We start from the raw sequence: 49767 nt of genomic DNA, 5'->3' as shown, positions 1-49767 counted from the left end.
GCCTACAGCCTGCAGCCGGCAAGCCTGGACGAAGCCATCACCCGCGACCTGTGCCGGGGCTTCTACCCGGGCGAGGCTGCACCCGATGCCTTGGTCTGTGTGGTCGATGCCACCAACCTGCGGCTGCACCTGCGCTTTGCGCTGGAAGTGCGCGAGTTGGGCAAGCCGATGATCATCGCGCTGAACATGGTGGACGCGGCGTGGCGTCGTGGTATCGAAATCGACGTGCCGGCGCTGGAAAAGGCGCTGGGCGTGCCGGTGGTGGAGACCGTGGCCGTGCGCCGCAATGGCGCCCGCGCACTGGTGGAGCGTATCGATACGCTGGTGCCGCAGCTGGCATCGCTGCCGGTGCAGGCCCCGGTGGCGGGCGAGGACCTGCACGCGCAGGTGCGCGAGATCCTCGCCACGGCCGTGCAGATGCCGGCGCGTACCGCAAAGATCGACGACGCGCTGGACCGCTGGTTGCTGCACCCGGTGTTCGGGTTGCTGACCCTGGCGGTGGTGATGTTCCTGATCTTCCAGGCCGTGTACGCCTGGGCCACTCCATTGATGGACGGCATCGAGGCGGCCTTCGCCTGGCTTGGGCCGGTCGTGGCCGAAGCATTGCCCGAAGGCCCGCTGAGCAGCCTGCTGGTGGACGGCATCATCGCCGGCGTCGGCGGCGTGCTGGTGTTCCTGCCGCAGATCCTGATCCTGTTCGCCTTCATTCTGGCGCTGGAAGAATCCGGCTACCTGCCGCGTGCGGCGTTCCTGCTGGATCGCATGATGGCGGCGGCCGGCCTGTCTGGTCGCTCGTTCATCCCACTGCTGTCCAGCTTCGCCTGCGCGGTGCCGGGCATCATGTCCACCCGCTCGATCCAGGACCCGCGCGACCGCCTGGCCACGATCCTGGTGGCGCCGCTGATGACCTGCTCGGCACGTCTGCCGGTGTATGCGCTGCTGATTGGTGCCTTTATCCCGGCCAAGACGGTGTGGGGCGTGTTCAACCAGCAGGGGCTGGTGCTGTTCGGCCTGTATGTGGCCGGCATCCTCAGTGCGCTGGTGATGTCGTGGACGATGAAGAAGTTCCGTCGCGACAAGAGCGAGCATCCGCTGATGCTGGAGCTGCCCTCGTATCGTCTGCCGCATCCGCGTGATCTGGCGGTGGGCTTGTACGAGCGCGCGATGATCTTCCTCAAGCGCGTGGGCGGCATCATCCTGGCGTTGACCATCCTGCTGTGGTTCCTGCTGTCGTTCCCGGGTGCTCCGGAAAACGCCACCATGCCGGCCATTGACTACAGCTATGCCGGTCAGCTGGGCCACTGGATGGCGGTGATCTTCGCGCCGCTGGGCTTCAATTGGCAGATATGCATCGCGCTGATCCCGGGCATGGGTGCGCGCGAAGTGGCGGTGTCCTCGCTGGCCACCATCTACGCACTCTCTGCTGCCGACGATGACGCGGCGATCCAGGCGCTGACCCCGGTGATCAGCGACGGCTGGACGCTGGCAACGGGCCTGTCGCTGATGGTGTGGTTCATCTACGCGCCGATGTGCATTTCCACGCTGGCCACCATCAAGCGCGAGACCAACTCGTGGAAGCAGATGGCCTTTGCCACCGTGTATCTGTTTGCTGCGGCATACCTGGCCGCCCTGGTCACCTATCAGGTGGCCGTGGCACTGGGTGCGGGCTGATGGATACCGGCTTGCTGCTTCAGTACCTGTTGATCGCACTGGCCGTGCTTGTCAGTGCGTGGGTGGTGCTGAAGAAGCAGTTCCCCGGTTTCGTGCGGCGTGTGCGCGGGGCATTGGCGCTGTGGCTGCTCAAGCCGCAGCGTTCCTCGCGCCTGCAGGCCTGGGGCCGCAGGCTGGCGCCGGCGCCTTCCACTGGCGGTGGTGCTTGCGGCAGCTGTGACAGCTGCGGGCCAAAGGCGCCGAAGCAACACTGAAGCAGAAAACGCCGGCAATGCCGGCGTTTTTGTTTGATCGGTGCAGATTGTGCTCAGTCGCGGACCAGGCCACCGTCCACCACCAGGTTCTGCCCGGTTACCGCGCGCGACCACGGCGAGGCAAAGAACAGCGCGGCATCAGCGAACTGTTCTGGTGTGGTGACCTCACGCAGTGGCGTGTTGGCGGCGATGTAGTCGAACACCGCCTGCGGTGTCGCGGCGCTGGCATCGGTCGTGCGCAGCAGGCCACCGGAGAGCATGTTCACGGTAATGCCGTCCGGCCCCAGGTCGCCGGCCAGCGTGCGGGTCAGGGCGAGCAGGGCGGCCTTGGCAGCGGTGTAGTCGTGGTAGGGCACAACCGGGTTCTGGAACAGATTGGTGCCCACGTTGATGACGCGCCCGAACCGTTGGCGGCGCATGCCCGGCAGCGCGGCCTGCACGGTGTTGAGTGACGCCTGCACGCTGCCCTCGAACTGCCGGGTGAAATCTTCCCAGCGGATGCTGTCAGCCTTGGCGCGGGCATCGCCGTTGAACGAAAAACCTACCAGCGCGTTGTTGACCACGGTGCTGACCGGCTTGCCGAAATGTGCACTTGCTGCAGCAACCATGGCGTCCACCTGTGCGCGGTCGCGAACATCAGCCTGCAGTGCCAATGCCCGGGTGCCGAGCTCGGCCGCCAAGGCGTTGGCTGCGTCGTGGCTGTTGTGAAAATTGACGACAACATTTGCTCCTTCGCGCACAAAGGCGCGCGCCAGTGCGGCGCCCAGGCCGCGACCGGCGCCGGTGATGAGGACAAGCTGGTCGGAGATATTCATGGATGTGCAACGAAAGGTGGCCGGGGTATCGGGCAGGGTAGCAGCGCCGCTACACTCGGCGGCAATGCAGGAAGCATGGAAGGGGGCTTGGATGAAGTTTCTTTTGACATTGGTTGTGTTGCTGGCGGTTGCGGGCGGGATCTACAGCTGGGGCGGGAACTCGCTGGATGAGAAGCAGATCCGCGCGTTCTACGAAGAGGCGAGGCTGGCGTTGATTGCCGGCGATGACGCGGCGCTGTGTGCCATGGTTGCCGATGACTACCGGCAGTCGTCCGTGCTGAAGGTTGAATCCGGCCAGCAGGAAAACGTGATTGACAAGCAGGAGTACTGTGCCGACGCCGCCAGGTCGGTAGCGCAGACCCAGCAGCTGCGCGACATGCTTGGCCCCATGTTCGAGCTGCGCTACGAACAGAACATCAAGCGCATAACGCTGGCTGAGGACGGGCGCTCGGCAAAGGTTGATGTGACCGCAACGATGGAGTTGCCGGGCATGCGCATGGTCAGCCGCAGTCGTGATGTCATTGAGCGTAAGCGTTGGCGCACGCAGGCCACGAGCAGCGTTTCCGTGATACATGCCGGCGGGAACTGAGCCAGGGTCACGCGGCGCTTGTCGTATCGGCCATCGAAGCGGTAGTTTGCCGCCATGAACAACACTCCGATTCGTTTGCTGATCCACGGCGCTTCCGGCCGCATGGGCCAGGCCCTGTTGCGCCTGGCTGCAGAAAATACTTCGTTGCAGGTGGTTGCTGCGGTTGTGCGCAGGCCGCCTGAACAACGGGTGGTCGAGGGCATTCCGCATTTCGCCGCCAGTGAGTTGGCGGGCGTACCGCCTTTCGACGTCGCCATCGATTTCAGCCTGCCGGAAGGGTTCGACCCGATCCTGGCGTTGTGCGTGGAGCGCGGTGCCGGTTTCGTTTCGGGCACCACTGGCATCAGTGACGCGCAGCAGGCGGCTTTGTCGGCGGCGGCCCAGCAGATTCCACTGGTCTGGGCGACCAATTTCAGCCTGGGCGTGGCGGTGCTGGCCGAGCTGGTGGAGCGCGCGGCCGCGGCGCTGCCGGGTTGGGACTGCGACATTGTCGAGTCGCACCACGTCCACAAGAAGGACGCGCCTTCGGGTACAGCAATCACCCTGGGGGAAGCTGCCGGGCAGGGCGGCGCCATGCCGCGCTTCGTCAGCCTGCGCGCCGGTGACATCATCGGCGAGCATTTCGTCCAGTTCACCGGGCTGGGCGAGCGGGTGGAGCTGGTACACCGGGCGACCAACCGGGACATTTTTGCCCGTGGCGCGCTGCATGTGGCGGCGCAGTTGCTCGTCCGGAAGCCGGGCCGCTATCGGGTGCGTGACCTGGTGGGCGGCGCGGCCTGATCGGCATGGGCTGAATACGAGGCGGCGATCCTGCCAGCCAGGTGCCGCCTTGCTGCAATGACAATGTAATACGGTGCTCACAAGGCGCTGGCGTTGGCGCCCCCCATGCCAGTACAATTCCCGCTCGCCGAAACACGTCAGCCGGACCGGTTCCCAGACCGCCGTCCGCGCTTTTTTGCAAGCGGTTTTTGACCGTGGACGCAGGCGTGGCTTCGGAGTCCCCCGGTAGCCAAAGTGAGATTCCCGTGACCCAAGCCGCAATTCTCGTGCTCGAAGACGGCACCGTATTCGAGGGCGAATCCGTAGGCGCGCCCGGCCTGTCCGTGGGTGAGGTGGTGTTCAACACCGCCATGACCGGCTATCAGGAGATGCTGACCGATCCGTCCTACGCCCGGCAGATGATCACCCTGACGTACCCGCATATCGGCAATACCGGCATGAACGACCAGGATGACGAAGCCACCAAGGTGTGGGCGTCGGGCCTGATCGTGCGTGACGTACCGCGCCGCCCGAGCAGCTGGCGCAGCCAGGTGTCGTTGCAGGATTGGTTGATCCAGCGCGGCGTGGTGGCCATCTCCGGTATCGATACCCGCAAGCTGACCCGCATCCTGCGCGAGCGCGGCGCCCAGAACGGTGCGCTGATGGCTGGCGATATCGATGTCGAAAAGGCGCTGGAAGCCGCCCGCAAGTTCCCGGGCCTGAAGGGCATGGACCTGGCCAAGGTGGTCAGCACCGACAAGCCCTACGGCTGGGCCGAAGGCCAACTGGACCTGGACCGCAACGAATTCGTGCGCGCTGAACCGAAGTTCAAGGTGGTGGCCTACGATTTCGGCGTGAAAGCCAACATCCTGCGCATGCTGGCCGAGCGCGGCTGCGAATTGACCGTGGTGCCGGCACAGACCCCGGCTGCCGAGGTGCTGGCGATGAATCCGGATGGTGTGTTCCTGTCCAACGGCCCGGGCGACCCGGAGCCGTGCGATTACGCCATCAGCGCGATCAAGACGTTCGTCGGGAAGAAGATCCCGACCTTCGGTATCTGCCTGGGCCACCAGCTGTTGGGCCTGGCGTCCGGCGCGCGCACCATGAAGATGGCCCACGGCCACCACGGTGCCAACCATCCGGTGCAGGACATCGGCACGGGCCGGGTGATGATCACCTCGCAGAACCACGGCTTCGCCATCGACGAAACCACGCTGCCGGCCAATGTCCGCGTCACCCATCGTTCGTTGTTCGACCTGACCATCCAGGGCGTCGAGCTGACCGATGCACCGGCGTTCTCGTTCCAGGGGCACCCGGAAGCCTCGCCGGGCCCGCAGGACGTAGCGCCGTTTTTTGACCGTTTCATCACGATGATGGAAGGGGCCAAGGCCTGATGCGCGTCATCGCGCTGCTGGCAGGCTTGTTGGTGGCCGGTGGCGCTTGCGCAGCGCCGGCTGACCGCACCGATGTCGGTGAGCTCATGCAGCAGTTGGGCATGGGCAAGCTGGGCGCGGATATGGCTGTTGGCCTGATCGAGAACTTCCCGGCGTTGCAGGCGCAGGATGCAGTCGGCAAGGCCTGCGCGACGCAGCAGGTTTCAACGATGCTGGAAGCGCAGGTGCAGCAGGGCATCGTGGACAGCATGGGTGCCGACGGCAGTCAGCTGGTCAAACAATGGACGGCGTTTCTGGCCACGGATTCCGGCAGCGACATGGCGCGCACGTTCCAGGCTTCGGCAGCAGCCATTGCCAGCGGCAACACGGAGTTCGATGCCGGGTTGGACGAAGACAGCAAGGCGGAGATATCGCGTTTCATGGCGACTCCGGCGTTCCAGCGATTCATTGACGGGTTTGGCAGCGATAGCCAGTTGCCTGCGGACATCGGCCAGCAACTGGTGGATGTACTGCAGCGCGAATGCAGCATCGCGCTGGACCCGGAACAGGTTTCCTGATCGACAGCGTGCGATCACTTCCCCCAGACACGCTGTACTGACTTAGAGAAGACAATGCCAAAGCGTTCCGACCTAAAGACCATCCTCATCATCGGCGCGGGCCCGATCGTCATCGGCCAGGCCTGTGAGTTCGACTACTCCGGCGCGCAGGCATGCAAGGCGTTGCGCGACGAGGGTTACCGCGTGGTGCTGGTCAACTCGAACCCGGCCACGATCATGACCGACCCGGAGATGGCCGACGCCGTCTATATCGAGCCGATCAACTGGCAGACGGTCGAGAAGATCATCGCCAAGGAGCGCCCGGACGCGCTGCTGCCGACCATGGGTGGCCAGACCGCGCTGAACTGCGCGCTGGACCTGGCTGACCACGGCGTGCTGGAGAAGTACAACGTCGAGCTGATCGGCGCCAAGCGCGAAGCTATCCGCATGGCCGAAGACCGCGAGCTGTTCCGCGTGGCCATGCAGGAAATCGGCCTGGAATGCCCGAAGGCCGCCGTCGCCCACACGCTGGAAGAGGCGCTGGAAATCCAGACCCGCGTCGGCTACCCGACCATCATCCGCCCGTCCTTCACCCTGGGCGGCAGCGGTGGCGGCATTGCCTACAACCGCGAAGAGCTGATCGAGATCGTCAACCGCGGCCTTGAGCTTTCCCCGACCACCGAAGTGCTGGTGGAAGAATCGGTGCTGGGCTGGAAGGAGTTCGAGATGGAAGTGGTCCGCGACACCGCGGACAACTGCATCATCGTCTGCTCCATTGAAAACCTGGACCCGATGGGCGTGCACACGGGTGACTCGATCACCGTGGCGCCGGCACAGACCCTGACCGACAAGGAATACCAGCGCCTGCGCGATGCCTCCATCGCCGTGCTGCGCAAGATCGGCGTGGATACCGGCGGCTCGAACGTGCAGTTCGGCATCAGCCCGACCACCGGCCGCGTGGTGGTGATCGAGATGAACCCGCGCGTGTCGCGCTCCTCGGCACTGGCTTCCAAGGCCACCGGCTTCCCGATTGCCAAGGTCGCCGCGAAGCTGGCCGTGGGTTACACGCTGGACGAATTGAAGAACGAAATCACCGGCGGCCTGACCCCGGCCTCGTTCGAGCCGTCGATCGACTACGTCGTTACCAAGATTCCGCGCTTTGCGTTTGAGAAGTTCCCGGCCGCCGATGCGCGCCTGACCACCCAGATGAAGTCGGTGGGCGAAGTGATGGCCATGGGCCGTACCTTCAAGGAGTCGCTGCAGAAGGCGCTGCGTGGCCTGGAAACCGGCAAGATCGGCCTGGACCCGACCGGCCTGGATCTGGCCAACGACGACGACATCGCCACCATGAAGCGCGAGCTCAAGGCCCCGGGCCCGGAGCGTCTGTTCTTTGTCGGCGATGCATTCCGCAGCGGCCTGAGCGTGGAAGACATCTACGGCCTGTCGCACATCGACCCGTGGTTCCTCGACCAGATCGAAGAAATCATTGCCGATGAAACCCAGGTGCAGGCCGAAGGCATTGACGCACTGGACGCCGCTCGCCTGCGCAAGCTCAAGCGCGCCGGCTTCTCCGATGCACGCCTGGCCCAGCTGACCGGCACCAACGAGGCAGCCATCCGTGCGCTGCGCCGCGCGCACAAGGTGCGCCCGGTGTACAAGCGCGTGGACTCCTGCGCCGCCGAGTTCGCCACCAGCACCGCGTACCTGTACTCGACTTACGAGGACGAGTGCGAAGCCAACCCGACCAGCCGCGACAAGATCATGATTCTTGGCGGTGGCCCGAACCGCATTGGCCAGGGCATCGAGTTCGACTACTGCTGCGTGCATGCCGCGCTCGCCCTGCGCGAGGACGGCTATGAAACCATCATGGTCAACTGCAACCCGGAAACCGTCTCCACCGATTACGACACCTCCGACCGCCTGTACTTCGAGCCGCTGACGCTGGAAGACGTGCTGGAGATCGTCGAGCTGGAACAGCCCAAGGGCGTGATCGTGCAGTACGGCGGCCAGACCCCGCTGAAGCTGGCGCGTGCGCTGGAAGCCAATGGCGTGCCGGTGATCGGCACCTCGCCGGACTCCATCGACCTGGCCGAAGACCGCGAGCGTTTCCAGCAGCTGGTCGAAAAGCTCGGCCTGAAGCAGCCGCCGAACCGTATTGCCCGCAACGACCAGGAAGCCCTGCTGCTGGCGCGCGAAATCGGCTACCCGCTGGTGGTGCGCCCGAGCTACGTGCTGGGCGGCCGTGCGATGGAAATCGTGTATGGCGAAGCCGATTTGGCGCGCTATGTGCGTGACGCGGTCAAGGTGTCCAACGATTCGCCGGTGCTGCTGGATCACTTCCTGGACGCGGCCGTCGAAGCCGACGTGGACATCATCTGCGACAAGGACGGCAACGTCCTGATCGGCGGCGTGATGGAACACATCGAAGAGGCCGGCGTGCATTCGGGCGATTCGTCCTGCTCGCTGCCGCCGTACTCGCTGTCGGCTGCCACGCAGGATGAACTGCGTCGCCAGGTTGGCGAGCTGGCCAAGGCACTGAACGTGGTGGGCTTGATGAACACCCAGTTCGCCATCCAGCCCGATGCCGACGGCAATGACGTGATCTTCCTGCTGGAAGTGAACCCGCGCGCCTCGCGTACCGTGCCGTTCGTGTCCAAGGCAACGGGCGTGGCGCTGGCCAAGATCGCTGCCCGCTGCATGGCCGGCATGACCCTGGCCGAGCAGGGCGTCACCCAGGAAGTCGTGCCCGGCTACTACTCGGTGAAGGAAGCCATCTTCCCGTTCGCCAAGTTCCAGGGCGTGGACCCGATCCTCGGGCCGGAGATGCGTTCCACCGGCGAAGTCATGGGTGTGGGCCGTAGCTTCAGCGCTGCATTCGCACGTGCGCAGGAAGCCGGCAGCATCAAGACCCCGCCGCTGGGCAAGGCCTTCATCTCGGTGCGTGATGCTGACAAGCAGCGCGTGATGCCGGCCGTGCAGGGCCTGGTCGAGCGCGGTTATTCGCTGGTTGCCACCCGTGGCACCGCGGCATGGCTGCAGCAGCAGGGTTACACCTGTGAAGTGGTCAACAAGGTGGTCGAAGGCCGTCCGCATATCGTTGACAGCATCAAGAACGGTGAAATCGTCTACATCGTCAACACGACCGAAGGTCGTTCGGCGATCAACGATTCGTTCTCGATCCGTCGCGAAGCGCTGCAGCAGCGCGTCACTTACTCGACCACGGTAGCCGGCGCAAAGGCGCTGGTGCAGTCACTGGAGTTCCGCGGTACCGGCCCTGTGCTGTCGCTGCAGGAGTTGCACAAGGAGTTGAATGCATGAGAGCCCCCATCACCCTGAAGGGCGCCAAGCGCCTTCGTGAGGAGCTGGATCACCTCAAGTCGGACAAGCGCCCGAAGGTCATTGCTGCCATCGCCGAAGCACGCGAGCACGGCGACCTGAAGGAGAACGCCGAGTACCACGCCGCGCGCGAGGAGCAGGGCTTCATCGAAGGCCGCATCAAGCAGCTGGAAAGCGAGTTGTCGCATGCCGAAGTCATCGACATCACCAAGCTCAACGCCGGCAGCAAGGTGGTGTTCGGGGCAACGGTGACGCTGGCCGACGTGGAAAGCGACGAGGAGAAGCGTTACCAGATCGTGGGTGACCTGGAGGCGGACATCAAGCAGGGGCTGATCGCCATCTCCTCGCCGGTGGCACGCGCGATGATCGGCAAGAACGAGGGCGACAGCATCGCCATCGACGCACCTGCCGGCGTGCGTGAGTACGAAATCATCAGCGTCGAGTACCTCGACTGACGATGGCAAAGGCCACGCTGCTGTTGCCTGCGCGCAGCCGTTTCCCGGCTGGCGCATTGCCGGCACGGGTGGCTGCCGCGCTGGGGCGAGCCGAACACGGGCTCGCCGATGCCGGTGAGTCGGCGCAGTTGCGCCGGCATTTCACCATTGAACCGGATGCATGGTCGGCGGCTGCACTCAGCCGCCATGCCGATGCCGGTGATGCCGAAGGTGGCCTGTGGTTGCGTGCTGACCCGGCCAGCGTGGTGCCCGACATGCAGGGCGCACGACTGATGGCTTCGGCTGAAACGCTGCGCCTGGAACAGGCCGATGTGGACGCGTTGTTGCCGGATCTGCAGTCCCTGTTCGCAGGTTTTGGCTATCAATTGGACGCGCCGACCCCTTCGCGCTGGTATCTGCGCCTGCCTGACGCCACCCCGCTGCCGGCGTTCGTTGACCCCGAGGTCGCCTTGGGTGATGACCTGTTCGAGCATCTGCCCGAGGGTGACAACGGCCGCCAATGGCGTGGCTTGATGACCGAGGCGCAGGTGGTGCTGCATCAGCACGCCTGGAACGAGCAACGCGTTGCCAACGGCAAACGCGCGGTCAATTCATTGTGGTTCTGGGGCGCGGGCAGCTTGCCGGCCTCGGTGCGTACCGCGCATGCGCAGGTGCGCAGTCGCGATGCACTGCTCAACGGCCTGGCAAAGATGGCCGGCGTGCGCATCGGCGGCGAGCAGACCGTGGATGCGCTGGTGGATCTGCGCCAGCTGCGTTCCCTGGATCAGCTCACAGCGGATGCGATCACGCCGCTGCTTGATGCAATCGCACGCGGCGAGTTGAAGGAACTGCGGCTCGATTTCGAGGATGGCGCGCATTACCGCATCCACCGTGGCCAACGTTGGCGCTTCTGGAAGAAACCGCTGACGGCGCTGGTTGATGGCTGAGACCTTGCGGATCGTTCGCCGCGATCTGGTCGACGGCGGGCAGTGGGGCGGGCAGATGTTGCCGTTGCTGCAACGGGTCTACGCCGCGCGTGGCGCGCTGTCGCCCGAGCAGGCGCAGCCACGACTGGCGCAGCTGCATGCGCCGGAACTGCTGGGCGGCATGCAGTCCGCCGTTGCGCTGCTGGCCGATGCCATCGCAGCGGGCAAACGCATTCTGGTTGTCGGCGATTTCGACTGTGACGGTGCCACTGCCTGCGCGGTGGGTGTGCGTGGGCTGCGCATGCTTGGCACGCGTGATGTGGTGCATGCGGTGCCCAACCGCATGCTGCACGGCTACGGTTTGTCGCCAACCCTGGTTGAAGAACTGGCTGCACTCAAGCCGGATCTGCTGGTCACCGTGGATCACGGCATTGCCTGTCATGCCGGTGTCAGCGCGGCCAAGGCGCTGGGCTGGCAGGTGTTGGTTACCGATCATCATCTCCCGGGCGAGCGATTGCCGCCGGCCGACGCCATTGTTGATCCGAACGTGGAGGGCGACGCGTTTCCGAGCAAGGCGCTGGCCGGCGTTGGCGTCATCTTCTATGTTTTGATGGCATTGCGCAGGCACCTGCGGGAGCAGGGCGCATTTGCCAGCGACCCCGAGCCGGATCTGCTGGCGCTGCTGGACCTCGTCGCCGTGGGTACGGTGGCGGATCTGGTGGCATTGGACGAGAACAATCGCGCACTGGTGTCGGCGGGGTTGCGGCGTTTGCGCTCCGGCAAAGGCTGCGTCGGCCTGCGCGCTCTGATCGAGGCCAGTGGCCGTGATGCGCGCCGGCTCAGTGCAAGTGATATCGGGTTTGCGCTGGGGCCGCGCCTGAACGCCGCGGGGCGGCTTGAAGACATGGCGCTGGGCATCGAGTTGCTGCTCACGGAAGATGCCACGCAGGCGCGCGAAATCGCCGCGCTGCTGGAAGAGATCAACAGCGAGCGCCGTGCGGTACAGCAGATCATGACCGACGATGCGGAAGCTGCCGTCGCGCGCGTACTCATTGATGACGCAGGGCAACGCCCGGTCGCTGCTTGCCTGTTCGACGAACAATGGCATCCAGGCGTGGTCGGTTTGGTTGCCTCCAAGATGAAGGATCGGCTGCACCGCCCGGTGATTGCCTTTGCTCCGGCAGAACCCGGTGGCGCGTCGTTGCGCGGTTCGGCGCGTTCGATTCCCGGCTTCCATATCCGTGATGCGTTGGCAGCAGTCAACGCCAGCCACCCGGGTTTGATGGACAAATTTGGTGGTCATGCGATGGCGGCCGGATTGAGCCTGCCTGCGGCACGGCTGGAGGCTTTCAAGGCGGCGTTCCAGGCACAGGTGATGGCATCAATGGAGCCGGCGTTGCTGCAGCAGCAATTGCTCAGTGACGGCGAATTGTCCGCTTCGGAACTGGATTTCCAGCATGCCGAAGCACTGCGCCTGGCCGGGCCATGGGGGCAGGGCTTTGCCGAGCCCCTGTTCGATGGCGTGTTCGAGGTTGTTGAATGGCGCGTGCTCAAGGAGCGCCATCTGAAACTCGTGCTGCGCCAGTCTGGCAATGCGGCACGTATCAACGCAATCCACTTCAGCGGATGGAAGGGCAATGCACCGGGTCAGCATGTGCATGTCGCCTACCGTCTGGTCAGCGATGACTACCGTGGCGGCCAGGCCATTCAATTGATCGTCGAGCACCTCGACCCGGCCTGAGCTGCGCCGGCGGGTGTCATCTCTCAATACAGCAATAACGCGTCCCGTTGACGGGCGTGGCTGTGCGCGCGTTGGTCTGCACTTTACGAATCACATCTGCGCACGCAGATACAACGCGCTGGGCACAGCTGCCGAGTGTTGCGCCATCTCATGGGCACAGATCCCCAATTCATATGTATGACTCTGCGAAATCTGGAAGAGCAAGCAGGGGGATTTCGCCTTTTCGCCGATATCGCAGCGTTGGCATGGGGGCCGCACCTACCATGCAGCCCGTGCGGATGCAGGGGACTCGCTGCCGCACATCAGTGGGGTTTTCTGAGAAGGGGACTTGCGGTCAAGCGCAAAGCACGCGACCGCAGCGGGAACGTTGTAAGGACGGCCTGGCGGTCTTCTGGCATGCGTGCCCAGAAAGTCTTGGCTTATTGCAGTTCAATGGAGAGAGCGCTGCCATGCAGAACAGGCTTGAACGTATTACGCGTTGTTACGGGGTTGCTTTGATTGTCGCGTGTGGAACCGCCGGTGCCAGTGCGTCGCAGGTCCAAACAGCAGAGTTGCCTGACCACGTCGCGTTGATTGGCGTGCCGATGACCGCCAAGCAGGTGCTGGAAGCACGCACGCGTCGTGCGACGGCACTGGATGTGCAACGCAGGGCACAAGCGGCGGGTATCTTCCGCACGCCGGAACAGCGCCGTGCTTCGGAGGGCGCCAATCGAATGTTGGACAGTATGCCGGAGACCATGGAGCAGGCATTGCGTCAGTCATTCAAGGGGCCCGGGGGCGCGACGATTACGCTGACGTCGCGACAGGAGATACAGCCGATGTATGCCGTTCCGACAGGAGATGGCGGTTTCCAAGCTTCGCATGAAGCGGCAAGTGATACTGCGAATTGACCGGGAGCTGATAATGAAAAAGTCTTTTTCCGCAGCGTTTCTCGCTGCCTCATTGTGTGCCTGCGCGATGGATGCCCATGCGCAGGCGAAGATCACTTTGGTCAACCTGGACAAGCCTGGCGTGGGACTGAACAGCCTCGCCCCAGCAATGCCAGAGGGGGGAAACGTCGGCACAACAGTGGGGCAACAGCGGTTGATTGCCTATCAGTATGCGATGGACCTCTGGGGGGCATTACTCAGCAGTGAGACCGAAATACGGGTGGCGGCTTCATTCCTCTCAAGTCGCTGTGAACCCGGGAAAGGGGTTGCGCTGGGTGTGGCAACCCCTGTCAGCACCGTAAACGCCCAGGATCTCTTGCCCGGGGGGGGGCGCTGATTATCGCTACCCAGTAGCCTTTGCCAATGCCTTGGCAAAACGGGATTTCACGCCGACGATGGCGCACATCAATACCACATTCAACAGCGCCATCGACGATTCAGATTGCCTCGCCGCCCCCGGTGGGTGGTATTACGGATTGACGGGCAATGGACCAAATGCTCGAAACGGTGCAAATTTTCTGAATGTTGTCATGCACGAGTTGGGTCATGGTCTGGGGACTACTGGCTACGCGCAGAGACTCTTTGGCATAGGCCCTGCCTGGCGGCCCTTCAGATCGCGGTGGGACGGTATTGCATGGTCGAACAGCTATGGCATGAGCTACAACGATTTCGAGGTGATCGGGGATGTGCGCATGGAGGCTGCGCTTGTTGCCCGAGGGGAGACGGTCTGGGCTGGAAGCAAGGCCAATGAGAGCGCGGGCCTGCTGGCTGATCATCGGGAAGTACTCGCTGTACGTTCCCCTGCAGTGGCCAGATACGATTTTGAGAAAATGCGATTCGGGGGACGTGATCTGGCTGGGTTTGAAAGAAACCAGATCGTGCTTCTGGACGACGCTGTCGCGCCGGAAGTGGATGCCTCACATGGCGGATGCGAAGGCGAGGGCGATTCACCTGCGATAGGTAACCGTAAGGAGCTTATCGGGAAGGTTGCGCTGATTGACGCCGGTGGCTGTAGCCTGGCGCATAAGGCGCTCAATGCGCAGAAGTACGGTGCAGTGGCAGTCATCATTGCCAATGACCAGCCCGGTTTCTTCCATAACCTGGGCGGAGGCGTGCTGGGCATGCAGGTGCGGATTCCCGTAGTCGGAGTTTCACACTCGGTTGGAGCAGCGTTGCGCGGTGACGTAGCCGTGCTTACCGAGGGCATGCTTCCCGAGCCGGATCGCTTCTACGGGCTGGATGGCAGCAAGCGTTTGCGGCTCTATACCCCGCCTACTTTCGAGGTGGCTTCGTCGTTCTCACACGTTGATACGGACATGTCTCCCAATGCGTTGATGGAGCCCTTTGAATCCAAGTCACTGCGCGCTGACATTACCGTCGATGTGGCGTTGGACATGTTCGAGGACCTGGGCTGGCCGACCAACCGCAACGGCACCGCCAAGATCGCCGGCTGCGATACCACGGTGCCGGTCTACCGCGACACGTTCATTCCCGGCGCGAACCTGTGATCGCACACAACAACATGTGCCGGAACACCTCCGGCGGAAATCGCAGCAAGCAGTTGCGCTGCATGAATGACCAGATCGCATCGCTGCATCGGCAGACGTTGATCACGTCGGCCGAAATGATGAAGGCAAGACAATGCGTGGCAATGCTCTGCCACGGCGGGTGTGACGGATCCCCGCCCTGGCATCTTGGAAGGGCGGCGATTCCCATTTGTCCGGCAACAAGTGAAACCGCCGGCGTTGTTCCCTAGAATGCAGGCGCGTTGAGCTTGTCTTTTCCTTGTTTCCGGAGCCGTGAGCGTGCTTGCCCTTTGCCCCCCAAGGCTGTCATTGATAAGCGGCAGGACGGCTTGCTTCCATGACTGAGAAGCCGGTGAACACTGCAGGCCTCGAAGGGGATCTGCACTGGATGCGCCACGCCCTTGCCCTGGCCGACCGCGCGCAGCGCGAGTTCGATGAGATCCCGGTCGGGGCGGTGCTGGTCGGCGCCGATGGCCAGCTGCTGGGCGAGGGCTGGAACCTCAATGTCGCCAGCCATGATCCCAGTGCGCATGCCGAAATTGTCGCCATGCGCGAGGCAGGCAAGCGGTTGGGTAATCACCGCCTGATCGGCAGCACCCTGTACGTGACGCTGGAGCCCTGCGCGATGTGCGCCATGGCGCTGGTGCATGCGCGTATCGGGCGGCTGGTGTTTGCCGCGGCCGATCCCAAGACCGGGGCATGTGGCAGCGTGTTCGACCTTGTGGCCGACCCGCGCCACAACCACCGCGTTGAGGTTGTCAGCGGGTTGCTGGCACAGGAAGCCAGCCTGCGCCTGACCAATTACTTCCGCGCCAAACGTGGCCGCCCGCTGCTGACGCCTGACGACCTTTGACGCTGTCTGGGTACAGGGGCGGCGTATCATGTGCGCTTCCGGCTGGCGGTGGTGTTCCGTCGGCCCACAGCACGAGGCATGAAATGGCGGATAACAAGGCAGGCAACGAGCGGTTGATCTGGATCGACCTGGAGATGACCGGGCTCGACACGGACAACGATTCGATCATCGAGATCGCCACCGTCGTCACCGACGCCCAGCTCAATGTGCTGGCCGAAGGGCCGGAGTTCGCCATTGCTCATCCGCTGGCCACGCTGGAGGCGATGGACGAATGGAACCGCAACCAGCACCAGCGCTCGGGTCTGTGGCAGCGTGTGCTCGACAGCAGTACCACCATGGGCCAGGCTGAAGCGCAGACCATCGTGTTCCTGCAGGAGTGGATCAAGGCCGGCGCCTCGCCGATGTGCGGCAACTCCATTTGCCAGGACCGCCGTTTCCTGCACCGCGAAATGCCGCGCCTGGAGAAGTACTTCCATTACCGCAACCTTGACGTGTCCACGGTCAAGGAGCTGGCCAAGCGCTGGGCGCCGGCAATTGCGGCCGGGGTGACCAAGACCTCCAGCCATACCGCCCTGAGTGACGTGCACGATTCCATTGCCGAACTGCGGCACTACCGGCAGTTCATGGGCGCCTTGGCTGGCCTGCCCGCAGCCTGACCCTGTACCGGGCAATGCCCGGCGGCGCGCCCCCGGCGCTGTGTCAGCCGGGGTGAGGCCGCTCCGGTGGCTGTACGCTCCGTTCAACCGGCTGTCGCTATGATCGGCGGCATGAACGAATTGACTGTGTTGCCGAGCGACATTCGCCATCACGCGCGGGACTGGGACGACCTGCAGCGCGCGGTTGCGCTGCTGGAAGCGCCGACGCTCACCGCGCGCATGGCTGGCATTGTTGGCGCGCCGTTGGAGTTCGCGGTGAGCCGGTTGCCGGTGTCGGTGTCAAAACGCATACATGGGTCTGTACAGGCGGCCTTGACCAAGGCCGCGCAGGCAGCGCTGTGGAGCATGGACAACACGCCAAGCAAATCCGCCTCCCCGCGCTGGCACAAGCTGGCTGCGGCCACCTCCGGGGCGGTGGGCGGTGCCTTCGGTTTCACCGCGTTGTTCATCGAGCTGCCGGTGTCCACCACCATCATGATGCGCGCGGTGGCCGACGTGGCCCGCAGCGAGGGTTTTGATCTGTCCGAGCTGAGTACCCGCCAGGCCTGTCTGGAAGTGTTTGCTCTGGGAGGCAACTCGCCGAGCGACGATGCCAGTGAAACCGGCTACTACCTGGCACGCGGTTTCACCACTGACGTCATGCGCCATCTGTCCGCTGAACTGGCCGGGCGCATCGTGACAGGGCGAGACCTCACGTTGGGTGTGGCCCCGAAGGAAGCGGGCAAGCTACTGGCCAAGCTGGTCGAAAAAGTCGCGGCACGTTTCGGCGTGGTGGTAACCGAGAAGTTTGCCGCGCAGGCAGTGCCGATCATCGGTGCAGCGGCCGGGGCAACGCTCAACACCATGTTTACCGACTACTACCAGGAGATGGCGCGCGGTCACTTCATCGTGCGCCGGTTGGAGCGCAAGTACGGCGAGCAGGCGGTGCATCTGGCGTATACGCAGCTGAGCGGGCGGCTGGCCGGTTGACCGGAAAGAGGGGCAGGGCGTGCACGTTGATCGCAACTGGCCGGAAACAAAAAGCCCCGCATTGCGGGGCTTTTTGTTCAAACGTCATAGCCGTTGCTGACTTACGCCGAAGCCTTCAGCTTGGCCAGGCGCAGCCAAGTGTCGACCACGGTGTCCGGGTTCAGCGACACCGACTCGATGCCTTCCTGCATCAGCCATTCGGCCAAGTCCGGGTGGTCGGACGGGCCCTGGCCGCAGATGCCGACGTACTTGCCCTTGGCACGGGCGCTCTTGATCGCCATCGACAGCAGCTTCTTCACCGCCGGGTTACGCTCGTCGAACAGGTGCGCGACGATCGAGGAATCGCGGTCCAGGCCGAGGCTGAGCTGGGTCAGGTCGTTGGAGCCGATCGAGAAGCCGTCGAAGATTTCCAGGAACTCATCGGCGAGCAGTGCGTTGGACGGCACTTCGCACATCATGATGATCTTCAGGCCATTCTCGCCCTGCTTCAGGCCATTGGCGGCGAGCACTTCCACCACCTTGCGGCCTTCTTCCAGGGTGCGCACGAACGGAATCATCACCCACAGGTTCTCAAGGCCCATTTCGTTGCGCACGCGCAACACGGCCTGGCATTCCAGCGAGAAGGCCCTGGAAAAGCTCGGGTCGACATAACGGCTGGCGCCGCGGAAGCCGATCATCGGGTTCTCTTCGTGCGGCTCGTAGTTGCTGCCGCCGATCAGGTTGGCGTACTCGTTGGACTTGAAGTCCGACAAGCGCACGATCACCGGGTTCGGCGCGACCGAGGCGGTCAGGGTGGCGATGCCTTCGGCCAGACGATCCACATAGAAGCTCACCGGATCCTTGTAGCCGGCAATCTTCTCGTCGATCTTCTTCTTGGTGGCAGCGTCCTGGCGGTCGTACTCCAGCAGCGCGTTCGGGTGAACGCCGATGTGGCTGGCGATGATCATTTCCAGGCGGGCCAGGCCGATGCCGGCGTTCGGCAGCTGGCCGAAGTCGAAGGCACGTTCCGGGTTGGCTACGTTCATCATGATCTTCAGCGGTGCCGGCGGCATGTTGCCCAGATCGGTGGTGGTGCGATCGAAGGCCAGCTTGCCGGCATAGATGAAGCCGGTGTCGCCTTCGGCGCAGCTGACGGTCACTTCCTGGCCGTCCTGGATCACCTGGGTGGCATTGCCCGAGCCGACCACGGCCGGGACGCCCAGTTCACGCGCGATGATCGCGGCGTGACAGGTGCGGCCACCGCGGTTGGTGACAATGGCCGAAGCGCGCTTCATCACCGGCTCCCAGTCGGGGTCGGTCATGTCGGCGATCAGCACGTCGCCAGGCTGCACGCGGGCCATGTCGTCCAGCGACTTGACCACGCGGGCCACGCCCGCGCCGATCTTGGCGCCGACGGCGCGGCCTTCGGCAATCACTTCGCCCTTGCCCTGCAGCGCGTAGCGCTCCATCTGGGTGGCCTTGGCGCGCGATTTCACCGTTTCCGGGCGTGCCTGGACGATGAACAGCTTGCCGCTGACGCCGTCCTTGGCCCACTCGATGTCCATCGGGCGGCCGTAGTGCTTTTCGATGACCAGCGCCTGCTTGGACAGTTCCTGCACGTCCTCGTCGCTGATCGAGAAGGTGTTGCGCAGCTCGACCGGGGTGTCCTCGATTTTGACGCGCTCGCCCGGGACGTCCGAATAGACCATGCGGATGGCCTTGGAGCCCAGCGAACGGCGCAGGATCGCCGGCTTGCCGGCCTGCAGCGTGGGCTTGTAGACGTAGAATTCGTCCGGATTAACCGCGCCCTGCACGACCATTTCGCCCAGGCCGTGCGAGGAGGTGACGAACACCACGTCGCGGAAGCCGGACTCGGTGTCCAGGGTGAACAGCACGCCGGACGAACCCACGCCCGAGCGCACCATCAGCTGCACGCCGGCGGACAGGAACACGTCTTCATGCTTGAAGCCGTGGTGGACGCGGTAGGCGATGGCGCGGTCGTTGTACAGCGAGGCAAACACTTCCTTGACCTTGTGCACGACGTCGTCGGCACCTGTCACATTGAGGAAGGTTTCCTGCTGGCCGGCAAAGGATGCGTCCGGCAGGTCCTCGGCGGTGGCCGAAGAGCGCACGGCCACGGCAATGTCGCCGCCGCCGTTGTCAGCACTCAGCTTGGCGTAGGCATCACGGATGTCCTTGTCCAACTGCGGCTGCAGCGGGGCATCGATGACCCAGTTGCGGATTTCCTTGCCTGCGGCGGTCAAGGCGGCGACATCTTCCACGTCCAGCGTGGCCAGCTTGTCGAAAATGCGCTTGGACAGGTCGTTATGGGCAATGAAGTCCTTGAACGCCTCGGAGGTGGTGGCATAGCCGCCGGGCACCGACACGCCCAAGCCGGCCAGATTGCCGATCATCTCGCCGAGCGAGGAATTCTTGCCACCCACGCGGGCCAGATCGGCCAAGCGCAGCTCATGCAACCACAGGATATTCTCGTTCAAGCGCGATGCTCCGTTTGGCCATCGCCCTAGCCGGGCTTGGAATGGCCACGTCCGTAGGAAGAAGCCAATATGATGCAGTGCACACCCAAGCGGCACAAGCTTGTGACAATACTTTGTCTTGTGCTTGTCTTTTCCAGGACAGAGCGCGCGCCGCCAACCTGACTGCGGGTCAGGATCACCTTCACGAGGATCACGCATGTCGGCAATTCGGCCGGTTTTTTATGTCTCAGACGGCACCGGCATCACTGCCGAGACCGTGGGTCACAGCTTGTTGACTCAGTTCAATGGCTTCAGTTTCGTTACCGATCGCATGTCTTTCGTGGACGATGCGGACAAGGCGCATGATGCAGCCGAACGTATCCGGGCAGCCGGCGAGCGCTATCAGGTGCGGCCGATCGTGATCAGCTCCTGCGTTGACTCGAGCCTGGGCGGCATATTGCAGGAGAGCGGGGCGCTGGTGCTGGACGTGTTCACGCCGTTCATCGGGCAACTGGAGGGCGAACTCAACGCCACCCGCCATTCAAAGGTGGGGCAGGCCCATGGCATGGTGGACTTTGACACCTACCATCGGCGCATCAACGCGATGAACTTCGCGCTCAGCCACGATGACGGCATCGCGGTCAACTACGACGAGGCCGATGTCGTGCTGGTGGCGGTATCGCGTGCCGGCAAGACCCCTACCTGCATCTACTTGGCCATGCACTACGGCATCCGCGCGGCCAACTATCCGTTGACCGAGGAAGACCTGGAAAGTGACCGCCTGCCGCCTCGTTTGCGGCCGTACCGCAACAAGCTGTTTGGGTTGACCATCGACCCGGAACGGTTGCAGCAGATTCGCCAGGAGCGCCGGCCAAACTCGCGTTATGCCAGCGCCGAAGTCTGCAAACGTGAGGTTTCCGCAGCGGAGACCATGTTCCGCATGGAGCGCATTCCCACCTTGAGCACCACCCACACCTCCATCGAGGAGATCTCCAGCAAGGTGCTGGGGACGCTGGGCCTGCAGCGGGAGATGTACTAGCGGCCTGCAAGTGCTTGGCCCCACAGGGCGCAGCCGCGCTGCGTCCCCGTCTGGGAGCTGGGAGCCAGGCTGCCGAGCAATGCCGTGCTGGCGCGTCGGTCAGGTGGTGTCAAAACCGGCAGGCGCTTGTAAGTCTGCGCCGGTATCGCGTTGATCGGCAAGACTGCACCGGACATCGTGCCGCGTGTACGATCAGGCCATGTCACAGGCACTTTCCCGCATTGATCGCATCCCCCGGCTGAGCCGACTCAGCTGGCTGATGGGGCTGTATGCAGAGAACTACGAGCACCTCGTGCGCCTGTTTGCCCCCCAGCACTTGCAGGCGGGCAGCTATGTCTCCCGGATCGGCGACGGGCTGGACCTGCGTCTGGATGTCATCGAATGCCACCGTTACACGGTTGAGCTGCGGATGACCTACGACCTGTGCGATCCACTGACCGGGGAGCCGGATCCATCCGCCTATGTGCGCCTGTATGGCGACGCACGGCAGGCTGAAGCCACCCATTGCTACGTGGGCCGGCGCTGGCAGGATGTGGTTGGCATGTACCCGCCTACGGACGAACTGATCAGCCACCGCATGCGCATGAATACCTTCCTCGGCAAGTGGCTGGAATACCTGGCTGAGCGCGGGCATGGCGTGGCGACCCTGCACCGCAGTGATGCCGATGCGACGCAGCTCACTCGCCAGGCTTCCGCGCTGGAGCACTGAAGCACCGCGCCGTCGGCCATAATGCGGGCCCCTGTTTCTGGTTGCCGCAGATGCCGTACACCCCGATTCTGGCCACGCTTGGCTATGTGTTGTCCGCCGACGGTACGAAGGCGTTGATGATCCACCGCAACACCCGCCCCGGCGACATCCATCTTGGCAAGTACAACGGCCTGGGCGGGAAGATGGAAACGGATGAAGACATCCTGGCCTGCATGCACCGCGAGATCCGCGAAGAGGCGGGCATTGAATGTGGCACTACCCGGATGCGTGGCACCATCAGCTGGCCCGGCTTCGGCAAGAACGGCGAAGACTGGTTTGCTTTCATCTTCGTCATTGACGATTACACCGGCACGCCGATGAAATCCAACCCGGAAGGCACGCTGGAATGGGTAGCCGTGGATCAGTTGGAGTCGCTGCCGCTGTGGGAGGGCGACCGCCACTTCCTGCCGCTGGTATTCGACGAAGACCCGCGGCCGTTCCATGGCGTCATGCCGTACCGTGAGGGCCGCATGCAGTCCTGGAGCTACACCCGCCTGTAATGCGGGTCAGCGGCGTTGCGCGAGCAGCAGGTGGAACTGCTTGTCCACCTGTTGACCATCATTGCTGGCGCCTGTTTCGTGGTGCGTGCGCCATGCCGATATCGTGAATCCGCTGCTGCGCAGGGCCGACTCGACCTCGGCCAGTTCGTAAAGGTGGAAGCCATGGGCGGTGAAGGGCAGTTGCCGCATGAATGCCGCGTCGCCAAATGCCAGGCATAGGCGGCCACCAAGGCGGATGACGCGCGCCAGTTCGGTGAGCGTGGTGGCCAGTTCCGGCCAGAAGTAGAGGACGTTGACCGCCAGGGCAGCATCAATGCAGGCATCGGTCAGCGGCAGGGCCTGGGCGTCACCTTCCTTCAGCAGTGCACGTGTGGACAGCCCGGCCTCGGCCAGGCGCTGGTTGCCGGCGCGGACCATGGCCGATGACAGCTCCACGCCCAGGTAGTGGCTGTCGGTGGCCTGCAGCATCAGTGGGGCAAAAGCGGCGTTGCCCGGGCCGACTTCCAGCACCTGTTCGCCGGGCTTTATGGCCAGTAGTGCGATGGCCGCGTGGTTCAGTGCGCCATTGCTGCGGTTCATGGTGTCGGCGACCGCAAGCGCGGCCTTGCCATGGGGTTGTCGTAACTGTGCAGCCAGGGCCGGGGCGTCCAACATCTATCGTCATCCTTCTCGCAGGGAGGCGGACGTGGCGGCGGCGGGTCCGGGGAGGACCTTAACGATGGACGATGGCTTTGGGAACCGCCAGGTGTCGGGCCTTCATGAGTACATGCGCTCTCGCGGAAGTGCGCGGGGGCCCCGGGATCGGCTCGCATGCTGTTGCCTGCACAGGCCGCGCGGTAATCTGTAGCCGTCCATGTCCTGTGAGTCCCCATGAAACGTCACTTTTCGATGCTTCGCGAGTTTCAGCTTGCGGACTGGTTCACGCTTGGCAACGCCTTCTGCGGCACCGGCGCGGTGTTCGCCGCGATGCGCTTTCTGCAGGATGGGGAGCGAGGCTACCTGATGTTCGGCATGGCGCTGATCCCCTTGGCTTTCATCTTCGATGCGCTGGACGGGCGGGTGGCGCGCTGGCGGCAGTCCTCGTCCACCCTGGGCCGTGAGCTGGATTCGCTGGCCGATGTGATTTCCTTCGGCGTGGCACCGGCGGCGCTGGCTTACGCCTGTGGCATGCAGGGCGGTTGGGATTGGCTGGTGCTCAGTTATTTCGTCTGCTGTGGCGTGAGCCGTCTGGCGCGTTACAACGTCACTGCCGAGGCGTTGTCCGGCGAGTCGGACAAGGTGCCGTACTTTGAAGGCACGCCCATTCCGACCAGCCTGGCGCTGGTGATCGTGCTTGCGCTGGCGGCCCACTTCAACGCCATCGGCCCTGCACTGTGGGGCGGCAGCTGGCAGTTGGGCCCATGGCAGCTGCACCCGCTGGTGTTGCTGTTCGCACTGTCCGGTTCGCTGATGATCAGCAAGACGCTGCGTATTCCCAAGCCCTGAACGGGTTTGGGGCGGCATTGCTATCATCGCCAGGCAATCAGGAAACCAATCGATGAGTGGCTCGGGCAACAACGGAAACGAAGGCTTTGAGGCGGAAATGCGCCGCTATTGGGAAGCGCTGGCGCAGGCGTCCCAGGTGCAGTTGGACGCATCAGCGGGGGATTTCCCCTGGCGTGAGAGCATCGAAAAATGGGCTCGCCTGGTCACCACCGATGCCCCGGCCGATGTGCAGGATCTGGGCGCGCGTTTCCAACACCAGGCCGGAGACTGGTTCAGCCTGATGCAACAGGTTGCCGCGCGTTTTGCCGGGCAGGACACCAGCGCGGCCGAAGTCGCCGGCGCCTGGCGTGAGGCGGTACAGGGGCAGGGCGAAGGCCTGCTGCGCTGGATGCTGGGCGCCGCCCGCGGCGGCAATGCACTCAACGACCAGCCATGGATGCGCGAATTCGCGCGCACTGTGCAGGCAGGCTTTGGCGGCGACGAGTGGCTGCGGGCGCCTGCCTTTGGCCCGGCGCGTGAGCATCAGGCGCGTTGGCAGGCATTGTTGAAGATGCAGCGCGAGTACCAGGGGCGAGCGGATGTGTACGTGGAGACCCTCCGCAACGTGCTGGATGATGCCTTCAGGCGTTTCGAGGCGAAGTTGGCCGAGCACGAGGTGCCGGGCAGTCAGCTGACCAGCGCCCGCGCCATGTTCGACCTGTGGATCGATGCGGCCGAGGAGGCTTACGCCAAGGTCGCGTTGTCTGAGGATTTCCAGCGTGTTTATGCCGACCTGGCCAATGCGCAGATGCGCCTGCGCGCCGCGTCGCAGCGCGAGCTGGAACGCGCCTGTGAAACCCTGGGCATGCCGACCCGCACCGAGATGGATGCCGCGCATCGCCGCATCACCGAGCTGGAGCGGCAGGTGCGTCGCCTGATCGCCGCGGCAGCTGCTCCTGGCAGTCAGGCGGAAGCGGCTGCTGTGCCGCAGAGCACCCGCAAGGCAAAGGCTGGGACAAGGCCGCAAGCCAAGGCAAAGCCAGCGGCGAAGGCGAAGTCGGCCACAAAGACGAAACCAGCGGCAAAGGCAACGCCGGGCGTAAGGGCAAAGAAGTCCGCACCCAGGTCTGCTCAGGCAAAGACCACGCGTAGCGGAGGCAAGGCATGAAGGGCCCGCTGGGTTTTGGTAGCGACGACCTGCTGCAGGAAACGCTGCAATGGCAGCGCAAGCTGCTGGATGGGTTGAAGTTGCTGCCGGGCGTCGAGGATGTCGACTACGGCGTTACCGAGCGTGAGGAAGTGTGGAGTGACGGCAAGGTCAAGCTGTATCGCTTCGTCGGCAGCCAGCCCAGCAACGGACTGTCACCACTGCTGATCATCTACGCGCTGGTCAACCGGCCGTACATGGTTGACCTGCAGGACGGCCGTTCACTGGTGCAGAAGCTGCTGGCGCTGGGGCAGGACGTCTATGTGCTCGATTGGGGCTACCCGGACCGATCCGAGCGTTATCTGACGCTGGAGGACTACCTGCTGCGCTACATCGACGGCGCCGTGGATCACCTGCGTGCGCAGCACGATGGTGAGCCGGTCAACCTGCTCGGCATCTGCCAGGGCGGTGTGTTCTCGCTGTGCTACAGCGCCCTGCGCCCACACAAGGTGCGCAACCTGATCACGATGGTGACGCCGGTGGACTTCCAGACGCCGGACAACATGCTCTCGCATTGGGCGCGGCAGGTGGATGTGGACCTGTTCGTGGACACGCTGGGCAACATTCCGGCCGACCTGATGAACGCCAGCTACCTCATGCTCAAGCCGTTCCGCTTGAACGTGCAGAAGTACGTCGGGCTGATGGACATCCTTGACGACAAGCAGGCGCTGGAAGATTTCCTGCGCATGGAGAAGTGGATCTTTGATTCGCCCGATCTCGCGGGTGAAACCTTCCGTGAGTTCGTCAAGGCGTTCTACCAGGCCAACGGGCTGATGAACGGCAGCATCCGCATTGGCGAGGAGCCGGTGGATCTGAAAGCGCTGACCATGCCGGTGCTCAACATCTACGCCGAGCAGGACCACCTGGTGCCACCTGCTGCCTCGCGGGCCATGCGCACACAGGTGGGCAGCAGCGACTACACCGAAATTGGCTTCCGCGGCGGGCATATCGGCATCTATGTATCCGGACGCGCGCAGCGGGAAGTGCCCGGTTCCATCCACGATTGGTTGAGTAAACGTATATGAATCGAAGTGTCATGTTTCTTGCCGCGTCGGCGCTTGTGCTGTGGAGTGCCGTGGCCGGTGCCGCACCCAGCGCCGCGACGCAACGTGAGATCGGCGGCTTGATGCAGGCACTGGAGAGCTCCGGCTGCCGCTTCCAGCGCAATGGCAGTTGGCATGCGCCGGCCGAGGCGCGCGCGCACCTGCAGCGCAAGTATGACTATCTGCTCAAGCGCAACCTGGCCGATACCGCCGAGCAGTTCATTGACCGCGCCGCCAGCCGCAGCAGCATCAGCGGCAAGCCGTATCGTGTGGCCTGCCCGGGTGCAGCCGAGCAGGATGCGGCAACGTGGTTCCAGCAACGGCTGCGGGATCTGCGTCAGGCGCAGCCGTGAAGCCGGGGTACGCATGATTGATCCGGTGTCCCCGGCAGACGCATCACGATGGCGTGGCGGCCTTCGTGTGCTGCTGGTGCTGGGGGCGCTCTGGACCTTGCCCAATACGTTGATCGGCCTGCTTGCTGGGCTCATCGGCACGGCTGCGGGTGCGCGAGCGTATTGGAGCCGCCGCGAATGCGCATTGGTGTTCCGTGGTTGGCCATGGGGCCCGGGCGGTGCGATCACGCTGGGCATGGTGATCCTGCATACCGGCGATGATCTGGATGGCCTCTGCCTTACCTATGAACACCGCGCCGGCCGTTGCCAGCATCCGCGCGTGCGCCTGGGTGACCATGAACGCGCGCATGTTTTCCAGTATCTGTTGCTGGGGCCGCTGTTTCTTCCGCTGTACCTGTTGTGTGGGGGAGTGAGTGTCCGCAACCCGTTTGAGCGCGCAGCGGATCACTACGCAATGCATGGACGCGGCTGGTGGCCGTGGTGGAACTGAACCGGCATTCATGCAGTGTCGTCATATGGAAATGCGGCGGTCATGGCCCGCAAACCTTTTATGTACATCCTGGTAACACCCACCTGCGTATGGTGGCGCTGTTGCAGAATCAATCGGAGTACATACCACCATGGCAATCGTTCTTTATATCGGTGGCAGCAAGGATGGCGACAAGGGCGTGGTGCCCTACGGCTTCAGCAAGACCCGCGCGGACACGGAAAATGGTCCGGAGTTCTATGTGGAGCGGATGATGGAGGTCAGTGGCCGCGCGCGCATGCGCGTGATGGTGCTGGAGGACCTGCGCGAGGACATCGCCTCCCAGCGTTTGAGCCAACACCTGGGGTGATGCCCCCGGCGCGCCGGGCGACAGGTCCGGTGCGCGCTGTCAATGGCTTCCGCCAGCGGCCTCGCGTTGCCAGAATGCAGACTACCGTTCCCGTGGGTTCCGCAGCAGGCAATGCAAGATTCCAAGCTCGCGCAGCAGATTGCGCAGACCATCGCCGTTGAGATCGGCGCCCAGGCCGCACAGGCCAATGCCGCCATCGCGTTGCTGGACGAAGGTGCCAGCGTCCCGTTCATCGCCCGCTACCGCAAGGAAGTCACGGGTGGCTTGGACGACACGCAACTGCGCAACCTCGAAACGCGCCTGACCTACCTGCGCGAGCTTGAGGACCGCCGCCGCACCGTGCTGGCGAGCATCGAAGAACAGGGCAAGCTGACCGACGCCCTGCGTAACGACATCCTCGGTGCCGATACCAAGAGCCGCCTTGAAGACCTTTACCTGCCGTATAAACCCAAGCGCCGCACCAAGGCACAGATTGCCCGCGAGGCAGGGCTGGAGCCGTTGGCCGATGGCTTGTTGGCTGACCCGTCCCTCGATCCGCAATCCTTTGCTGCCGGTTTCGTGAATGCCGAAAAAGGCGTGGCCGATGGAAAGGGCGCCTTGGAGGGCGCCCGCGCCATCCTCATGGAACGCTGGAGCGAGGATGCCGCACTCGTCGGTGAGCTGCGTCAGTGGTTGGGCGAAGTGGGCGTCATTCGCGCGCGTGTCGCCGAAGGCAAGGAGAACGAAGGAGCCAAGTACCGCGACTATTTCGACCATGCCGAATCGCTAGCGAAGATTCCGTCGCACCGTTTGCTGGCCTTGTTCCGGGCCCGTCGGGAGGAAATTCTGTTTCTGGAACTGGACCCGGGAAGCGATGCCGAAACCGGCCACCAGTATGGCGAAGGACGCGTGGCACTCAAGGCCGGCATCGCCGACAAGGGGCGCCCGGCGGATCGCTGGTTGCTCGACGCTTGCCGCCTGACCTGGCGCGCGAAGCTGCACATGCACCTGTTGCTGGATCTGTTCAATCAGGCGCGCGAAAAGGCCGAGGCTGAAGCGATTGCAGTGTTCGGCGACAACCTCAAGGACCTTCTACTGGCTGCGCCGGCCGGCCCCAAGGCGGTGCTTGGCCTGGATCCGGGCATCCGCACCGGCTGCAAGATCGCCGTGGTTGATGCCACCGGCAAGCTGGTGGCCACCGACACCATCTATCCGCACGAACCCCGCCGGCAGTGGGAGCAATCGCTGCAGACGATCAAACACCTGTGCATGAAACACGGGGTTGAACTGATCGCCATCGGCAACGGCACGGCCAGCCGTGAAACCGACAAGTTGGCGGGTGAAGCCATTCAACTATGCGGCAACCCGAAGCTGCAGAAAGTGGTGGTCAGTGAGGCCGGTGCATCCGTGTACTCGGCGTCGGAATTTGCGGCACGCGAGTTCCCCGGCCTGGATGTCTCGCTGCGCGGCGCGGTGTCCATCGCGCGCCGGTTGCAGGATCCGTTGGCGGAGCTGGTCAAGATCGAACCCAAGGCCATTGGCGTGGGCCAATACCAGCACGACGTGGATCAGTACCGTTTGGCCAAGGCGCTGGATGCGCGGGTGGAAGACTGCGTGAATGCCGTGGGCGTGTTCGTCAACATGGCGTCGGCGGCGCTGCTTTCGCGCGTGTCCGGGCTGTCGGCCACGGTGGCGGAGAATATCGTTCGCCACCGTGACGAGAACGGCCCGTTCAAGCGGCGCAAGGATCTGCTCAAGGTGCCGCGCCTGGGCGACAAGACATTCGAGCAGTGCGCCGGCTTCCTGCGCATTGGCGACGGTGACGAGCCGCTGGACGCGTCGGCCGTGCATCCGGAGGCGTATCCGGTGGTGCAGCGCATCGTCGCGGCGGCGGATCGCCCGATCAAGGCGCTGCTGGGCGACGGCAGTTATCTGCGGGGTTTGAAGGCCGAACAGTTCACCGACGAGACCTTCGGTGTGCCGACTGTCCGCGACATCCTCAAGGAACTGGAGAAGCCCGGCCGCGACCCGCGCCCGGAGTTCAAGGCAGCGCGCTTTGCCGATGGCGTGGAAGACATCAAGGATCTGCGCGAAGGCATGATTCTCGAAGGCGTCGTCAGCAACGTGGCCGCGTTTGGTGCATTCGTGGATATCGGCGTGCACCAGGACGGCTTGATCCACATCTCCGCGCTGTCGGACACCTATGTCAAAGACCCGCGTGATGTGGTCAAGGCCGGCGATATCGTCAAGGTGAAGGTGTTGGAGGTGGATGTGCCGCGCAAGCGCATCGCCCTGACACGCCGCCTGGAGGATGCGCCTGCAATCAGGTCAACCCCGCGCGAGGACAGGCAAGGGCAGGGGAGCGCCGCGCGCCGCGATGGTGGTGCCGGCAGTCGTGCTGGACGTAATGGCGGGGCGCCGGCGCCATCGGCGCGCCCGGCCTCTGCGCCGGCCAATAATGCCTTGGCCGATGCCTTTGCGCGTGCCCGTAGCAAGCAGTGATCGGTCCGGGTGCGTGACGCGTTATGAAAGGCCCCGGCATGCCGGGGCCTTTTGCTCGCACTATGCCAGCGCGAGTGCTTGCTTCAGCGCGATGGCCAACTCATTTCCCGTGTAGGGTTTGGCCAGCTTGATGCCGGCGTCGAACACCTCCGGCAGTAGCGAAACGTCCATGCCGGTGGCAACCAGGAAAGGGGTGCCCAGTTGGTACAGCTGTTCCGCTATCGGGGTGCTGGTTTCGCCATGGGCAAGCCAATAGTCAAGGAACACCAGCTGCGGCTTCAGCCTGCCGAGCATCTGCAGCGCCGTCGCCACCGAAGGCGCGACCCCCAGTACCTGCACGCCTTCCCCCTCCAGCTGCAGTTGCAGCAGCATGGCATTGAGCTCGTCGTTCTCGACAATGAGCACCCGTAGACCTTGAAGCGAGGGCATCGGCCACTCCCCGTTTCCGAATGCCCCGAGTATAGCCAGTCCGTGAAAGACGAATTACACAAAAAAAATCCAAAAGTACCTGCCCAAGTGCAAAAACCTCCGCTATAATCGCCGGCCAGCCAGCCGAAGTGGCGGAATCGGTAGACGCAGCGGATTCAAAATCCGCCGCCCTTAAAAGCGTGTGGGTTCGAGTCCCACCTTCGGCACCAGCAACCAAGCAGTACCAATGGTTGCAGAGCAGTTTGGCGTAATGATGGCGTTACTTACCGCGTCGGCGTCCCTTGGGGATTCCGGCGCGGTTTGCGTTTCGCCATTCGAGAATCTCACCAGCCACCCACGTCGCGGGGCGCATGGTTAGCCGGATGGGGAAGTCCGGCCGGCAGGCGACGGTCTCCAGCACCGTGCGCGCGGCCAGGCCGAGCAGGGCACCAACCTCTTCAGCGCCGATAGCCCGGAGCTCCCACGGGATGTTCTCTGCTGCACTCATTGCATTTCTCCTCCCAGCGCCCTGGCGCCGATCTTGCGATTTGTGGTCATGCGAACAGGTCCAGTTGGGCCGGCGCTTGGATTGCGGGAGCCGCGGTCTGCGGCGTGGCCCTGCGTCTGGCATTGCCCGCCCATGCGATCAGCTTCCAGAAGAACGGGGTGCTGCGCCGGTTGCGCGCTTCGTTGAGATAGACGCGCGCGGAGTGCTTTGCTTGCTCCTGCTCACGCATCGACCACCCCCAATGCACGCCGGGCCTCTGTGTACTTCCTGCGAAGCCGCGCGGCGGTTTGTTCGTCCAGAAGCGCCAGCCGTTCCTCGTTCGCGTTGTCCGCTATGTCGGCCAGTTTGACGCGCAGGGCAATTGGGTGGCGGCGAATCCGCGCGTAGTAGTGATCTTCCGGCGTGAGTTGCGTTCGCGTCAGTGCGCGAACTTCGCCTAGGATGCGCCATCCGAACGCATGCACGGCCTCCGCATACTCGTCACTACAGTCCTCCAGCACATCATGCAGCCATGCAACAGCCTCAGCTTCGGGGTCGTCCGAAACCGCAGCCGCGACACGGGCGACATGCTCGATGTACGGACGCCCAGCCTTATCCACTTGTCCGGCGTGGGCGCGGTGGGCCAGTTCCTTCGCACGTTCAACGATGTCACGCATCGCTCGCCTCCTGCGGGCTGTCCGCTTGCTTCATGAAGGTGATCCAGTGCGTGCCGGCACGTTTACCCGACGGATGCCCGAACAGCGGCCTGTACGGCGTCAATGCCAGCACCTCGCGGGTGGCCACTTGGACTTCCGACCATTTGAAGATCAGCACGCCCTCTGGCCGCAGCACCCGGAAGCACTCAGCGAAGCCGGCGCGCAGATCCTCGCGCCAATCGTTGCCGAGCTTGCCGTACTTGGCGGCCAGCCAGCTCTGCCGGCCTGCGCGCACAAGGTGCGGCGGGTCGAACACAACCAGCGGGAACGAGTTGTCGGCGAACGGCAGGGCGCGGAAGTCCAGGAGCGCATCCGGGTGGATATGCACGGCACGCGTGCCATCGTCGTGATGTGTCCGGTCGGTGACGATGATGGTCTCGTGCCTCTGGTCGCCGAACAGGCAGCGCTGGTCGTCGGGGTCGAACCACATCATTCGTCCGCCGCAGCACGGGTCGAGAACCACGGGAGCGTCAGCCAGCATCCTTCACCCCCTGCGGGCTGTACGGCTCGTCGTCGTCGCCTTGTGGCTCGATGGTGCCGACAATTGCCTTGACGGCCATCACCAGGTCGTCAATCTCGAACTCGTGGCGATGATCCCCCAGCGCGTAGCGGATTTTGTGAATTCCGGTCTCCCAGCGGTCCTTGCGCACCACCTTGCCGTCGTCCCTAAATTCGTAGTCCTTTGGGTCGGCGTCGCGGAACTCTGGCATCCGGAAATCGCGTTCGGTCACTTCACGCATCATCACTTCACCCCCTGCGGGCGGGCGGCGAGCATTGCGGCCCATGACTCATTGACGAAATCGGCGGAATTCTCCCCAAGGGGCGCGAACAAGCCTGCATTGAACATCTCGTCGGTCAGCTCCACCGGCACCAGCACGAACCCCTCCGGTGCGGTGCACGGGATGGCCGTAAGGCCATTCTCAAACACTTCCACGACGGTGATGCCGAGCTGCTTGGCCAGCTCCGTCGAGTTGGATTCCATGACTGAGCGTGCCGATGCCGGGCAGAAGAAGCTCCCGCTATCCCCGGTGATCACCCAGCCATACGGGCTCGGCTTTGGCGCGCTGTGCCCAGCAGCACCCTGCGTCGTCAAGAACGCGACGCAACTTGCTGCGTTCAACTTCGCGCCCTGGTCGTCGGGTGCAGTTGCGATCAGCTCCAGCGTCGTCATCGCCACGCGCAGGGCCACGTCGCTCGAGCGCAGGGCGGCGACAATGGCTGCAAGCATTGGCTCCTTCTCGAAGTCTCCAATTTCGCCGGATAAAGTCATCTTGGCCCAAAGTGATGGCCATCCAAGGCGCTCGTACTCCTGCGCAAGCAACTCCCTGGCGCGCTGCTGGTCATCCATCACTGGCCCCCTTTGATGTGCACAGCAAAGAGTGGGCTCTGAGGCTTGGCATTGCCTGCATCGATCTTGGCGCGCATCGCCGTAGCCGCTTCCACGATCCGGTTGTATGCCTCGATGGTTCCGAGCTGGGTTTCGAGCGCGATCACGGCGGAATACAGCCCGTAGTCGCATGGCCGCACGATGCGCTTAGGAAGATCGCGCGGTACGCCGGTGGGCTTCGGCCATGCCTTGACGTTGTCAGCCATTGGACACCCCCGCGCCGTGGCTGGCGGGCTGCTGGTTGAACGACGGGTGTGGAGGCAACGGGCACCAATCAGGGATCGGCGTGTTCTTGCCGTTCTGCGACTGTTGCTGGGGCAGTTTCTGGAACTCCATCCGGCTGCACTCATGCTGGCTGTAGTGATACTGGCGGTAGGGGCACGAGGCGCACGACGGCACCGGGATGTGGCGGATCACGCCCCCACCTCGGCGCTGGTGACCTGCATTGCGGCGTCTGTCGCGGTATCAGCAGCGTCCCCGGTCTTGGTAACTCGGTAGGCGCAGTAATTGTTCCTCTCCACGAAAGTGAGGCCCCTGTCCCGGTGGTAGCGATACCGCGCCGCGTCCTTCGCATCAGTGCTGCCGCCCTTGGGGCTGGCGTCGATCAGGGCGCGCTCAACGTCCTGAATCTTGACCCACGTTCCGGTGTCGTCCTTGTAGAGATTGCGCACGTCGTTGGCATCGGACGCCATGCGGTAACGCTGCAGCTTGCTCAGGTAGATCCCCGGCGCTTCGGGGGTGCTTCCGAACTCACCGAGCAGTGAACCCAGCTTATGGTCAATGCAGGTCAAGCAGACATAGCCACCCATCGCGTCGATGCGCAGCGGCGTGTGCTTGTGTTTGCCACAGCCTGCGCAGGTAGTTTTCTGCTTGCTGGCGTAGGCATACCCGCGCAGATGCCAGCCATCATCAACCGGCGCTGCGGCGACGGGGGCGGCTGCATAGCCGTCAATGCCATAGGTGCCAATGATCCCCAGCGCGTGGCGGCCCTTCGGTAACGCCAAAAGCTGCACTTCGGGAAGGTTGCTGCCGAGGTCAAGATAACCGCCAGCGCCGATGTCGAGATACGCCACCGCCTCCTGCGCTGCGCCGGGCTGTGCAGCCAATCCATCGCGGAACCCATTCGCCGCTGCCGTGCTCATGTCTGCTGCGGTATATCCGTTCATGCCTTACCCCCTCGAATTGAAAGCCCCGCCCAAGTCAGCGGGAACGGGCCGCGCTTTGTGCGCAGTCGTGCGGTTTCGTGAGTCACGCCGATTCGCTTTGCGATCTGCGCGGTGCTGACGCGCTTGCCCTCTACGACCTGGGCGAAGCGCGCTGCATTGGCTGCCGTGCGGTTCCGGTGGTGCTGGGGCAGGACGTAGCTGCGGTATGAGGCGTGCGTGATCTTCATGCGGCCTGCTCCTGCGCCAGTTGCTGCTCGAATCCGTCAACCAACGCCTTGAAGCTGGCCAAGTCGTTCTGCAGCTTTTCGATGTAGGCATCGTCGCGGTCGAAGCGGCGCCACCACAGCTGGCGGCCGACAGGGGCGAGGGCGGGGCAGTACAAGCCGATATGCCACCACTTCCGATCAGTCAGCCACATGCAGCCCTGCGCCTGCTCGAACACCTCGCTCGCATCGTTGTCGATGTGGAAGGCGCGCAGCTTCTCGGGGTTGATGAAGCACTTGTATTCCGAGCCGCCGTTGTTTCCGATGAAGCCATCGGCCGAACAGCCGTAGGCGCCGTCTTCGCTGAGCACGAAGCCGGCGCGCTGGACGATCAGGCCCGATTGCACCTCATGCTCCGCGCGGGCTGCCGGCTCCAGTTCGTGGCCACGGCGCATGGCAAAGGTCTCGAAGCCTTCGTCCAGCGGCTCCCCACTGATGCGCTCAATAGCCAGGCGGAAGGCGTAATTCTTGGCCACCTCGCCGAAGTCGCCGATGGGCTCGCCGGCAATTGCGCGCTCGATGATGGCTGAGCGTGGCACGGCCTTGTAACCGGCCTTTGCCATCGCGTCCTTCTCGGACTTGCCCGACAAGATGGAATCAACATAGGCCTTCTGGCGGTCGTCCAGCTCACCGACACGCGCGCGAGCCGTTGCAAACATGCTGGCTGTAATCACACCGGCGCGGGCGCGGTGCCACGCGTCGCTGCCCTGGTCGCAGTTGATGACGATCATTCGGACACCTCAGCATCTGCCAGCTCGGCCTCACGTTTCAGTACTTCGTGGCCTGAGTGACCGATCATCTTTCGCTGCACCGCAGTGAGCTTGCTCCAGGCCTGTGCGTAGGCGTCGATGCCGCCGCTGGCGATGTTCTGCAGGTCTGCATAGAGCGCATCACGCTCCGGGCTGTCCGGTGGCGGCGGAAGGGGTGCGCGGTTGGCGGCGGTAGATTGCGAAGCGGGCAGGGCGAGGCCTTCGCCGCCTTCGGTGTTGAGATGGTGGATTGCAGTGTCCAGGCGCTCGGTCTTCGGCCAGTACTTGTAGGCGCGCTTCACAACCGTCTTCTTGGCCATCTCGCCCCAATCGGTCTTCCACGGCGAGGACTTGCCGGACTTCATCGACTGCGACCGATTCATGATGCCGTCGATCTCCTGCCGGCCCATGGTGGTCGTGAGGTAATCGCCATCGGCGGTCTTCACAACGACGTAGACGCCAACGACCTCGCCCCGATCAGTGCAGAATGGGTCATAGGTGTGTGCCGGCGGCTTGTCGAAGCCGTTGAGCACGAACGAATCCTGCTCGAATACCAACTCAGCCTGCGCCCAGCGGATCGAGCCGGAATCGATGGCCAGATCCATCAAGCCCATGTAGCTGATGTCCAGACAGATCTTGTTGTCGCGGGGAACCAGGTAGGCCTGCCGCTTCGCGGGGTTGAGGCTGATGCCGATGGCCGCGATGTTGACCACCGCGTTGATGACCGACTGCCGGTTCTGCATGGCGTTCTTCATCGCGTAGTCGTTGCCGTACAGCGACTGGAGCGCGAACTCAGCTTCACGGTCGAAGTTGATGGAACGATCAGTCAGCACCGAGGCGAAGGCGTCCTTGGTGCCGTAGATGGAGTGCTCGATGGGGACGATCTGGTTCACGGATATCTCCAGCCGGCGCTGCCGGCGTTATGGGAATAGGTGCCGGCATTGCCCGGCCGGCGCGGGTGCGGAACTGGTGGGGAGGCCAGTTGCCGCGTTGCGCCCTGCGCTGGGGACGGGCGCAGGGCAGGGGGATCAGGCTGCGTCGGCCAGGTCTTTCTGCTGCTCGGCCGGCTTCGGCGGAACCAGGGTCACGGTCACTTCGCCGCGGCTCCATGCGGCGAGCAGAGGGGCCGCGTCTTCGTCTTCGAGCGTGGACTGCACGGTCAGCAGGATGCTGACGCTGCCGCCTTCGATTGCCTCTCACGTCAGTTCCTTGAGCTTGCAGTCAGCGAAGAACAGGGGCTCGATGTGGCCCATCAGCGAGTCGATGCGCAGCTCGTAACCGCCGATCTTCAATTCGATCTTCTGCTTGCCAAGAATGGGGAGATTCAGTGCGACCAGGTCGTTGCCATCAATGGGCAGGGACTGCTGTTCGCCGCGCTTGGCCTTGCGGAAGAACGCCGGGCGGATAGCCGGGTCGATGGTGTCCAGGATGGTGTTCTGCGCCTGCACCGCGAATTTCATGTCGGCTGCGGGAACCTTGTCTTCACCGTGCTTCTCCTTCCTCAGGTTGAGGTTCGAGAACACGGCCTCGTGTTGGTCAAGTCCAAACATTGGTATTGCCTCGGTAGGGCCGGCGCCGCCGGCGGGGTATCAGCGAACGTCGCGCTTGTGCTGCTCGGGGAAGCTGCGCGGGCGGATGAATCCGGTGCGGTTGCGAGTGATGCGGCGGTACAAGTGCCGCCAGCGGCGGACGATCAGCACCAGCAGCCAGATGCAGATCGCGAGGATGGGAAGCACGAACGAGTCGGCGCGCACCATCACTGCCTTCCTCAACATGTCGGCGAAGAAGCCCAGCGCCGCCGCGTAGACGAGCAGGCGGATCATTCGTCGTCCTCCTGAGCGCACACGCCTTCGGATGCTTCGAGAGCGTCCAGCGGATCGGGTGCCTTGATCGGCGGCAGGCCGACCTGCATGGCTTTGATGAAGTCCAAGTCGTCCATCAGTGCAAGCCCTCCGCAATCATCAGCAGCTGCAGCGGAACGAACAGCACCGCAGCTGCAGCGACGATCAGCCAGCCTGCGTAGAGCAGGGCGTCGAACTCGCGCGACGTTGCGAAGACATGCAGCCAGGCATTGAAGCGGCGCATGCTCATGCCGCACCCCCGGTTGCCTTGGCGATCAAGCGGCGGGCCTCTCCGGCCAAGCGGCCGGCTTCGTAATCCCATTCGCTCGCGGGCCGTGGAGATTCCTCCGGGCTGGCGGGATACTCCATTCGGATGCCGCCTTCCATGTGGTAAACGACGCGTTCAAGGAGTTCCAGCAGCTCCGGCGCTGCGGCGATCAGGCGGGCGTTAGCTTCGCTTTCCTCGTCATGCTCAGGGTCCCACTCAGGACTCGCGCACAACCACTTGTCCCCGTCGTCCGCCGTAACCGTCCAATAGTCCAGAGGACGACCCAACCAATCATCTTTACGGGCATTCAGTACATTCCACGGCCCCGGCGTGTGCTTGTTGGCCCTCATGCCGCGTCCTCCACTCGCTCGCGTGCCACTTCCATCGCAGCAGCGCGGACGGTCTTGGCTAGGCGGTACAGGTCGGTCAGCAGCTGCGAGCCCATCAGGTCGGACGGGTGCTTCACGTCGAGCTTGATCAGCGCCTCGGTGGCTTCGGTGAACCAACCCTCGTCCATCGAGAACGGAAGATCACAGGCCGCGATCTGGCGCAGGGCGGCCGGATCGTTCAGCACCTCATTGGCGGCTTCGTCCAAATCAACTTCGGAGTCGTGCGGCAGGAGCCGGTCATAGGCCAACTGGGCCGACCGCTGCTGCTCGTTGCGGGCTACGAGGTTCATTGCTCAGGCCTCCACTTCGATCATGCGGATGACCAGAGCCTTGGCGGACTGCTGCAGCGACTTTTTCGTGTCAGCCAGGGCATCCCCTGCGGCAGCCCGTGCGGCAGCCCGTGCGGCATCCCATGCGGCATCCCCTGCGGCATCCCATGCGGCAGCCCGTGCGGCATCCCCTGCGGCATCCCATGCGGCATCCCCTGCGGCATCCCATGCGGCATCCCATGCGGCATCCCATGCGGCAGCCCGTGCGGCATCCCCTGCGGCAGCCCGTGCGGCAGCCGCATCACTGCGAACGGCCGTCAAGGTCGGCATGAGGCCCGGGCACTGCGCAAAGTCGGTGATTTCCGGGAATCGCTGCAGCGCATCAGCCTGAGTCGTCAGACCGGCAAGCCGAAGCCACGGGGGAGCGTGTTCGCGGATCAGCCAGTCAGCGGCCATCGTCGCGCGGCGCTGCTCGATTTCCGGCGCGGCGCGGGTTCCGACCAAGCGCGGGATCAAGTCCTTCAGCAGGTCGTTGCGCTCGTCGTCCGGCAGCGAGTCGTTCCAGTTTCGCAGGAACGTGGCGATCACCGGGCAGGCGCAGGCCGGGCTATCCGTCCAAGGCTCGCCAGCAACGTAGGAGACGGCTTCCATCACGCACATGCCCTGGGACATGTCGTCGTGGCCACCTTGGTTCAGATCCATCGCCTGGACTTCGGCCAAGCGCTTCGAGTCGATTGCTGCCTGCTGCATCTTCTTGCCCCGTATGGCCCGGGTGGGCCGACGGGTGAAGTCTAGCGAACTAGACTATGAAGTCAAGCGCTCTAGACAAAGCCGTAATTTTTCTTTCTGAACGGTCTAGTTTTCGTTCAGCCTTGATCGACGCCCAACAAAAACCCCGCCGGAGCGGGGTGATTGGTATCCTCGCAGTTCAGCCGTTGTGGCTGACACAACAAAGGAGTGTTATGGATCCCTATGGCCTTTTCGGTGGCACGCTTGGCTTGATCCTTGTGCTGTTTTTCCTGCTGTTGGCGATCCTCTGGCTGCTCGTCCCGTTCGCGGTGTTTGGGATCAAGGGGCTGTTGAAAGACCTGATCCACGAGCAGCGGCGCACGAATGCTCTGCTTGCCGGGGAAGTTGCACGGCCCGTGAGTCCGGCTGACGTTGAGGCTGATCGCCCGACCCTGAAGAACATCCTGGCCGAAGTCCGCAAGCCATAAAAAAAACCCGCCGTGGCGGGGGTGATGGTGAAATCGCTTAGGTGATCAGGTCGCTGATGTAGAGCGTGTCGATCTCGCCGTCCTTAAGAACAGCCTTTCCTTTCACCTTGATCATCGTGCCGTGAGCCAACGCCGAGGCATACGGGTTGGGTACTGTCGAGGCCAGGGGGTCGGTGATCTTCGCCTTAATTCGCCGAGAGTCATCGTCCATCAGTCGAACCTTTGCCGTGCTGTTTTCGCTATCCAGCTCAGAAATCGTCAGTTCCCAGGATCGTTCAGTTCCGACCTCAACCTCCCCCGAGCTGCGGATAGCTTCAGCTGTTGCCTCGTCCACCACGTACTTGCCAGCTACGGTCATCTGCGTGCAGGACTTGCCTACAGGGGCAACAGCTTGGCGGACTGCAGGGCGCAACGAATCTGCCATCTTCTCTAGAGTGGCGTGGAGCTTGTCTTGGTTGTCGCTCTGCATCGCCAGGAGCTTGTCCAGCGCATCTTTGAGCATCTTCATTTCTTCTTTCTTCCCGCTTGCGCGACTGAAGATCCACGTGACCAATCCAATGACGATCGGACCGGCAAATCCGCTGAACAGTTGCTGCTGCTGGGCGAAGGTAATTATCGCATCCAGTGTATAGCAGTTGGCTTTCGGCTCCTTCACAAGAACCCGAACATCCATAGCTTGATATCGCTTGGTGAAATCACCAGTTGCGACGAAGTTGCCAGTAACTGCCAGAACCCGTGCCATCCCCTGAAGCGATTCGCCGAGGACATGCAGTTCGATCTCATGGCGGGCAGCGTCTCCGCCGTCGTAGCGAATAGGGATCAATGCCAGATCGCCGTCCTGCACTTCCAAAGATTCCATTCTTCCCCCTGCAAGATTTCGTTAGTCTGCCCAGCCACCAATCCAATGCACGCGGCCAATGACCGTGATCGGGTGCTTCTTTGAGTCCATACGCTTTGACCGTTTCCAGTTGTGGTCGCCAGAGGGGTTGTCTGTCCTGAACAGCACGGTGCCGTCATCGAGCACCTCGGCGCGCTTGACGAAGTATTCCGGGTTGCCGTTGCCTGCTACCTGGATCACATAGAGCACATCATCGACGGGGCGGGTGTCGCTGCTGTCGAACAAGATGGCATCGCCATCCATGATCGTCGGCTCCATCGAATCGCCCTTGCCGTAATAGACGGCCAGCGGCTTGTTCAGGATGCCCCTGCGACGCAGGCTCGACTTCTTGAACTTGAGGCTGTGCGTCTCGGCGTAGTCCACCGCTTCAGCACCAGCAGCACCAAGGCCAGCGGCCTGCGAGTAGCCGATAACATCGGCGTAGTCGTCGTCACTGATTGCGTGGGTGGCCTGGACCTCCATCGGGCCTTTGCCGTGCTGGATCCATTCCCCACTTACGCCGAGCACGCGACTCAGTTTATCGACTGTGGTAGCCCGGATCTTGTCGGCCTTTGTGGTGCCGTCAAGGATGAAGTACACGCCAGCCTTGCTGAGCACCTTTTTGGCGATCAGATCGGAAGGGGTCATCCCTCGCAATTCGAGGGCGCGCTTAACGCGTTCAGCCATGGTGTCCATAGAACTAGAAAAATAGGCTGAATTCAGGCTAGAGCGCTTGACATCAAGGTCTAGACAACTAGACTCAGCACTCATGGACATGACCAAAGCCGCGGTTAAGGCCGCCCTTGAGATTGAAACGGACGCCGGACTTGCTGCGCTGCTTGGCATCGGCCGGTGGGCAGTCGGCCAATGGCCGGCGGATAAGGCGATCCCGAAAGCTCGCCAATGGCAGCTTCGGGCCATGCGCCCCGACGTCTTCGGCCCAGCCCCCGACGGGGAGGCGGCCTGAGCCATGAGCGCACTTCCCAAAAGCAACACCGCACAGCCTGCCGCATGGACGTTGCGCGACGAGATCGCGATGCGGGTGTTGCCGGTGCTTATCAGTACAGCCCCTTGGACCGCAAAGAGTCCGGATGGGGGAAGCATCACGCTCAAAACCCCTACTGAGCTCAGCGTGCTGGCTTACAGGATTGCAGAGGAAATGCTGAAAGCGCGGGAGGCCACCTTTGCTACGTGAATACAGCGCGGTGATGAGCCGCACTCGATACGCCGACGAAATGCAGGCCCGCAATGAGCGGGCGCTGCGGCTGTATTTGTTCCTCAGGAGCCGGAAGACGGTCCTGCAACGGCTTTGGCAAGCCTGGCGAGTTCTTTCTTCGCGTTGGATGGCCCGCCGTAGGTTGCTGCAGCGCGGAGTTCCGAAAGCAGTGTTGAAGCGGCGGGGGATGTGGCGATGACTTTGCCGAACATCACCAGTAGTTCTGCCTGCGCCTCGACGGCAGCTTCGAGCTGCCTTATGCGCTGCTCCGCCCTGTGTGCATCGCTCATAGATTCCCCCTCGTTGGTGGGTAGTGGTGTGGAAATCGCATCCTACCGCGAGGGGGGATCTCCTTTTGCCGCTTCCCAGCGGGAGACCTCCATGAACCACGGATCTACCCAGTACGCCCTCACTGCGACAGAAGTGGAGCAACTTGAGCTTGCTTGCTCCAAGGGCGAGAAGGTCTCTGATCGACTGCTTACGGCTCACTATCTGATGCTGAAGTGGTGCGCCGAAAACGGCGGAATTCCCAACAGCTACGTCGATGAAGCTACGGCCGAGATTGGCTTTTGGGCCTTGGTCGAGCACCGCACCAACCCGGAGTTCGCTGCGGCGATGTTTGCCCAGTGGCAAGACGCGAAGCTCGTCAACGAAGGGGGGGCGGCCTGAGATGTGCAAGCTGCCCGACCAATGGAACCCCCGGCTATGGCTCCGTGACTGGCTCAGCGCCCCATCGCAGGCTGAGATTGCGCATGAGAATCGCGTCGAGGCGGCGTATCGAAAGCGGCACGCTGACGCGAAGGTGCGATGGGAAGCCGCCGAAGTACAAGATGAAATCAGGGCGCAAGAAGGCCTTGGCCCTGACTCCGGGGTCAACCCCTGATGAGCGCCTGCACTTCGGTGTTCAACTCCTCGCGCTGGGACCGGGTGTCCAGTTCTTCCTGCATCTGCGCGGTGCGATACATGGCTTCTTGCAGGAAGTCCGCATCGCCCTCGAATCTCTTGGCCATCGTGGCCACTACGACCTGCAGTGCCTTCAGCTCGATATCCGTGCGGCTGAAATTGCTCATGTCGCCCTCCTTGCGGGCTGTTCGTGTGGAAGCAGCAGCCTACCGCAGGGAGGGCGGCACCCATCGCCCTGGCCACTCAGCGCCCGCCCGGAAACGGAACAACGACGCCGGGCAGGGCGGGGCGCTCGCGTTTGCGCGGCTCGACCAGTCGCGCTTTCACCCGATCACCAACGCGGCTGATCACGTAGATCCGGCCGCACATCCGCTGAAGCGTTACGACGTTCGACGGGCTGTTCCTCACTGAATCCACTGGCTCGGTCCTTCGGGGCTGGGCCTTTATTTCGCCCTCCGGGCGTTGGTCAAAGCGAATCAATCATGACAACCCAGCTTGATCTACCCATGCGCGGACACCCGACCAGCGTTGACCTCGCAGACGTGGCGCGCCAGCAGAACTGGGGCGCTGTGCTGGCGTACTGTGCCAGCAAGAGTGGCCTGCAGGACAAGGCCATTGCCGCCGAGATTGGCATGCAGGACGCAGTGTGGTCCCGCTGCAAGACCGGCACCAACTCGCCCAGCGGCGAGCAACTGGTGCGCTTGATGCAGCGATGCGGCAATTCGGCGCCACTGTCCTGGTTGCTGATCCAGATGGGCCTTGACCCGGCCAGCGTTCGCCCACTGGAGTCGGAAACCGAGCGCAAGGTGCGGGAATTGACCGAGCAGCTAGAGGCCGAGCGCATCCGTAGCAAGATTCTGTGCGAAGCGCTGACGGGGAGGGTTGCAGCATGACTACTGTCAGCGGCCAATGATTTTTCCCCGCCCCTCCTTACTCCCGGGTAGCTCCCGGAAGGACAGCCCGAACCTGGCGGGTTGGAGGAAAGCGGTTATTCCAGGAATCCGGGGATCGTGATGTCCAAGTATTCCGAACTGCTGAAAGATCCGCGTTGGCAGAAGATGCGGCTGAAGAAGCTTGAAGCCGCCGAATGGCAATGCCAGCTGTGTTACGACAATGAAACGATGCTTTCAGTGCATCACAAGCGTTACGTAAAGGGGCGGATGCCCTGGGAGTACCCGGAGCACGAGCTCGTTGTTCTGTGCCAGCCATGCCACGAATCCGAGCACGATCAGAAGGAGTTGCGTCAGGAGCTACTAGGTGCACTGCATGTCGATGGTCCTGCCAGCACGGGTGACTTCTTCGCCATTGGTGCCGGTTACGCCAGCGAGCAAACGAACGACGAGGTGATGAAGGCCATTGCCCGTCAGTTCAGTGGCGATAACCCCTATCAATTTGAATCTGGCCGCTTTCTCGCTGGCCTTGATTTTTTGCGCGTCTCCCTTGGTGGCTACTCGTTCATGGCAGACGAGTTGCTGAAGAGCGAGCACAGCGAGTTCCGCGATGAGCTGTTTGCGTTGTTCGACAAATACAACATCAGGACGAAGGGGTTTCGGGGATGAGTCGCTCGCGCAACATAAAGCCCGGATTCTTCAAGAACGAGGAGCTTTCAGAGCTCCCGTTCGAGTACCGCATCTTGTTCCAGGGCTTGTGGTGCGAAGCTGACCGTGAAGGGCGCTTGGAGGATCGCCCAAAGCGCCTGAAGGCGGAGATCTTCCCATACGACAACGTTGACGTGGATGAAGGGCTGGCTGAGCTACAGCGCGCCGGGTTCCTTGTCCGGTACGAGGTTGATGGCGTTCGGTATGTGCAGGTTATGAATTTTGTGAAGCACCAGAACCCACACAAGAAGGAAGCGGCATCTTCGATTCCGCCAATTCCTGAGCTTGCCGAGGAAACGCCGGGTCTTGCCCCGGAAATTCCTGGGCAAGACCCGGAAATTCCGGAACGAGCCCAGCTGATTCCTGATTCCTCCTTACTGATTCCTGATTCCTTGAAGCAAGAGCATGTGCAGCCTTCGGCCGCACGGTCGAGGTTTGCTGAGTTCTGGAGTGCCTACCCCAACAAGAAGGGGCGGCAAGAAGCCGAGAAGGCGTGGCGAAGGCGAAAGCTGGACAGCCGGTGCGACGAGCTGATTGCGCACGTTCGCTTGATGGCGAGTGCCGATGACGGGTGGGTGCGTGGATTTATCCCGATGGGATCCACCTATCTGAATCAAGCGCGATGGGATGACGTTCCGCAGGAGATGGCCCGCGCAGGCCCAGTACTGACGCGCGTCAGTCCCACGGCATCGCCGCCAAGCAAGACCCTATCCGCAATCCAACAACTGCAGGGCATGAAGCATGGAAACCAACTGGATTCACGACGAAATTCTGGACGGCCTGAGCCAACTGCTTTGCCTGAGCCTGGATCGGACGCCGGCAGCGGACATGATTGCTGGGACGGCGATGGGATGGCATCGGGCGGTTACTGATGATCGCGTGTGGGATCAGAAGCTGGACACGCCGCGATTCCGTAAGGCCTTCACGAACTTGATCAAGAACTGCCGTCAGTGGCCGTCGCCGGCAGCGTTCATGGAGGCCATGCCTCCGCGCGAGCAGTTGGCACTGACGAAGCAGCCGATTAAGGCGGATCCAGATCGCGCGGCGCGTGCCGCTGCAGAGCTGGCTGGGGTCATCGGCGTGAGGGGGCGGGCATGACCAAGCACGACATCGTCCACCTCCTGCACGCCGAGCGCTGCAGCGTTGCCGAGATTGCCGCCGCTGTTGGTTGGCCGCCCTGCGACGTTCGCCGCTTCATCCGGATATGGATCGAGGACTGAGACATGCGAAGCGACAAGAACCAGCTTGACGTGTTCCGCGACGACCCGAAGCGGATTGCAGCAGCTTGGCGTGTGCAGGCAGAGACCGCATTGCGCGACGTTCAGTTCACCGAGCGGGAGCGTCAGGAGCGCCATGCGTACTACCTGGGCGTGGCTGAGGAGCTGGAGCGCGCGGCAGGTGTCCATTGAGCCGCAAATCCAGCCGCACCAGTTCGGCCGCTGGGCACGGGAGGCGGGCAGGGCGCTCAGTAGTTGCCCGCTGTACGGAATCACTGAGGAAGGGGCCGATCAGCGCAGGCAATGGCGCGACGGCTGGAACGAACGGGATAGGGAGTTGAGGCGATGAGCGCGTTGGAAAAGCAGGTGGGCGGCGAGCATTACCGCGAAGGCGGCATCCAGCCCGTGCAATACGCCGAGGGCAACGGCCTGTTGTTCCTCGAAGGCTGCGTCATCAAGAGAGTGACGCGGCACAACCGCGAGGGCGGGAAGGGCCGGCAGGACATCGAGAAGGCCATTCACGAACTGCAGTTGTTGCTGGAATTGCGGTACGGGAGCGCGGCATGAAACGTCTTTTCGTGATGCGCCACGACAACCCGCAGCGCCTGACGGTTGCTGATAGGGCCATTGCCGAGTTGCTGGAGCGTGTCGGCGCCGGGCAGGACACCGAGGTCGAGATCCGCGAGCCGCGCCGCACGCTCGATGCCAATGCATGCATGTGGGCGACGCTTGGCGATATCGCCCAGCAGCTCGATTGGCCGCACACCGATGCCGGCGGGAAGATCGTCATTGGCAAGATGCCGGCCGAGAGCTGGAAGGCCGTGCTGACCGCAGCGTTCGAGCGGCAGGTGCGCCAGGCGCAGGGATTGGATGGCGGCATGGTCATGCTCGGTGCGCGTACGTCGCAGTACAGCCGCCGGAAGATGGGCGAATTCATCGAGTTCGTGCATGCCGAGGGCACGCAGCGCGGCGTGATTTGGTCGAGCAAGGCCGAGGATGAGCTGGCTCTGTGGGCGCCGGTTCGGAGGGCTGCGTGATGCGCACCAAGAACGCCAAGGCCATCACCGCCGCCGAGCGCGCCCACCTGCACGCAGTCAAGAGTCTGCCGTGCAGCGTCTGCAGCGCTCCCGGCCCAAGCGATGCGCATCACATCAAACAGGGGCAGCACTTCACCGCCGTGGCGCTTTGCAAGGACTGCCACCAAGGCAGCGAGAACGGCTGGCACGGCCGGAAAACGATGTGGCGCGTGATGAAGATGGAAGAAATCGACGCGCTGAACGTCACGTTGAGCAAGCTGCAGCTGAGGGAATCCGCATGACCGCCCCGCACCGAAACCGCATGCGCGGCCGACCCGTCACTGCGCAGGGAATGAACATCATTGAGTTCGACATCGAGGACGTAGCAGAGGCCATCAAGCTGCGGATGCTCTCGCGCGGCGGCTGCTGGGAAGTACATGTCGATCCCGATGGCGGCGTTCGGATGGAGAACGACTTGCGGCCGCATCGGGCGAACCCGCTGCCCGACGCGTGGCTGGTAGGCTCGTACACGTCCAAGGCCAAGTGCGCGCTGATCGAAGAAGATCTTGTCGAGCGGTTGCGCGAACTGCGGCCAGCGAGGAAGTCGGCATGAGGGTGCTGATCCTTCCGTGGCCAAGCAAAGACCTGTCGCCGAACGCGCGCGTTCATTGGGCGAGGAAGGCCAAGGCGGCCAAGGCCGCGCGGCACCAGGCCGGCTTGGCGGCGATTGCCGCTGGGTGGCAAGGCGCATCGCTTCCGGCTGGGCGCGTACACCTGCAGATCGACTTCTATCCACCAACGCGGATGCGACCGGACGACGACAACATGCTGGCCAGGTTCAAGCCGTCACGCGACGGACTGGCTGACGTGCTGGGCGTGGACGACAAGCGGTTCGTGAGTCATCCCTTCGTGCGTGATGAGGTGCGGAAGGGTGGGCAGGTCGTGGTCACGATTTCGAGCGGCGCTGCCGCAAACAAGGGGGTATGAGTATGGACGACCTTGAAATTCTGTCCCGGCTTGGCCCCAAGGCCGTCAGGCTGGACGTCGGACGTGGCGGCATCCCAGAGTTGACGGATCAGGACATCTCGGCAGGGCTTGGGTTTGCTTCGCCCACGGTCGGCCGCGCGGTGATTGAGCTGATGTATTTGCCAGCTGTCGGCCAGCGGGAGATCGACAAGGCATGCAGCCTGATCTATGCAATGGCGGCTGCGGAGTGGCGCCGCCGAAAGGATGAGCTGGCAACAGCAGAAATCAGTCACCACATGGCAAAGCTACTGGCTCGCCGGAACAGGGATCGTGGCGAGCCATGCAAGCGGCACGTCAGCGCGCTGGAGGGCCGGGCCTATGTGGCCGGGCTTAACAGCTGGCCGGACAACCTGCACAGCAGGCTGGAAGCGCTTAGTGAGGCGCTGCTGGGCGACCTGATGGCCAACAAGAAACCAACCAATGTGGAGATTGCCAAGGCGATTGGAGTCACTGAGGCGACATACCGGAAATGCTGGGCGAAGGTTTACGACTGGCTCTATTCGGAAATCGTCGATTCACGCCACGCTGCAGCCCGGCAGATCATAGATGCTCTACGCCGCACGGCAGCGTAAATCGTGATGGACGGGCACGAGGAAATGGCCGTATGGTTCTAACATCGCGCGCGATCAATGCCCCGGACTTCCGGGGCTTTTGCGTTCTGGGCTTTTCCTGGCCTCTGCACCGGATGGGCCGGATGCACGTCAGGGCCAAATGAGAGGCTGTATGTCAGGCATCGAACGCCTTGTCGAGGTGGTGTTTTCTGGCGACTGGGCGGCGTACCGGCGCAGCCTGCCAGCCCGCCGAACGGTTGAGATGGCAGGCGGAGGTTGGCATACGGCGCCGCGAGAAGATCGGGGTTAATGGAGTCCGATCAAGCCGCTTTGTGTTCGATTGGCTCCACGGCCAGCCGGACGCCGAGAGCGCCCAGAACACGCTGGATGGTGTCAAACCGCGGGTTTGCCCCGGGCTTGAGCGCCTTGTACAGGCTTTCGCGGCCCAGGCCGGATGCTTCGGCAATCTGGCCCATGCCCCGCGCCTTGGCGGCGGTCTGGATGGCCTCTTGGAACAGCTCGTTGTCACCGGCGGCGAGCATCTCGGTCAGGTAGACCGCGATTGCAGCTTCATCGTCCAGGTATTCGGCTGGGTCGAACGGGATTGTTTTGATCTTGCTCATAACTGGCCCTCTTGGGCGATGTGGGCCGGGCTCAGAGCCCGGATTGCAGTGCGTGTGCTTTCTTGATGTCGCTCGGCTGAGTGGACTTGTCTCCGCCGCAGAGCAGGATGACCAACTCGCCGTTTTCGCGGCGGGTGAAATAAACCCGGTAGCCGGGGCCGTAATCGATGCGCAACTCGCTGACATTGCCGCCAACCGACTTGACGTCGCCCTCCAAGCCACGGGCAACGCGCTGGACGCGGGCAACGATGATGGCCTTGGCCTTGGAATCGCGCAGCTTCTTGAGCCAGTTGGCGAAGTCGTTGGTTTGGCTGATCGTCGTCATGCGTTCATTGTATCCGAACGGATACAGATTGCAACAACCAATCCCGCCCCTCGGCGGAAATATTTGCCCACAGGGGGCCAGAGTGAAACAGGAATACGCCGATAGCGTGGCTGCCGGTATTGCAAAGCTGTCGCCACCAGTCGGCGTTGTCGCCGTGTCCGTGGCGGGAATGAGCCTGCAGGACTGGGTGTATGCCCTGACTGCGGTGTACACCGGCCTGATGATCATTCACCACATCGTGACGAAGTGGTGGCTTCCCTGGAGGCGTGGCCGTGTCGATCAGGGCTAGGGTTATTGGCGGCTCAATCGCTGGCGTGCTGGCACTGACTGCGGCCGTAGTAAAGCCGTGGGAAGGCTATGAGGCCCAGCCGTACCGCGACATCGTCGGCGTCCTGACCGTTTGCTACGGCAGCACGACCAACATAGAGCGCCGGACCTACTCGGAGAAGGAGTGCAGCGACCGGCTCAACAGCGAGCTCGGCAGCTACTTCGCCGGGATCAGCCAGTGCATCAAACAGCCCCTGCGTGAGCACGAATGGGCCGCGGTGCTGAGCTGGACCTACAACGTCGGCGTCGGCGCAGCTTGCCGCTCGACGCTGGTACGGAAGATCAACGCCGGCCAGTCAGCATCGGCCTGGTGCCCTGAGTTGGACAAGTGGGTCTATGCAGGCGGAAAGCGCGTGCAGGGCCTTATCAATCGCCGCGCCGCTGAGCGCGCTATCTGTGAGGGAAGGGCATGACCCAGCATTACATTGGAACCAAGATCATCGAAGCGTGGCCAGCTCAGAAGGATGGCGTCGACGGCTATTCCGTGAAGTACGCCGACGGCTACACCAGCTGGTCGCCGAAGGACGTGTTCGAGGCGGCGTATATCCCGCTGGGCCACATCAGCCACCTCCCGCCGCATGTGCAGCGCATGGTTGGCGAGCTGGCAGAGCTGGATGATCGCCACGGCAAGCTGGCTGGATTCCTGAAGACCCCGGCCTTCCTCGGCCTGAGTGAGGACGACCGTAATGACCTGTCTGCGCAGTTCCTGCATATGGCTGATTACGGGAACGTTCTCCGGAAGCGCGTTGATCGCGCCACCGAAGCTGCCAAGGCCTGACCGTGAATCGCACCCTCATTGCGGTCGCCGCCTTCGCCCTATGGTCCGCCGCCATGTTCGGCACTGGCTGGGCGTGGCGTGGTGATCGCGCCGAGGGTGGTGAGGCTCGGCAGGAGGCCAAGGCGCTGACCGGGCAGGTCGAGGCAGTGCAGGGCGCCCGGATCATCGAGCAATTCAAGGGCCAGGCACTGGCCGATATCGGAGCCAAGCATGAAGAAGACCGGGAAGCGGCCGAGGCCGTCCCTGCTGCTGTTGCTGCTGATGTGCGCAATGGCGATCTCCGCCTGCGGCAAGAGTGGGCCGGCTGTGAGACCCGACTACTGTCCCAGGCCGTCGCCGGCGCCGTCGAACGTGATGCGCTCGCCCAAAGCAGAGCAGAGCTTGCGGGCGCTGTTGTTCGAGTCGGACGAGACGCAGACGACCAGCTCAGAGCGTGCCAAGCCGTGATCAGAGCCGACAGGGGGCTGTAATGCGAATGCAGATCATGGCGCAGACGTTCCGCCGGTTTGACGTGCCGTGCGGCGCATATCTGCGCGACGAGCAGGGCGCACTTGTCCCGGATGGTTCGAGCGTCAGCGTGGAGGCGATTCCGTACCGAGGACAGGTTGTGGCAGAGAGCTGGCCGGCGGAGATCG

75 protein-coding genes and 1 tRNA gene (2 of these 76 running past the window's edge) are annotated in these 49767 nt (G+C 63.1%); 47 read left to right on the top strand and 29 right to left on the bottom strand.

The window, feature by feature from the left end; all coding sequences use genetic code 11:
* Together feoB and ACVOLO_RS00605 are read left to right on the top strand one after the other, a co-directional pair.
* On the top strand, positions 1-1671 hold the 3' portion of the coding sequence (feoB, locus tag ACVOLO_RS00610; RefSeq protein WP_481568329.1) for a ferrous iron transport protein B. 186 nt of this gene lie to the left of the window's left edge; the window shows 1671 of its 1857 coding nt (coding positions 187-1857); its start codon lies off the left edge, out of view; it ends in the stop codon at positions 1669-1671.
* On the top strand, positions 1671-1925 hold the full coding sequence (locus ACVOLO_RS00605; protein WP_481568328.1) for a DUF6587 family protein: 255 nt from the start codon (positions 1671-1673) through the stop codon (positions 1923-1925). Before feoB ends, ACVOLO_RS00605 begins: the two co-directional genes overlap by 1 nt.
* 53 nt (positions 1926-1978) lie before the next feature.
* Here the strand turns inward: ACVOLO_RS00605 and ACVOLO_RS00600 are convergent, their stop codons facing one another.
* A complete protein-coding gene (locus ACVOLO_RS00600; RefSeq protein ID WP_481568327.1) occupies positions 1979-2740 on the bottom strand; it encodes a 3-oxoacyl-ACP reductase in 762 nt (253 codons plus the stop codon).
* A 91-nt stretch (positions 2741-2831) separates the two neighbouring features.
* Here ACVOLO_RS00600 and ACVOLO_RS00595 point away from each other — a divergent pair, with 91 nt between their 5' ends.
* The 14 genes from ACVOLO_RS00595 to ACVOLO_RS00530 all read left to right on the top strand — a co-directional run bounded on the left by ACVOLO_RS00595 (position 2832) and on the right by ACVOLO_RS00530 (position 17388).
* Positions 2832-3329: a hypothetical protein gene (locus ACVOLO_RS00595; RefSeq protein ID WP_481568326.1), complete on the top strand. Its 498-nt coding sequence runs from the start codon at positions 2832-2834 to the stop codon at positions 3327-3329.
* Positions 3330-3383: 54 nt separating this feature from the next.
* On the top strand, positions 3384-4109 hold the full coding sequence (dapB, locus tag ACVOLO_RS00590) for a 4-hydroxy-tetrahydrodipicolinate reductase (RefSeq protein WP_481568325.1): 726 nt from the start codon (positions 3384-3386) through the stop codon (positions 4107-4109).
* Between the two features lie 245 nt (positions 4110-4354).
* Positions 4355-5482: a glutamine-hydrolyzing carbamoyl-phosphate synthase small subunit gene (gene carA, locus ACVOLO_RS00585; RefSeq protein WP_481568324.1), complete on the top strand. Its 1128-nt coding sequence runs from the start codon at positions 4355-4357 to the stop codon at positions 5480-5482.
* On the top strand, positions 5482-6039 hold the full coding sequence (locus ACVOLO_RS00580) for a hypothetical protein (RefSeq protein ID WP_481568323.1): 558 nt from the start codon (positions 5482-5484) through the stop codon (positions 6037-6039). Before carA ends, ACVOLO_RS00580 begins: the two co-directional genes overlap by 1 nt.
* Before the next feature lie 54 nt (positions 6040-6093).
* Positions 6094-9336, top strand: a complete 3243-nt coding sequence (carB, locus tag ACVOLO_RS00575) for a carbamoyl-phosphate synthase large subunit (RefSeq protein WP_481568322.1) — start codon at positions 6094-6096, stop codon at positions 9334-9336.
* 8 nt (positions 9337-9344) lie between these two features.
* Positions 9345-9809 (top strand): transcription elongation factor GreA, encoded by a 465-nt coding sequence (gene greA, locus ACVOLO_RS00570; protein ID WP_481568488.1) that lies wholly within the window; start codon positions 9345-9347, stop codon positions 9807-9809.
* A 2-nt stretch (positions 9810-9811) separates the two neighbouring features.
* Positions 9812-10735, top strand: a complete 924-nt coding sequence (locus ACVOLO_RS00565; RefSeq protein WP_481568321.1) for a phosphoglycerate mutase — start codon at positions 9812-9814, stop codon at positions 10733-10735.
* Entirely contained in the window at positions 10728-12455 is a 1728-nt protein-coding gene (gene recJ, locus ACVOLO_RS00560) for a single-stranded-DNA-specific exonuclease RecJ (protein ID WP_481568320.1), read from the top strand. Before ACVOLO_RS00565 ends, recJ begins: the two co-directional genes overlap by 8 nt.
* Before the next feature lie 449 nt (positions 12456-12904).
* Complete coding sequence (locus tag ACVOLO_RS00555; protein ID WP_481568319.1) at positions 12905-13345, top strand: hypothetical protein; 441 nt, start codon at positions 12905-12907, stop codon at positions 13343-13345.
* A gap of 13 nt (positions 13346-13358) precedes the next feature.
* Complete coding sequence (locus ACVOLO_RS00550) at positions 13359-13721, top strand: hypothetical protein (RefSeq protein WP_481568318.1); 363 nt, start codon at positions 13359-13361, stop codon at positions 13719-13721.
* Positions 13722-13779: 58 nt separating this feature from the next.
* Positions 13780-14892, top strand: coding sequence for a PA domain-containing protein (locus ACVOLO_RS00545; RefSeq protein ID WP_481568317.1), 1113 nt, complete (start codon positions 13780-13782; stop codon positions 14890-14892).
* A 355-nt stretch (positions 14893-15247) separates the two neighbouring features.
* Positions 15248-15763, top strand: coding sequence for a tRNA adenosine(34) deaminase TadA (gene tadA / locus ACVOLO_RS00540; RefSeq protein WP_481568316.1), 516 nt, complete (start codon positions 15248-15250; stop codon positions 15761-15763).
* 83 nt (positions 15764-15846) lie between these two features.
* Entirely contained in the window at positions 15847-16419 is a 573-nt protein-coding gene (gene orn / locus ACVOLO_RS00535; protein ID WP_481568315.1) for an oligoribonuclease, read from the top strand.
* A 111-nt stretch (positions 16420-16530) separates the two neighbouring features.
* On the top strand, positions 16531-17388 hold the full coding sequence (locus ACVOLO_RS00530) for an EcsC family protein (protein ID WP_481568314.1): 858 nt from the start codon (positions 16531-16533) through the stop codon (positions 17386-17388).
* Between the two features lie 101 nt (positions 17389-17489).
* On the opposite strand, the gene ppsA is transcribed toward ACVOLO_RS00530, so the two are convergent.
* Positions 17490-19865, bottom strand: coding sequence for a phosphoenolpyruvate synthase (gene ppsA, locus ACVOLO_RS00525; protein ID WP_481568313.1), 2376 nt, complete (start codon positions 19863-19865; stop codon positions 17490-17492).
* Positions 19866-20061: 196 nt separating this feature from the next.
* Here ppsA and ppsR point away from each other — a divergent pair, with 196 nt between their 5' ends.
* The 3 genes from ppsR (at position 20062) to ACVOLO_RS00510 (ending at position 22131) form a co-directional block, all read left to right on the top strand.
* Positions 20062-20883, top strand: a complete 822-nt coding sequence (gene ppsR / locus ACVOLO_RS00520) for a posphoenolpyruvate synthetase regulatory kinase/phosphorylase PpsR (RefSeq protein WP_481568312.1) — start codon at positions 20062-20064, stop codon at positions 20881-20883.
* 199 nt (positions 20884-21082) lie between these two features.
* Positions 21083-21592: a DUF1249 domain-containing protein gene (locus ACVOLO_RS00515; protein ID WP_481568311.1), complete on the top strand. Its 510-nt coding sequence runs from the start codon at positions 21083-21085 to the stop codon at positions 21590-21592.
* Positions 21593-21642: 50 nt separating this feature from the next.
* A complete protein-coding gene (locus ACVOLO_RS00510; protein WP_481568310.1) occupies positions 21643-22131 on the top strand; it encodes an NUDIX hydrolase in 489 nt (162 codons plus the stop codon).
* 6 nt (positions 22132-22137) lie between these two features.
* On the opposite strand, the gene ACVOLO_RS00505 is transcribed toward ACVOLO_RS00510, so the two are convergent.
* Positions 22138-22785: a class I SAM-dependent methyltransferase gene (locus tag ACVOLO_RS00505; protein WP_481568309.1), complete on the bottom strand. Its 648-nt coding sequence runs from the start codon at positions 22783-22785 to the stop codon at positions 22138-22140.
* A gap of 216 nt (positions 22786-23001) precedes the next feature.
* Between ACVOLO_RS00505 and ACVOLO_RS00500 the strand changes: the two genes are divergently transcribed.
* The 7 genes from ACVOLO_RS00500 (at position 23002) to ACVOLO_RS00470 (ending at position 29515) form a co-directional block, all read left to right on the top strand.
* Positions 23002-23616, top strand: coding sequence for a CDP-alcohol phosphatidyltransferase family protein (locus ACVOLO_RS00500; protein WP_481568308.1), 615 nt, complete (start codon positions 23002-23004; stop codon positions 23614-23616).
* 52 nt (positions 23617-23668) lie between these two features.
* Positions 23669-24763 carry a class III poly(R)-hydroxyalkanoic acid synthase subunit PhaE gene (phaE, locus tag ACVOLO_RS00495; protein WP_481568307.1) on the top strand — a complete coding sequence of 365 codons (1095 nt, stop codon included), beginning with the start codon at positions 23669-23671 and terminating at the stop codon, positions 24761-24763.
* Positions 24760-25827 carry a class III poly(R)-hydroxyalkanoic acid synthase subunit PhaC gene (locus ACVOLO_RS00490; protein ID WP_481568306.1) on the top strand — a complete coding sequence of 356 codons (1068 nt, stop codon included), beginning with the start codon at positions 24760-24762 and terminating at the stop codon, positions 25825-25827. The genes phaE and ACVOLO_RS00490 overlap by 4 nt, the downstream gene beginning before the upstream one ends.
* On the top strand, positions 25824-26198 hold the full coding sequence (locus tag ACVOLO_RS00485; RefSeq protein ID WP_481568305.1) for a YfeK family protein: 375 nt from the start codon (positions 25824-25826) through the stop codon (positions 26196-26198). Before ACVOLO_RS00490 ends, ACVOLO_RS00485 begins: the two co-directional genes overlap by 4 nt.
* A 70-nt stretch (positions 26199-26268) precedes the next feature.
* Positions 26269-26688 (top strand): hypothetical protein, encoded by a 420-nt coding sequence (locus ACVOLO_RS00480; protein WP_481568487.1) that lies wholly within the window; start codon positions 26269-26271, stop codon positions 26686-26688.
* Positions 26689-26818: 130 nt separating this feature from the next.
* Positions 26819-27034 (top strand): hypothetical protein, encoded by a 216-nt coding sequence (locus ACVOLO_RS00475; protein WP_481568304.1) that lies wholly within the window; start codon positions 26819-26821, stop codon positions 27032-27034.
* Between the two features lie 111 nt (positions 27035-27145).
* A complete protein-coding gene (locus ACVOLO_RS00470; protein WP_481568303.1) occupies positions 27146-29515 on the top strand; it encodes a Tex family protein in 2370 nt (789 codons plus the stop codon).
* 60 nt (positions 29516-29575) lie between these two features.
* On the opposite strand, the gene ACVOLO_RS00465 is transcribed toward ACVOLO_RS00470, so the two are convergent.
* Positions 29576-29944 carry a response regulator gene (locus ACVOLO_RS00465; protein ID WP_481568302.1) on the bottom strand — a complete coding sequence of 123 codons (369 nt, stop codon included), beginning with the start codon at positions 29942-29944 and terminating at the stop codon, positions 29576-29578.
* A gap of 122 nt (positions 29945-30066) precedes the next feature.
* Between ACVOLO_RS00465 and ACVOLO_RS00460 the strand changes: the two genes are divergently transcribed.
* A tRNA-Leu gene (locus ACVOLO_RS00460) sits at positions 30067-30153 on the top strand.
* 50 nt (positions 30154-30203) lie between these two features.
* Here ACVOLO_RS00460 and ACVOLO_RS00455 read toward each other — a convergent pair.
* The 19 genes from ACVOLO_RS00455 to ACVOLO_RS00365 form a co-directional block, all read right to left on the bottom strand.
* Positions 30204-30431, bottom strand: a complete 228-nt coding sequence (locus ACVOLO_RS00455) for a hypothetical protein (RefSeq protein ID WP_481568301.1) — start codon at positions 30429-30431, stop codon at positions 30204-30206.
* 46 nt (positions 30432-30477) lie between these two features.
* On the bottom strand, positions 30478-30660 hold the full coding sequence (locus ACVOLO_RS00450) for a hypothetical protein (RefSeq protein WP_481568300.1): 183 nt from the start codon (positions 30658-30660) through the stop codon (positions 30478-30480).
* Complete coding sequence (locus ACVOLO_RS00445) at positions 30653-31087, bottom strand: HD domain-containing protein (RefSeq protein ID WP_481568299.1); 435 nt, start codon at positions 31085-31087, stop codon at positions 30653-30655. The genes ACVOLO_RS00450 and ACVOLO_RS00445 overlap by 8 nt, the downstream gene beginning before the upstream one ends.
* A complete protein-coding gene (locus ACVOLO_RS00440) occupies positions 31080-31607 on the bottom strand; it encodes an SAM-dependent methyltransferase (RefSeq protein WP_481568298.1) in 528 nt (175 codons plus the stop codon). Before ACVOLO_RS00440 ends, ACVOLO_RS00445 begins: the two co-directional genes overlap by 8 nt.
* Positions 31597-31869 carry a hypothetical protein gene (locus ACVOLO_RS00435; protein ID WP_481568297.1) on the bottom strand — a complete coding sequence of 91 codons (273 nt, stop codon included), beginning with the start codon at positions 31867-31869 and terminating at the stop codon, positions 31597-31599. Before ACVOLO_RS00435 ends, ACVOLO_RS00440 begins: the two co-directional genes overlap by 11 nt.
* Positions 31869-32474, bottom strand: coding sequence for a hypothetical protein (locus tag ACVOLO_RS00430; protein WP_481568296.1), 606 nt, complete (start codon positions 32472-32474; stop codon positions 31869-31871). The genes ACVOLO_RS00435 and ACVOLO_RS00430 overlap by 1 nt, the downstream gene beginning before the upstream one ends.
* Positions 32474-32719, bottom strand: coding sequence for a hypothetical protein (locus ACVOLO_RS00425; protein WP_481568295.1), 246 nt, complete (start codon positions 32717-32719; stop codon positions 32474-32476). The genes ACVOLO_RS00430 and ACVOLO_RS00425 overlap by 1 nt, the downstream gene beginning before the upstream one ends.
* Positions 32712-32930, bottom strand: coding sequence for a hypothetical protein (locus ACVOLO_RS00420; RefSeq protein ID WP_481568294.1), 219 nt, complete (start codon positions 32928-32930; stop codon positions 32712-32714). Before ACVOLO_RS00420 ends, ACVOLO_RS00425 begins: the two co-directional genes overlap by 8 nt.
* On the bottom strand, positions 32927-33679 hold the full coding sequence (locus tag ACVOLO_RS00415; protein WP_481568293.1) for a hypothetical protein: 753 nt from the start codon (positions 33677-33679) through the stop codon (positions 32927-32929). Before ACVOLO_RS00415 ends, ACVOLO_RS00420 begins: the two co-directional genes overlap by 4 nt.
* Positions 33676-33906, bottom strand: coding sequence for a hypothetical protein (locus ACVOLO_RS00410; RefSeq protein WP_481568292.1), 231 nt, complete (start codon positions 33904-33906; stop codon positions 33676-33678). Before ACVOLO_RS00410 ends, ACVOLO_RS00415 begins: the two co-directional genes overlap by 4 nt.
* On the bottom strand, positions 33903-34673 hold the full coding sequence (locus ACVOLO_RS00405) for a lambda exonuclease family protein (protein WP_481568291.1): 771 nt from the start codon (positions 34671-34673) through the stop codon (positions 33903-33905). Before ACVOLO_RS00405 ends, ACVOLO_RS00410 begins: the two co-directional genes overlap by 4 nt.
* On the bottom strand, positions 34670-35584 hold the full coding sequence (locus ACVOLO_RS00400) for a recombinase RecT (protein ID WP_481568290.1): 915 nt from the start codon (positions 35582-35584) through the stop codon (positions 34670-34672). Before ACVOLO_RS00400 ends, ACVOLO_RS00405 begins: the two co-directional genes overlap by 4 nt.
* Positions 35585-35719: 135 nt before the next feature.
* On the bottom strand, positions 35720-35848 hold the full coding sequence (locus ACVOLO_RS00395; RefSeq protein ID WP_481568289.1) for a hypothetical protein: 129 nt from the start codon (positions 35846-35848) through the stop codon (positions 35720-35722).
* A 39-nt stretch (positions 35849-35887) separates the two neighbouring features.
* Positions 35888-36241 (bottom strand): hypothetical protein, encoded by a 354-nt coding sequence (locus ACVOLO_RS00390; RefSeq protein WP_481568288.1) that lies wholly within the window; start codon positions 36239-36241, stop codon positions 35888-35890.
* A 39-nt stretch (positions 36242-36280) separates the two neighbouring features.
* Complete coding sequence (locus tag ACVOLO_RS00385) at positions 36281-36514, bottom strand: hypothetical protein (protein ID WP_481568287.1); 234 nt, start codon at positions 36512-36514, stop codon at positions 36281-36283.
* A 115-nt stretch (positions 36515-36629) separates the two neighbouring features.
* Positions 36630-36782 (bottom strand): hypothetical protein, encoded by a 153-nt coding sequence (locus ACVOLO_RS00380; RefSeq protein ID WP_481568286.1) that lies wholly within the window; start codon positions 36780-36782, stop codon positions 36630-36632.
* Positions 36779-37150, bottom strand: coding sequence for a hypothetical protein (locus ACVOLO_RS00375; RefSeq protein ID WP_481568285.1), 372 nt, complete (start codon positions 37148-37150; stop codon positions 36779-36781). Before ACVOLO_RS00375 ends, ACVOLO_RS00380 begins: the two co-directional genes overlap by 4 nt.
* Positions 37147-37479, bottom strand: a complete 333-nt coding sequence (locus tag ACVOLO_RS00370; protein WP_481568284.1) for a hypothetical protein — start codon at positions 37477-37479, stop codon at positions 37147-37149. The genes ACVOLO_RS00375 and ACVOLO_RS00370 overlap by 4 nt, the downstream gene beginning before the upstream one ends.
* A 3-nt stretch (positions 37480-37482) precedes the next feature.
* Positions 37483-38208 (bottom strand): hypothetical protein, encoded by a 726-nt coding sequence (locus ACVOLO_RS00365; RefSeq protein ID WP_481568283.1) that lies wholly within the window; start codon positions 38206-38208, stop codon positions 37483-37485.
* A 122-nt stretch (positions 38209-38330) separates the two neighbouring features.
* Here ACVOLO_RS00365 and ACVOLO_RS00360 point away from each other — a divergent pair, with 122 nt between their 5' ends.
* A complete protein-coding gene (locus ACVOLO_RS00360; protein WP_481568282.1) occupies positions 38331-38675 on the top strand; it encodes a hypothetical protein in 345 nt (114 codons plus the stop codon).
* 37 nt (positions 38676-38712) lie between these two features.
* On the opposite strand, the gene ACVOLO_RS00355 is transcribed toward ACVOLO_RS00360, so the two are convergent.
* Positions 38713-39534, bottom strand: coding sequence for a DUF7946 domain-containing protein (locus ACVOLO_RS00355; RefSeq protein ID WP_481568281.1), 822 nt, complete (start codon positions 39532-39534; stop codon positions 38713-38715).
* 21 nt (positions 39535-39555) lie between these two features.
* Positions 39556-40239: a LexA family transcriptional regulator gene (locus ACVOLO_RS00350; protein ID WP_481568280.1), complete on the bottom strand. Its 684-nt coding sequence runs from the start codon at positions 40237-40239 to the stop codon at positions 39556-39558.
* A gap of 82 nt (positions 40240-40321) precedes the next feature.
* On the opposite strand from ACVOLO_RS00350, the gene ACVOLO_RS00345 reads away from it, so the two are divergent.
* Both ACVOLO_RS00345 and ACVOLO_RS00340 read left to right on the top strand, forming a co-directional pair.
* Positions 40322-40519, top strand: a complete 198-nt coding sequence (locus ACVOLO_RS00345; protein WP_481568279.1) for a hypothetical protein — start codon at positions 40322-40324, stop codon at positions 40517-40519.
* Positions 40520-40522: 3 nt separating this feature from the next.
* Positions 40523-40747 (top strand): hypothetical protein, encoded by a 225-nt coding sequence (locus tag ACVOLO_RS00340; RefSeq protein WP_481568278.1) that lies wholly within the window; start codon positions 40523-40525, stop codon positions 40745-40747.
* An 83-nt stretch (positions 40748-40830) separates the two neighbouring features.
* On the opposite strand, the gene ACVOLO_RS00335 is transcribed toward ACVOLO_RS00340, so the two are convergent.
* The gene (locus ACVOLO_RS00335) at positions 40831-41058 is read right to left on the bottom strand and encodes a hypothetical protein (protein ID WP_481568277.1); all 228 of its coding nucleotides are present in this window, start codon (positions 41056-41058) and stop codon (positions 40831-40833) included.
* Between the two features lie 91 nt (positions 41059-41149).
* On the opposite strand from ACVOLO_RS00335, the gene ACVOLO_RS00330 reads away from it, so the two are divergent.
* The gene (locus ACVOLO_RS00330) at positions 41150-41437 is read left to right on the top strand and encodes a hypothetical protein (protein WP_481568276.1); all 288 of its coding nucleotides are present in this window, start codon (positions 41150-41152) and stop codon (positions 41435-41437) included.
* A gap of 203 nt (positions 41438-41640) precedes the next feature.
* Here ACVOLO_RS00330 and ACVOLO_RS00325 read toward each other — a convergent pair whose 3' ends face one another.
* Entirely contained in the window at positions 41641-41838 is a 198-nt protein-coding gene (locus tag ACVOLO_RS00325) for a hypothetical protein (RefSeq protein ID WP_481568275.1), read from the bottom strand.
* Between the two features lie 315 nt (positions 41839-42153).
* Between ACVOLO_RS00325 and ACVOLO_RS00320 the strand changes: the two genes are divergently transcribed.
* The 11 genes from ACVOLO_RS00320 (at position 42154) to ACVOLO_RS00270 (ending at position 47100) form a co-directional block, all read left to right on the top strand.
* On the top strand, positions 42154-42564 hold the full coding sequence (locus tag ACVOLO_RS00320) for a phage regulatory CII family protein (RefSeq protein WP_481568274.1): 411 nt from the start codon (positions 42154-42156) through the stop codon (positions 42562-42564).
* A gap of 120 nt (positions 42565-42684) precedes the next feature.
* The gene (locus ACVOLO_RS00315) at positions 42685-43230 is read left to right on the top strand and encodes an HNH endonuclease (RefSeq protein ID WP_481568273.1); all 546 of its coding nucleotides are present in this window, start codon (positions 42685-42687) and stop codon (positions 43228-43230) included.
* Positions 43227-44141, top strand: a complete 915-nt coding sequence (locus ACVOLO_RS00310; RefSeq protein WP_481568272.1) for a hypothetical protein — start codon at positions 43227-43229, stop codon at positions 44139-44141. Before ACVOLO_RS00315 ends, ACVOLO_RS00310 begins: the two co-directional genes overlap by 4 nt.
* A gap of 222 nt (positions 44142-44363) precedes the next feature.
* The gene (locus ACVOLO_RS00305) at positions 44364-44489 is read left to right on the top strand and encodes a hypothetical protein (RefSeq protein ID WP_481568271.1); all 126 of its coding nucleotides are present in this window, start codon (positions 44364-44366) and stop codon (positions 44487-44489) included.
* Positions 44490-44492: 3 nt separating this feature from the next.
* Positions 44493-44678 carry a hypothetical protein gene (locus ACVOLO_RS00300; protein ID WP_481568270.1) on the top strand — a complete coding sequence of 62 codons (186 nt, stop codon included), beginning with the start codon at positions 44493-44495 and terminating at the stop codon, positions 44676-44678.
* A 153-nt stretch (positions 44679-44831) separates the two neighbouring features.
* Entirely contained in the window at positions 44832-45053 is a 222-nt protein-coding gene (locus ACVOLO_RS00295; protein WP_481568269.1) for a hypothetical protein, read from the top strand.
* Entirely contained in the window at positions 45050-45523 is a 474-nt protein-coding gene (locus ACVOLO_RS00290) for a recombination protein NinB (RefSeq protein ID WP_481568268.1), read from the top strand. Before ACVOLO_RS00295 ends, ACVOLO_RS00290 begins: the two co-directional genes overlap by 4 nt.
* Complete coding sequence (locus tag ACVOLO_RS00285; protein WP_481568267.1) at positions 45523-45804, top strand: hypothetical protein; 282 nt, start codon at positions 45523-45525, stop codon at positions 45802-45804. Before ACVOLO_RS00290 ends, ACVOLO_RS00285 begins: the two co-directional genes overlap by 1 nt.
* On the top strand, positions 45801-46115 hold the full coding sequence (locus ACVOLO_RS00280; RefSeq protein ID WP_481568266.1) for a hypothetical protein: 315 nt from the start codon (positions 45801-45803) through the stop codon (positions 46113-46115). The genes ACVOLO_RS00285 and ACVOLO_RS00280 overlap by 4 nt, the downstream gene beginning before the upstream one ends.
* Positions 46112-46489: a RusA family crossover junction endodeoxyribonuclease gene (locus tag ACVOLO_RS00275; RefSeq protein WP_481568265.1), complete on the top strand. Its 378-nt coding sequence runs from the start codon at positions 46112-46114 to the stop codon at positions 46487-46489. The genes ACVOLO_RS00280 and ACVOLO_RS00275 overlap by 4 nt, the downstream gene beginning before the upstream one ends.
* A gap of 2 nt (positions 46490-46491) precedes the next feature.
* Positions 46492-47100 (top strand): hypothetical protein, encoded by a 609-nt coding sequence (locus tag ACVOLO_RS00270; RefSeq protein WP_481568264.1) that lies wholly within the window; start codon positions 46492-46494, stop codon positions 47098-47100.
* A 299-nt stretch (positions 47101-47399) separates the two neighbouring features.
* Here the strand turns inward: ACVOLO_RS00270 and ACVOLO_RS00265 are convergent, their stop codons facing one another.
* Together ACVOLO_RS00265 and ACVOLO_RS00260 are read right to left on the bottom strand one after the other, a co-directional pair.
* The gene (locus ACVOLO_RS00265) at positions 47400-47702 is read right to left on the bottom strand and encodes an addiction module antidote protein (RefSeq protein WP_481568263.1); all 303 of its coding nucleotides are present in this window, start codon (positions 47700-47702) and stop codon (positions 47400-47402) included.
* Positions 47703-47733: 31 nt separating this feature from the next.
* Positions 47734-48027, bottom strand: coding sequence for a type II toxin-antitoxin system RelE/ParE family toxin (locus ACVOLO_RS00260; protein WP_481568262.1), 294 nt, complete (start codon positions 48025-48027; stop codon positions 47734-47736).
* Positions 48028-48109: 82 nt separating this feature from the next.
* Between ACVOLO_RS00260 and ACVOLO_RS00255 the strand changes: the two genes are divergently transcribed.
* The 5 genes in view from ACVOLO_RS00255 to ACVOLO_RS00235 are tightly spaced (at most 2 nt apart) and all read left to right on the top strand, a layout consistent with a single transcriptional unit that may run on beyond the window.
* The gene (locus tag ACVOLO_RS00255; protein WP_481568261.1) at positions 48110-48316 is read left to right on the top strand and encodes a hypothetical protein; all 207 of its coding nucleotides are present in this window, start codon (positions 48110-48112) and stop codon (positions 48314-48316) included.
* Positions 48300-48767 (top strand): lysozyme, encoded by a 468-nt coding sequence (locus tag ACVOLO_RS00250; RefSeq protein WP_481568260.1) that lies wholly within the window; start codon positions 48300-48302, stop codon positions 48765-48767. The genes ACVOLO_RS00255 and ACVOLO_RS00250 overlap by 17 nt, the downstream gene beginning before the upstream one ends.
* Positions 48764-49132: a crAss001_48 related protein gene (locus ACVOLO_RS00245; RefSeq protein WP_481568259.1), complete on the top strand. Its 369-nt coding sequence runs from the start codon at positions 48764-48766 to the stop codon at positions 49130-49132. Before ACVOLO_RS00250 ends, ACVOLO_RS00245 begins: the two co-directional genes overlap by 4 nt.
* A 2-nt stretch (positions 49133-49134) precedes the next feature.
* Positions 49135-49602: a lysis system i-spanin subunit Rz gene (locus ACVOLO_RS00240; RefSeq protein ID WP_481568258.1), complete on the top strand. Its 468-nt coding sequence runs from the start codon at positions 49135-49137 to the stop codon at positions 49600-49602.
* Positions 49602-49767, top strand: partial view of a hypothetical protein gene (locus ACVOLO_RS00235; RefSeq protein ID WP_481568257.1) — the 5' portion only. 122 nt of this gene lie beyond the right edge of the window; 166 of the gene's 288 nt are visible here — the first part of the coding sequence; it begins with the start codon at positions 49602-49604; its stop codon lies beyond the right edge, outside the window. Before ACVOLO_RS00240 ends, ACVOLO_RS00235 begins: the two co-directional genes overlap by 1 nt.

It is taken from the genome of Stenotrophomonas sp. STEN056 (assembly GCF_056759635.1).
This window is presented reverse-complemented; position numbering and strand designations above follow the sequence as displayed.

What these genes read in the sequence shown, in the direction of transcription:
- ACVOLO_RS00605 (WP_481568328.1), top strand. Translation starts at nt 1,671, where the DNA reads ATGGATACCGGCTTGCTGCTTCAGTACCTGTTGATCGCACTGGCCGTG.
- ACVOLO_RS00600 (WP_481568327.1), bottom strand. Translation starts at nt 2,740, where the DNA reads ATGAATATCTCCGACCAGCTTGTCCTCATCACCGGCGCCGGTCGCGGC.
- ACVOLO_RS00595 (WP_481568326.1), top strand. Translation starts at nt 2,832, where the DNA reads ATGAAGTTTCTTTTGACATTGGTTGTGTTGCTGGCGGTTGCGGGCGGG.
- dapB (WP_481568325.1), top strand. Translation starts at nt 3,384, where the DNA reads ATGAACAACACTCCGATTCGTTTGCTGATCCACGGCGCTTCCGGCCGC.
- ACVOLO_RS00580 (WP_481568323.1), top strand. Translation starts at nt 5,482, where the DNA reads ATGCGCGTCATCGCGCTGCTGGCAGGCTTGTTGGTGGCCGGTGGCGCT.
- carB (WP_481568322.1), top strand. Translation starts at nt 6,094, where the DNA reads ATGCCAAAGCGTTCCGACCTAAAGACCATCCTCATCATCGGCGCGGGC.
- ACVOLO_RS00565 (WP_481568321.1), top strand. Translation starts at nt 9,812, where the DNA reads ATGGCAAAGGCCACGCTGCTGTTGCCTGCGCGCAGCCGTTTCCCGGCT.
- recJ (WP_481568320.1), top strand. Translation starts at nt 10,728, where the DNA reads ATGGCTGAGACCTTGCGGATCGTTCGCCGCGATCTGGTCGACGGCGGG.
- ACVOLO_RS00555 (WP_481568319.1), top strand. Translation starts at nt 12,905, where the DNA reads ATGCAGAACAGGCTTGAACGTATTACGCGTTGTTACGGGGTTGCTTTG.
- ACVOLO_RS00550 (WP_481568318.1), top strand. Translation starts at nt 13,359, where the DNA reads ATGAAAAAGTCTTTTTCCGCAGCGTTTCTCGCTGCCTCATTGTGTGCC.
- ACVOLO_RS00545 (WP_481568317.1), top strand. Translation starts at nt 13,780, where the DNA reads ATGGCGCACATCAATACCACATTCAACAGCGCCATCGACGATTCAGAT.
- tadA (WP_481568316.1), top strand. Translation starts at nt 15,248, where the DNA reads ATGACTGAGAAGCCGGTGAACACTGCAGGCCTCGAAGGGGATCTGCAC.
- orn (WP_481568315.1), top strand. Translation starts at nt 15,847, where the DNA reads ATGGCGGATAACAAGGCAGGCAACGAGCGGTTGATCTGGATCGACCTG.
- ACVOLO_RS00530 (WP_481568314.1), top strand. Translation starts at nt 16,531, where the DNA reads ATGAACGAATTGACTGTGTTGCCGAGCGACATTCGCCATCACGCGCGG.
- ppsR (WP_481568312.1), top strand. Translation starts at nt 20,062, where the DNA reads ATGTCGGCAATTCGGCCGGTTTTTTATGTCTCAGACGGCACCGGCATC.
- ACVOLO_RS00515 (WP_481568311.1), top strand. Translation starts at nt 21,083, where the DNA reads ATGTCACAGGCACTTTCCCGCATTGATCGCATCCCCCGGCTGAGCCGA.
- ACVOLO_RS00510 (WP_481568310.1), top strand. Translation starts at nt 21,643, where the DNA reads ATGCCGTACACCCCGATTCTGGCCACGCTTGGCTATGTGTTGTCCGCC.
- ACVOLO_RS00505 (WP_481568309.1), bottom strand. Translation starts at nt 22,785, where the DNA reads ATGTTGGACGCCCCGGCCCTGGCTGCACAGTTACGACAACCCCATGGC.
- ACVOLO_RS00500 (WP_481568308.1), top strand. Translation starts at nt 23,002, where the DNA reads ATGAAACGTCACTTTTCGATGCTTCGCGAGTTTCAGCTTGCGGACTGG.
- phaE (WP_481568307.1), top strand. Translation starts at nt 23,669, where the DNA reads ATGAGTGGCTCGGGCAACAACGGAAACGAAGGCTTTGAGGCGGAAATG.
- ACVOLO_RS00490 (WP_481568306.1), top strand. Translation starts at nt 24,760, where the DNA reads ATGAAGGGCCCGCTGGGTTTTGGTAGCGACGACCTGCTGCAGGAAACG.
- ACVOLO_RS00485 (WP_481568305.1), top strand. Translation starts at nt 25,824, where the DNA reads ATGAATCGAAGTGTCATGTTTCTTGCCGCGTCGGCGCTTGTGCTGTGG.
- ACVOLO_RS00475 (WP_481568304.1), top strand. Translation starts at nt 26,819, where the DNA reads ATGGCAATCGTTCTTTATATCGGTGGCAGCAAGGATGGCGACAAGGGC.
- ACVOLO_RS00470 (WP_481568303.1), top strand. Translation starts at nt 27,146, where the DNA reads ATGCAAGATTCCAAGCTCGCGCAGCAGATTGCGCAGACCATCGCCGTT.
- ACVOLO_RS00465 (WP_481568302.1), bottom strand. Translation starts at nt 29,944, where the DNA reads ATGCCCTCGCTTCAAGGTCTACGGGTGCTCATTGTCGAGAACGACGAG.
- ACVOLO_RS00455 (WP_481568301.1), bottom strand. Translation starts at nt 30,431, where the DNA reads ATGAGTGCAGCAGAGAACATCCCGTGGGAGCTCCGGGCTATCGGCGCT.
- ACVOLO_RS00450 (WP_481568300.1), bottom strand. Translation starts at nt 30,660, where the DNA reads ATGCGTGAGCAGGAGCAAGCAAAGCACTCCGCGCGCGTCTATCTCAAC.
- ACVOLO_RS00445 (WP_481568299.1), bottom strand. Translation starts at nt 31,087, where the DNA reads ATGCGTGACATCGTTGAACGTGCGAAGGAACTGGCCCACCGCGCCCAC.
- ACVOLO_RS00440 (WP_481568298.1), bottom strand. Translation starts at nt 31,607, where the DNA reads ATGCTGGCTGACGCTCCCGTGGTTCTCGACCCGTGCTGCGGCGGACGA.
- ACVOLO_RS00435 (WP_481568297.1), bottom strand. Translation starts at nt 31,869, where the DNA reads ATGATGCGTGAAGTGACCGAACGCGATTTCCGGATGCCAGAGTTCCGC.
- ACVOLO_RS00430 (WP_481568296.1), bottom strand. Translation starts at nt 32,474, where the DNA reads ATGGATGACCAGCAGCGCGCCAGGGAGTTGCTTGCGCAGGAGTACGAG.
- ACVOLO_RS00425 (WP_481568295.1), bottom strand. Translation starts at nt 32,719, where the DNA reads ATGGCTGACAACGTCAAGGCATGGCCGAAGCCCACCGGCGTACCGCGC.
- ACVOLO_RS00415 (WP_481568293.1), bottom strand. Translation starts at nt 33,679, where the DNA reads ATGAACGGATATACCGCAGCAGACATGAGCACGGCAGCGGCGAATGGG.
- ACVOLO_RS00410 (WP_481568292.1), bottom strand. Translation starts at nt 33,906, where the DNA reads ATGAAGATCACGCACGCCTCATACCGCAGCTACGTCCTGCCCCAGCAC.
- ACVOLO_RS00405 (WP_481568291.1), bottom strand. Translation starts at nt 34,673, where the DNA reads ATGATCGTCATCAACTGCGACCAGGGCAGCGACGCGTGGCACCGCGCC.
- ACVOLO_RS00390 (WP_481568288.1), bottom strand. Translation starts at nt 36,241, where the DNA reads ATGTTTGGACTTGACCAACACGAGGCCGTGTTCTCGAACCTCAACCTG.
- ACVOLO_RS00385 (WP_481568287.1), bottom strand. Translation starts at nt 36,514, where the DNA reads ATGATCCGCCTGCTCGTCTACGCGGCGGCGCTGGGCTTCTTCGCCGAC.
- ACVOLO_RS00380 (WP_481568286.1), bottom strand. Translation starts at nt 36,782, where the DNA reads ATGAGCATGCGCCGCTTCAATGCCTGGCTGCATGTCTTCGCAACGTCG.
- ACVOLO_RS00375 (WP_481568285.1), bottom strand. Translation starts at nt 37,150, where the DNA reads ATGAGGGCCAACAAGCACACGCCGGGGCCGTGGAATGTACTGAATGCC.
- ACVOLO_RS00370 (WP_481568284.1), bottom strand. Translation starts at nt 37,479, where the DNA reads ATGAACCTCGTAGCCCGCAACGAGCAGCAGCGGTCGGCCCAGTTGGCC.
- ACVOLO_RS00365 (WP_481568283.1), bottom strand. Translation starts at nt 38,208, where the DNA reads ATGCAGCAGGCAGCAATCGACTCGAAGCGCTTGGCCGAAGTCCAGGCG.
- ACVOLO_RS00355 (WP_481568281.1), bottom strand. Translation starts at nt 39,534, where the DNA reads ATGGAATCTTTGGAAGTGCAGGACGGCGATCTGGCATTGATCCCTATT.
- ACVOLO_RS00350 (WP_481568280.1), bottom strand. Translation starts at nt 40,239, where the DNA reads ATGGCTGAACGCGTTAAGCGCGCCCTCGAATTGCGAGGGATGACCCCT.
- ACVOLO_RS00345 (WP_481568279.1), top strand. Translation starts at nt 40,322, where the DNA reads ATGGACATGACCAAAGCCGCGGTTAAGGCCGCCCTTGAGATTGAAACG.
- ACVOLO_RS00340 (WP_481568278.1), top strand. Translation starts at nt 40,523, where the DNA reads ATGAGCGCACTTCCCAAAAGCAACACCGCACAGCCTGCCGCATGGACG.
- ACVOLO_RS00335 (WP_481568277.1), bottom strand. Translation starts at nt 41,058, where the DNA reads ATGAGCGATGCACACAGGGCGGAGCAGCGCATAAGGCAGCTCGAAGCT.
- ACVOLO_RS00330 (WP_481568276.1), top strand. Translation starts at nt 41,150, where the DNA reads ATGAACCACGGATCTACCCAGTACGCCCTCACTGCGACAGAAGTGGAG.
- ACVOLO_RS00325 (WP_481568275.1), bottom strand. Translation starts at nt 41,838, where the DNA reads ATGAGCAATTTCAGCCGCACGGATATCGAGCTGAAGGCACTGCAGGTC.
- ACVOLO_RS00320 (WP_481568274.1), top strand. Translation starts at nt 42,154, where the DNA reads ATGACAACCCAGCTTGATCTACCCATGCGCGGACACCCGACCAGCGTT.
- ACVOLO_RS00315 (WP_481568273.1), top strand. Translation starts at nt 42,685, where the DNA reads ATGTCCAAGTATTCCGAACTGCTGAAAGATCCGCGTTGGCAGAAGATG.
- ACVOLO_RS00310 (WP_481568272.1), top strand. Translation starts at nt 43,227, where the DNA reads ATGAGTCGCTCGCGCAACATAAAGCCCGGATTCTTCAAGAACGAGGAG.
- ACVOLO_RS00305 (WP_481568271.1), top strand. Translation starts at nt 44,364, where the DNA reads ATGACCAAGCACGACATCGTCCACCTCCTGCACGCCGAGCGCTGCAGC.
- ACVOLO_RS00300 (WP_481568270.1), top strand. Translation starts at nt 44,493, where the DNA reads ATGCGAAGCGACAAGAACCAGCTTGACGTGTTCCGCGACGACCCGAAG.
- ACVOLO_RS00295 (WP_481568269.1), top strand. Translation starts at nt 44,832, where the DNA reads ATGAGCGCGTTGGAAAAGCAGGTGGGCGGCGAGCATTACCGCGAAGGC.
- ACVOLO_RS00290 (WP_481568268.1), top strand. Translation starts at nt 45,050, where the DNA reads ATGAAACGTCTTTTCGTGATGCGCCACGACAACCCGCAGCGCCTGACG.
- ACVOLO_RS00285 (WP_481568267.1), top strand. Translation starts at nt 45,523, where the DNA reads ATGCGCACCAAGAACGCCAAGGCCATCACCGCCGCCGAGCGCGCCCAC.
- ACVOLO_RS00280 (WP_481568266.1), top strand. Translation starts at nt 45,801, where the DNA reads ATGACCGCCCCGCACCGAAACCGCATGCGCGGCCGACCCGTCACTGCG.
- ACVOLO_RS00275 (WP_481568265.1), top strand. Translation starts at nt 46,112, where the DNA reads ATGAGGGTGCTGATCCTTCCGTGGCCAAGCAAAGACCTGTCGCCGAAC.
- ACVOLO_RS00270 (WP_481568264.1), top strand. Translation starts at nt 46,492, where the DNA reads ATGGACGACCTTGAAATTCTGTCCCGGCTTGGCCCCAAGGCCGTCAGG.
- ACVOLO_RS00265 (WP_481568263.1), bottom strand. Translation starts at nt 47,702, where the DNA reads ATGAGCAAGATCAAAACAATCCCGTTCGACCCAGCCGAATACCTGGAC.
- ACVOLO_RS00260 (WP_481568262.1), bottom strand. Translation starts at nt 48,027, where the DNA reads ATGACGACGATCAGCCAAACCAACGACTTCGCCAACTGGCTCAAGAAG.
- ACVOLO_RS00245 (WP_481568259.1), top strand. Translation starts at nt 48,764, where the DNA reads ATGACCCAGCATTACATTGGAACCAAGATCATCGAAGCGTGGCCAGCT.